The organism is Devosia sp. LjRoot3, assembly GCF_964252865.1.
Taxonomy (GTDB): Bacteria; Pseudomonadota; Alphaproteobacteria; order Rhizobiales; family Devosiaceae; genus Devosia.
On the sequence record NZ_CAXUPK020000003.1, the window covers coordinates 57,672 to 113,857 of the forward strand.

General features: G+C 62.5%; 54 protein-coding genes and 1 other RNA gene (2 of these 55 cut by a window edge). 10 read left to right on the plus strand and 45 right to left on the minus strand.

Annotated elements, in window-relative coordinates:
- The 3 genes from ACSQ2A_RS11270 to ACSQ2A_RS11280 all read left to right on the plus strand — a co-directional run.
- A protein-coding gene (locus tag ACSQ2A_RS11270; protein WP_436072322.1) for an ATP-dependent helicase crosses the window boundary here: on the plus strand, nt 1–105 show its end. The gene continues 2,235 nt to the left of window position 1, outside the view; the window shows 105 of its 2,340 coding nt (coding positions 2,236–2,340); its start codon lies beyond the left edge, outside the window; its stop codon occupies nt 103–105.
- A gap of 102 nt (nt 106–207) precedes the next feature.
- Nucleotides 208–1,953, plus strand: a complete 1,746-nt coding sequence (locus tag ACSQ2A_RS11275; RefSeq protein WP_436072323.1) for a diguanylate cyclase — start codon at nt 208–210, stop codon at nt 1,951–1,953.
- A 97-nt stretch (nt 1,954–2,050) separates the two neighbouring features.
- Nucleotides 2,051–2,920 carry a 50S ribosomal protein L11 methyltransferase gene (locus tag ACSQ2A_RS11280; RefSeq protein WP_436072324.1) on the plus strand — a complete coding sequence of 290 codons (870 nt, stop codon included), beginning with the start codon at nt 2,051–2,053 and terminating at the stop codon, nt 2,918–2,920.
- Between the two features lie 134 nt (nt 2,921–3,054).
- Here ACSQ2A_RS11280 and ACSQ2A_RS11285 read toward each other — a convergent pair whose 3' ends face one another.
- Together ACSQ2A_RS11285 and ACSQ2A_RS11290 are read right to left on the minus strand one after the other, a co-directional pair.
- A complete protein-coding gene (locus ACSQ2A_RS11285; protein WP_280114011.1) occupies nt 3,055–3,186 on the minus strand; it encodes a hypothetical protein in 132 nt (43 codons plus the stop codon).
- A 119-nt stretch (nt 3,187–3,305) separates the two neighbouring features.
- Nucleotides 3,306–3,440: a hypothetical protein gene (locus ACSQ2A_RS11290; RefSeq protein WP_295411508.1), complete on the minus strand. Its 135-nt coding sequence runs from the start codon at nt 3,438–3,440 to the stop codon at nt 3,306–3,308.
- Between the two features lie 111 nt (nt 3,441–3,551).
- On the opposite strand from ACSQ2A_RS11290, the gene ACSQ2A_RS11295 reads away from it, so the two are divergent.
- Nucleotides 3,552–5,369 (plus strand): aminopeptidase P family protein, encoded by a 1,818-nt coding sequence (locus ACSQ2A_RS11295; RefSeq protein WP_436072325.1) that lies wholly within the window; start codon nt 3,552–3,554, stop codon nt 5,367–5,369.
- A 143-nt stretch (nt 5,370–5,512) separates the two neighbouring features.
- Here ACSQ2A_RS11295 and ACSQ2A_RS11300 read toward each other — a convergent pair whose 3' ends face one another.
- The 12 genes from ACSQ2A_RS11300 to ftsZ all read right to left on the minus strand — a co-directional run bounded on the left by ACSQ2A_RS11300 (nt 5,513) and on the right by ftsZ (nt 18,880).
- Nucleotides 5,513–6,004 (minus strand): hypothetical protein, encoded by a 492-nt coding sequence (locus tag ACSQ2A_RS11300; RefSeq protein WP_436072326.1) that lies wholly within the window; start codon nt 6,002–6,004, stop codon nt 5,513–5,515.
- Nucleotides 6,005–6,225: 221 nt separating this feature from the next.
- On the minus strand, nt 6,226–6,696 hold the full coding sequence (locus tag ACSQ2A_RS11305) for a DUF3828 domain-containing protein (protein ID WP_295411505.1): 471 nt from the start codon (nt 6,694–6,696) through the stop codon (nt 6,226–6,228).
- A 64-nt stretch (nt 6,697–6,760) separates the two neighbouring features.
- Nucleotides 6,761–7,627 carry a hypothetical protein gene (locus ACSQ2A_RS11310; RefSeq protein ID WP_436072327.1) on the minus strand — a complete coding sequence of 289 codons (867 nt, stop codon included), beginning with the start codon at nt 7,625–7,627 and terminating at the stop codon, nt 6,761–6,763.
- 102 nt (nt 7,628–7,729) lie between these two features.
- Nucleotides 7,730–8,251, minus strand: a complete 522-nt coding sequence (locus tag ACSQ2A_RS11315; RefSeq protein ID WP_436072328.1) for a hypothetical protein — start codon at nt 8,249–8,251, stop codon at nt 7,730–7,732.
- Entirely contained in the window at nt 8,251–9,537 is a 1,287-nt protein-coding gene (locus tag ACSQ2A_RS11320; RefSeq protein ID WP_436072329.1) for a hypothetical protein, read from the minus strand. Before ACSQ2A_RS11320 ends, ACSQ2A_RS11315 begins: the two co-directional genes overlap by 1 nt.
- Nucleotides 9,538–9,557: 20 nt before the next feature.
- Nucleotides 9,558–11,768 (minus strand): NAD-dependent DNA ligase LigA, encoded by a 2,211-nt coding sequence (gene ligA / locus ACSQ2A_RS11325; RefSeq protein ID WP_436072330.1) that lies wholly within the window; start codon nt 11,766–11,768, stop codon nt 9,558–9,560.
- A 141-nt stretch (nt 11,769–11,909) separates the two neighbouring features.
- Nucleotides 11,910–13,580: a DNA repair protein RecN gene (gene recN, locus ACSQ2A_RS11330; RefSeq protein ID WP_436072331.1), complete on the minus strand. Its 1,671-nt coding sequence runs from the start codon at nt 13,578–13,580 to the stop codon at nt 11,910–11,912.
- 263 nt (nt 13,581–13,843) lie between these two features.
- Nucleotides 13,844–14,521 (minus strand): class I SAM-dependent methyltransferase, encoded by a 678-nt coding sequence (locus tag ACSQ2A_RS11335; RefSeq protein WP_436072332.1) that lies wholly within the window; start codon nt 14,519–14,521, stop codon nt 13,844–13,846.
- A 48-nt stretch (nt 14,522–14,569) separates the two neighbouring features.
- Entirely contained in the window at nt 14,570–14,983 is a 414-nt protein-coding gene (locus ACSQ2A_RS11340; RefSeq protein WP_436072333.1) for a hypothetical protein, read from the minus strand.
- Nucleotides 14,984–15,207: 224 nt separating this feature from the next.
- On the minus strand, nt 15,208–16,053 hold the full coding sequence (locus ACSQ2A_RS11345) for an outer membrane protein assembly factor BamD (protein ID WP_295411497.1): 846 nt from the start codon (nt 16,051–16,053) through the stop codon (nt 15,208–15,210).
- Nucleotides 16,054–16,141: 88 nt separating this feature from the next.
- The gene (lpxC, locus tag ACSQ2A_RS11350; protein WP_295411496.1) at nt 16,142–17,098 is read right to left on the minus strand and encodes a UDP-3-O-acyl-N-acetylglucosamine deacetylase; all 957 of its coding nucleotides are present in this window, start codon (nt 17,096–17,098) and stop codon (nt 16,142–16,144) included.
- A 111-nt stretch (nt 17,099–17,209) separates the two neighbouring features.
- Nucleotides 17,210–18,880, minus strand: coding sequence for a cell division protein FtsZ (ftsZ, locus tag ACSQ2A_RS11355; RefSeq protein WP_295411495.1), 1,671 nt, complete (start codon nt 18,878–18,880; stop codon nt 17,210–17,212).
- Nucleotides 18,881–19,120: 240 nt separating this feature from the next.
- Between ftsZ and ACSQ2A_RS11360 the strand changes: the two genes are divergently transcribed.
- Nucleotides 19,121–19,582: a VOC family protein gene (locus tag ACSQ2A_RS11360; protein ID WP_436072334.1), complete on the plus strand. Its 462-nt coding sequence runs from the start codon at nt 19,121–19,123 to the stop codon at nt 19,580–19,582.
- Nucleotides 19,583–19,636: 54 nt separating this feature from the next.
- Nucleotides 19,637–20,434: an aminoglycoside 6-adenylyltransferase gene (locus ACSQ2A_RS11365; RefSeq protein ID WP_436072335.1), complete on the plus strand. Its 798-nt coding sequence runs from the start codon at nt 19,637–19,639 to the stop codon at nt 20,432–20,434.
- A 131-nt stretch (nt 20,435–20,565) separates the two neighbouring features.
- On the opposite strand, the gene ACSQ2A_RS11370 is transcribed toward ACSQ2A_RS11365, so the two are convergent.
- The 24 genes from ACSQ2A_RS11370 to katG all read right to left on the minus strand — a co-directional run bounded on the left by ACSQ2A_RS11370 (nt 20,566) and on the right by katG (nt 47,299).
- Nucleotides 20,566–21,144: an NADPH-dependent FMN reductase gene (locus ACSQ2A_RS11370; protein ID WP_436072336.1), complete on the minus strand. Its 579-nt coding sequence runs from the start codon at nt 21,142–21,144 to the stop codon at nt 20,566–20,568.
- 106 nt (nt 21,145–21,250) lie between these two features.
- Complete coding sequence (locus tag ACSQ2A_RS11375) at nt 21,251–21,634, minus strand: winged helix-turn-helix transcriptional regulator (protein WP_295411490.1); 384 nt, start codon at nt 21,632–21,634, stop codon at nt 21,251–21,253.
- Nucleotides 21,635–21,663: 29 nt separating this feature from the next.
- Nucleotides 21,664–22,977: a cell division protein FtsA gene (ftsA, locus tag ACSQ2A_RS11380; protein ID WP_436072337.1), complete on the minus strand. Its 1,314-nt coding sequence runs from the start codon at nt 22,975–22,977 to the stop codon at nt 21,664–21,666.
- Complete coding sequence (locus tag ACSQ2A_RS11385) at nt 22,974–23,855, minus strand: cell division protein FtsQ/DivIB (protein WP_436072338.1); 882 nt, start codon at nt 23,853–23,855, stop codon at nt 22,974–22,976. The genes ftsA and ACSQ2A_RS11385 overlap by 4 nt, the downstream gene beginning before the upstream one ends.
- Complete coding sequence (locus ACSQ2A_RS11390) at nt 23,843–24,763, minus strand: D-alanine--D-alanine ligase (protein ID WP_436072339.1); 921 nt, start codon at nt 24,761–24,763, stop codon at nt 23,843–23,845. Before ACSQ2A_RS11390 ends, ACSQ2A_RS11385 begins: the two co-directional genes overlap by 13 nt.
- Complete coding sequence (murC, locus tag ACSQ2A_RS11395; protein WP_436072340.1) at nt 24,760–26,178, minus strand: UDP-N-acetylmuramate--L-alanine ligase; 1,419 nt, start codon at nt 26,176–26,178, stop codon at nt 24,760–24,762. The genes ACSQ2A_RS11390 and murC overlap by 4 nt, the downstream gene beginning before the upstream one ends.
- Nucleotides 26,175–27,290 carry an undecaprenyldiphospho-muramoylpentapeptide beta-N-acetylglucosaminyltransferase gene (gene murG / locus ACSQ2A_RS11400; protein ID WP_436072341.1) on the minus strand — a complete coding sequence of 372 codons (1,116 nt, stop codon included), beginning with the start codon at nt 27,288–27,290 and terminating at the stop codon, nt 26,175–26,177. The genes murC and murG overlap by 4 nt, the downstream gene beginning before the upstream one ends.
- Nucleotides 27,287–28,453, minus strand: a complete 1,167-nt coding sequence (locus ACSQ2A_RS11405; protein ID WP_436072342.1) for an FtsW/RodA/SpoVE family cell cycle protein — start codon at nt 28,451–28,453, stop codon at nt 27,287–27,289. Before ACSQ2A_RS11405 ends, murG begins: the two co-directional genes overlap by 4 nt.
- A gap of 243 nt (nt 28,454–28,696) precedes the next feature.
- A complete protein-coding gene (gene mraY / locus ACSQ2A_RS11410) occupies nt 28,697–29,782 on the minus strand; it encodes a phospho-N-acetylmuramoyl-pentapeptide-transferase (protein ID WP_436072343.1) in 1,086 nt (361 codons plus the stop codon).
- 171 nt (nt 29,783–29,953) lie between these two features.
- A complete protein-coding gene (locus tag ACSQ2A_RS11415) occupies nt 29,954–31,345 on the minus strand; it encodes a UDP-N-acetylmuramoyl-tripeptide--D-alanyl-D-alanine ligase (RefSeq protein ID WP_436072344.1) in 1,392 nt (463 codons plus the stop codon).
- 172 nt (nt 31,346–31,517) lie between these two features.
- A complete protein-coding gene (locus ACSQ2A_RS11420) occupies nt 31,518–32,960 on the minus strand; it encodes a UDP-N-acetylmuramoyl-L-alanyl-D-glutamate--2,6-diaminopimelate ligase (RefSeq protein WP_436072345.1) in 1,443 nt (480 codons plus the stop codon).
- 3 nt (nt 32,961–32,963) lie between these two features.
- Complete coding sequence (locus tag ACSQ2A_RS11425; protein ID WP_295411481.1) at nt 32,964–34,700, minus strand: peptidoglycan D,D-transpeptidase FtsI family protein; 1,737 nt, start codon at nt 34,698–34,700, stop codon at nt 32,964–32,966.
- Nucleotides 34,697–35,080 carry a cell division protein FtsL gene (gene ftsL, locus ACSQ2A_RS11430; protein ID WP_295411480.1) on the minus strand — a complete coding sequence of 128 codons (384 nt, stop codon included), beginning with the start codon at nt 35,078–35,080 and terminating at the stop codon, nt 34,697–34,699. The genes ACSQ2A_RS11425 and ftsL overlap by 4 nt, the downstream gene beginning before the upstream one ends.
- Nucleotides 35,077–36,078 carry a 16S rRNA (cytosine(1402)-N(4))-methyltransferase RsmH gene (rsmH, locus tag ACSQ2A_RS11435; protein WP_436072346.1) on the minus strand — a complete coding sequence of 334 codons (1,002 nt, stop codon included), beginning with the start codon at nt 36,076–36,078 and terminating at the stop codon, nt 35,077–35,079. The genes ftsL and rsmH overlap by 4 nt, the downstream gene beginning before the upstream one ends.
- Nucleotides 36,079–36,235: 157 nt before the next feature.
- A complete protein-coding gene (locus tag ACSQ2A_RS11440) occupies nt 36,236–37,516 on the minus strand; it encodes a saccharopine dehydrogenase family protein (RefSeq protein WP_436072347.1) in 1,281 nt (426 codons plus the stop codon).
- Between the two features lie 45 nt (nt 37,517–37,561).
- A complete protein-coding gene (locus ACSQ2A_RS11445) occupies nt 37,562–38,662 on the minus strand; it encodes a carboxynorspermidine decarboxylase (RefSeq protein ID WP_436072348.1) in 1,101 nt (366 codons plus the stop codon).
- A gap of 569 nt (nt 38,663–39,231) precedes the next feature.
- On the minus strand, nt 39,232–39,375 hold the full coding sequence (locus ACSQ2A_RS11450) for a hypothetical protein (RefSeq protein ID WP_295411476.1): 144 nt from the start codon (nt 39,373–39,375) through the stop codon (nt 39,232–39,234).
- A 190-nt stretch (nt 39,376–39,565) separates the two neighbouring features.
- Nucleotides 39,566–39,953: RNase P RNA component class A (rnpB, locus tag ACSQ2A_RS11455), an RNA gene on the minus strand.
- A 45-nt stretch (nt 39,954–39,998) separates the two neighbouring features.
- On the minus strand, nt 39,999–40,745 hold the full coding sequence (locus ACSQ2A_RS11460) for a J domain-containing protein (protein ID WP_056309759.1): 747 nt from the start codon (nt 40,743–40,745) through the stop codon (nt 39,999–40,001).
- 116 nt (nt 40,746–40,861) lie between these two features.
- Nucleotides 40,862–41,656, minus strand: coding sequence for a hypothetical protein (locus tag ACSQ2A_RS11465; RefSeq protein WP_436072349.1), 795 nt, complete (start codon nt 41,654–41,656; stop codon nt 40,862–40,864).
- Between the two features lie 127 nt (nt 41,657–41,783).
- Nucleotides 41,784–42,680 carry a methylenetetrahydrofolate reductase [NAD(P)H] gene (metF, locus tag ACSQ2A_RS11470; protein WP_436072350.1) on the minus strand — a complete coding sequence of 299 codons (897 nt, stop codon included), beginning with the start codon at nt 42,678–42,680 and terminating at the stop codon, nt 41,784–41,786.
- 4 nt (nt 42,681–42,684) lie between these two features.
- A complete protein-coding gene (locus ACSQ2A_RS11475) occupies nt 42,685–43,635 on the minus strand; it encodes an ArsR/SmtB family transcription factor (protein ID WP_436072351.1) in 951 nt (316 codons plus the stop codon).
- Nucleotides 43,636–43,783: 148 nt separating this feature from the next.
- Nucleotides 43,784–44,932, minus strand: coding sequence for a DUF2336 domain-containing protein (locus ACSQ2A_RS11480; RefSeq protein WP_295411472.1), 1,149 nt, complete (start codon nt 44,930–44,932; stop codon nt 43,784–43,786).
- Between the two features lie 171 nt (nt 44,933–45,103).
- Nucleotides 45,104–47,299: a catalase/peroxidase HPI gene (gene katG, locus ACSQ2A_RS11485; protein WP_436072352.1), complete on the minus strand. Its 2,196-nt coding sequence runs from the start codon at nt 47,297–47,299 to the stop codon at nt 45,104–45,106.
- A gap of 94 nt (nt 47,300–47,393) precedes the next feature.
- Between katG and ACSQ2A_RS11490 the strand changes: the two genes are divergently transcribed.
- The 3 genes from ACSQ2A_RS11490 to ACSQ2A_RS11500 are packed head-to-tail and all read left to right on the plus strand — an operon-like array spanning nt 47,394 to nt 51,538.
- On the plus strand, nt 47,394–48,308 hold the full coding sequence (locus ACSQ2A_RS11490; RefSeq protein WP_436072353.1) for a hydrogen peroxide-inducible genes activator: 915 nt from the start codon (nt 47,394–47,396) through the stop codon (nt 48,306–48,308).
- A gap of 48 nt (nt 48,309–48,356) precedes the next feature.
- On the plus strand, nt 48,357–50,027 hold the full coding sequence (locus ACSQ2A_RS11495) for a tetratricopeptide repeat protein (protein ID WP_436072354.1): 1,671 nt from the start codon (nt 48,357–48,359) through the stop codon (nt 50,025–50,027).
- A complete protein-coding gene (locus tag ACSQ2A_RS11500; protein WP_436072355.1) occupies nt 50,024–51,538 on the plus strand; it encodes a tetratricopeptide repeat protein in 1,515 nt (504 codons plus the stop codon). Before ACSQ2A_RS11495 ends, ACSQ2A_RS11500 begins: the two co-directional genes overlap by 4 nt.
- Here the strand turns inward: ACSQ2A_RS11500 and rarD are convergent.
- Entirely contained in the window at nt 51,535–52,479 is a 945-nt protein-coding gene (gene rarD / locus ACSQ2A_RS11505) for an EamA family transporter RarD (protein ID WP_436072356.1), read from the minus strand. The genes ACSQ2A_RS11500 and rarD overlap by 4 nt on opposite strands.
- Before the next feature lie 191 nt (nt 52,480–52,670).
- On the opposite strand from rarD, the gene ACSQ2A_RS11510 reads away from it, so the two are divergent.
- Nucleotides 52,671–53,120: a host attachment protein gene (locus ACSQ2A_RS11510; RefSeq protein ID WP_295411467.1), complete on the plus strand. Its 450-nt coding sequence runs from the start codon at nt 52,671–52,673 to the stop codon at nt 53,118–53,120.
- Between the two features lie 90 nt (nt 53,121–53,210).
- Here ACSQ2A_RS11510 and ACSQ2A_RS11515 read toward each other — a convergent pair whose 3' ends face one another.
- From ACSQ2A_RS11515 to ACSQ2A_RS11540, 6 genes are all read right to left on the minus strand, one after another.
- On the minus strand, nt 53,211–54,047 hold the full coding sequence (locus tag ACSQ2A_RS11515; protein ID WP_436072823.1) for an alpha/beta fold hydrolase: 837 nt from the start codon (nt 54,045–54,047) through the stop codon (nt 53,211–53,213).
- Complete coding sequence (locus ACSQ2A_RS11520; RefSeq protein ID WP_436072357.1) at nt 54,047–54,379, minus strand: hypothetical protein; 333 nt, start codon at nt 54,377–54,379, stop codon at nt 54,047–54,049. The genes ACSQ2A_RS11515 and ACSQ2A_RS11520 overlap by 1 nt, the downstream gene beginning before the upstream one ends.
- Nucleotides 54,376–54,714 carry a hypothetical protein gene (locus ACSQ2A_RS11525; protein ID WP_436072358.1) on the minus strand — a complete coding sequence of 113 codons (339 nt, stop codon included), beginning with the start codon at nt 54,712–54,714 and terminating at the stop codon, nt 54,376–54,378. The genes ACSQ2A_RS11520 and ACSQ2A_RS11525 overlap by 4 nt, the downstream gene beginning before the upstream one ends.
- 137 nt (nt 54,715–54,851) lie before the next feature.
- Nucleotides 54,852–55,229 carry a response regulator gene (locus ACSQ2A_RS11530; protein ID WP_295411464.1) on the minus strand — a complete coding sequence of 126 codons (378 nt, stop codon included), beginning with the start codon at nt 55,227–55,229 and terminating at the stop codon, nt 54,852–54,854.
- 73 nt (nt 55,230–55,302) lie between these two features.
- Entirely contained in the window at nt 55,303–55,896 is a 594-nt protein-coding gene (locus ACSQ2A_RS11535) for a DUF6969 family protein (protein ID WP_436072359.1), read from the minus strand.
- Nucleotides 55,896–56,186, minus strand: the 3' portion of a protein-coding gene (locus tag ACSQ2A_RS11540) for a hypothetical protein (RefSeq protein ID WP_436072360.1). 111 nt of this gene lie beyond the right edge of the window; 291 of the gene's 402 nt are visible here — the last part of the coding sequence; its start codon lies off the right edge, out of view; its stop codon occupies nt 55,896–55,898. The genes ACSQ2A_RS11535 and ACSQ2A_RS11540 overlap by 1 nt, the downstream gene beginning before the upstream one ends.

Here is a 56,186-nt window from a genome sequence, read left to right on the forward strand (position 1 = left end):
TTCGGCTATGGCGATGTCATCAGCGTCGAGGGAAACAAGTTGACCATCGACTTTGAAAAGGCCGGCACAAAGAAGGTTTTGGAAAGCTTCGTGCAGAAAGGCTAGCGGCGACGGATTTGGGCCAAGTGTCGGATTGAATTAACCAATCGCGTTCACGCCTTATCAGAAGCACTCGTGCATTCATGGTCGGAATGCGTGGGGTTCGTCGTGTTCAAAATTCAGCACCTGCAATGGATGGGTATCGCAGCGGCCGCAATTGGCTGCCTGCTGCTCGGCGGCACTGCGGTCCTCAACAATCTGAATGATTATCGGCGCCACAGCCATGGCGCCCTTGAACTCGAGCGCTTCAGCGTCCTGCTCGAAGCGGTGAACGCCATTTCCGCCGAACGCGGGCCGGCCAACTCGGCTATGGGCGCAACCGACGAAGAGGCCGCGGCCCGCCGTGCCGAATTGGCCGCCAAGCGCGCTGAAACCGATGCCGCCGTGAGCCGCATGGAGGCTGTATTCAAGGGCACTCTCGGCGACGAAGAGTGCGGCGCCGCGCATGCGCGACTGCATTCCGACCTCGCCAATGGTCGCCAGAAGGTAGACTTCGCCGCGAACACGACCTTTGCCGAGCGTAACCCGCGCGAGATTGCGCGGGGCATTCTGGCCATGTTTACCGCGGCCGACGCTGCTACCACGCTGCGCGATCTGGTGAGCGGCCACATCATGGTCGAAACCCCGAGCCTTGCCGGCGAACTGATGCTGGCCAATAGCGCCAGCACGCTGCGCGATCAGGAAGGGCGGCTGGGTTCCTTCGTCGTCATGGCGCTGGTCGCTCCGCCGGAACGGGACCCGGTCTATCTGCAGCGCATGCAGGCGACCGATGGCATTATCCGCAGTCTCTGGTCCACCAGCGTCAGCCTGGCCGACAAACTCCTGCCCGATCCCGAAATCGCCGGTCTGGTTGAGGCGGTACAGCGCGACTTCTTTGATGGCGCGCTGATTCTGGCGCTCGATGCGGCCGAAAACCATACGGCCCACAATTCGCTCTCCCCTGCGGTGCTGACGGCTGACTACGTTCCCGGCATGCGCAGTTCGGAACTGCTGCGGACGGCCGTGGTTACGCATTCCGTTGCGGCCATGAACCGCAATGCCGAGATTTCGCTGAAGGCATTGATCAGTGCGGCGCTGTTGACTGCCGCCACCCTGGCGGTGCTGGTGATTGTCGCAGTCGTGTTCCGGCGCACGCTGTTTTCGCCGCTGATGCGTTTGCACGATGATGTGCTGGCCCTCGCCAGCGGAGACCATAGCGAGCCGGAACCGCTCAAGGGCATGGCCCGCGAAGTCGGTAACATCTTTACCGGCCTCGATGTTTTGCGCCAGAACCTGACGGAGAAGCGCGTTCTCGAAGAAGAGCAGCGCCGCCTCAATCGTCGTCTGCGCAGGCTCGCCGAGACCGATACGCTAACCGGCCTGCTCAACCGCCGCGCGCTACTGAGCCGCGTCGGCGCCATGTTCCGCCGGGCAGATCGCATTGGGGAATCCCTGGCTGTCGTGCTGTTCGACATCGACCATTTCAAGGTGGTCAACGATACCCATGGCCACGCGGTCGGCGACGAGGTGCTGTCGGGCGTGGCGCGGCTGATCGAAGGCACGCTGCGGACTGGCGATACATTGGCGCGCATTGGGGGCGAAGAGTTCGTGCTGATCCTCCGCCGCGCCGATCACATCACGGCCTATAACCTCCTGGAACGCATGCGGATTTTGCTGGGCGAGACGGCGGTGCAGGGCAAGCTCGGCCTGAAGGTCACAGCCAGCTTTGGTGTGGCCATGCGGTCGGCGGGTTCGGCACAGGACTGGGACGATATTTTCTCGCTGGCCGATCAGCGGCTCTATATGGCCAAGGGCGCGGGCCGCAACTGCATCGTCACCGAAGGCTTTTCGCCCCAGACGCGTCAGCGTGCCTGAAGCCATTTCCCTGATAAATCAATGTGATATGGCGTGGCATTGACTCATCGCGCCACCTGCCGCAACTAGGGCGGGAAATAACCTGGGATTACCTGCCATGTCCGTCGACCAGCTTTCCGCGACCCTCACCAAGGAACAGGCCTATGCCCTGGTCGATGCCGTCATGGAGCGCGACGACCTGGCCCTGACTGCCTCGGCGCATGAGATCGAGGAAACAGGCGAATGGGTGTTTGAAGCGACCTGCGACAGCCCTCCCAATATCGACGCCTTCAATGAACTGGCGAGCCAAGTGCTTGGCGGCGCTGTGGATTTCTCGGTCGAAGAGATCGACATGGAGATCAACTGGGTCGCCAAATCGCTCGAGGGTCTCGCGCCGGTGATCGCGGGCGGCTTTTATGTCTATGGCAGCCACGAGACCGGGCCGATCCCCGGCGGTCTGACGCCGATGAAAATCGATGCGGCTCAGGCATTTGGTACCGGGCACCATGAGACGACCACGGGCTGTCTCGAAGCCATCGAAATGCTGCTGGCCAAGAGGACGCCCAAGGCGGTTGTTGATATCGGGACTGGTACGGGTGTGCTGGCCATTGCTGTCGCCAAGCGGTTGGGTGGGAAGATCCTTGCGACCGATATCGACCCGATCGCGGTGACGACGACCATTGAAAACGCTGAGGAAAATGGCGTTGGTGAGAATATCGACTCCATCGAGGCGACGGGGTTGGATCATCCGGAGATCGCAGCGCGCGCGCCTTATGACCTGATCGTCGCCAATATTCTGGCCGGGCCGCTGACCGAGCTGGCGCCGGGTATGGGCGGGATTGCGCAATCGGGCGGAACGGCGATTCTGTCGGGGATTCTCAATACGCAGGCCGATGGCGTCATCGCCGCCTATGAGCTTGCCGGGTTCCGTCTGGTAGATCACCTCAAGCGCAAGGACTGGACAACACTGGTGCTGGAAAAGCGCTGAGTTCGTTAGCAGACTGGTAGCATCGAGGGGCGCGCAAGCGCCCCTTTCGTTATGGGTTTGCGGTCCCCAAAAAGCAAAATCCCCGAAGCAGGCTTCGGGGATCGAAAGATCGTCATCAGGTAACTAGCTGCCGTTTACGGGCGCTTGGTTACGGCGCCGATCAGCTGGTGCTGCATGCGGTAGCTGACCTGGCGAGACGCTTCGCGACCACGAGCGTCAATCAGACCACCCAGTGCGTTGCGGAAACCGTTCTTGCTCTCAGTCATCTCTTACTCCATGCGACGCTGGGTCTGTTGCCTAGCGTCTGGTTGTCTTTTAGCTAATTCATAAGGCTTGCGTTAGAGGCCTAGCGACAGACCTGCCATGCCAATTGCGCAGGGCGCGGTTAACGCTTGTTCACTTTCGATTCAGACGGCATGTGATCGCGCTCATATTGAGCGACATAACGTTCCGCCTGACGGGCACGGCCCTCGACCAGAGCGTTGAGGGCGCGCTGGAAGAAATTACTCTCTTTGCTCATTTTTCGTCTCCTGGTTCCGAACAATAAGATAGGTTCTCCCAGCGCTTTCACCAGCGCAGGAACCACAAGCCAGCCATGACGGCCACGCAGTCCGGCACCGGGATGATACTGATGACCAACGCCCCCTTCCCTCCCGCAAAATTCCAGAGCTTTGAGGAAAAGTCCGACCCCGCCCAGGTGGCCCCGCGCCTCGCTGCGCTGCGCAAGGCGATGAAGGCGACCGGCATCGACTATTTCCTCGTGCCGCGCGCCGACGCGCATCGCGGCGAATCCGTGCCGGCGAGTGAAGCGCGCTTGGCTTATGTGACCGGTTTCACCGGATCGGCCGGGCTGGCGCTGGTGGGCCTGAAGGAAGCGCACCTCTTCATCGACAGCCGCTATACGCTGCAGGCGCCCGCGCAGACGGACACCAAACTGGTGGACGTGCATGAAGTGGCAAGCCTTGCCATCGACCCAAAGCCCTATGTGAAGAAGGACACGGTCGTTGCTTATGATCCTTGGCTTCATACGCCGGGCGAAGTGCGCGACCTGACGGAGAAGCTCAAGGGCCATGCCAAGGTTGTGGCCCATGACAATCTCATCGACAGCGTCTGGAACGATCGCCCGGCGCCGCCGGCTGGCGCCATCGAGATCCTCGGCCACAACCGCGCCGGGCAGACCGCCGAGGACAAGATCGCGCAGTTGCAGCAGACGCTGGGCGATGACGGCGCCGATGCCGTTGTCTTCACCCTGCCCGAATCCATTTGCTGGCTATTCAACATTCGCGGCCGCGACGTGCCGAATACACCCTTCGTGCTCGGCTTTGCCGTGGTGCCGCAAAAGGGCAAGCCGACGCTGTTCCTTGATCCGGCCAAGGTGACGCCGGAACTGGAAACCGCGCTCGAGGGCATCGCCAAGATCGAAGCGGCGAAGAAGCTGACCAAGGCGCTCGAAAAACTGGGCAAGAACGGCAAGGCTGTGCTGGTCGATCCGGCCAGCGCGCCGATTGCCATTGCCGAGACGCTGACCGGCGCGGGCGCAAAGCTGATCGAAAAGCGCGATCCGGTGCTACTGCCCAAATCGCGCAAGAACGAGGCGGAACTGGCCGGCATGCGCGAGGCGCATCGGCTCGATGGCGTGGCGCTGGCAAAATTCCTGAGCTGGTTCGATAGTGAAGCGCCCAAGGGTGAGCTGACCGAGATCGGCATTGTCACGGCGCTGGAAGCCTTCCGCCGCGAGGAAGAAAGCTGCGTTGACGCCAGCTTCGATACGATTTCGGGCGCCGGGCCGAACGGGGCCATCGTCCACTATCGCGTTTCGACCAAGACGGACCGGAAGCTCAACGCCGGCGAGATCATGCTGGTCGACAGTGGCGCGCAGTATCTGTCAGGGACGACCGATATTACCCGGACGCTGGCGACGGGCGAGGCGACGGCCGAGCAGAAGGATCGCTATACGCGTGTGCTCAAAGGCATGATCGCCATTTCCATGGCGCGCTTCCCCAAGGGCACCAGCGGCGCGCAGATCGACGTGCTGGCACGGCAATTCCTTTGGGCCGATGGCATCACGTACAACCATGGTACGGGTCATGGCGTTGGCGCCTATCTCGGGGTTCATGAGGGCCCGATCGGCATTGCGCCGCGCTATCCGCTGCCGCTCGAACTGGGCAATGTGATTTCCAACGAGCCGGGTTTTTACAAGGCCGGCGAATATGGCATCCGCATCGAGAACCTGGTGGTGGTCAGGGAGGCCGAGGGCTTTCCGGGCTATTTCGAGTTTGAAACGCTGACGCTGGCGCCGATTGATGTCAGGTTGATCGACGGGGGGCTTCTTACGGAGGCCGAGCGCGGTTGGCTGAATGGCTTCCACGCCAAGGTGCGTTCGGAGATTGGGCCGAAGGTTAGTGGTGATGTGAAGGCCTGGCTGGAAGCTGCGACGGCGGCGATTTAGTCCCGTCCTCCCCATTCCACAAATCGTCACCCTCGGGCTTGACCCGAGGGCGTTACACTTACCTCAGCATCGCAAAGTGAAGTGTCCTCGGGTCAAGCCCGAGGATGACGTTCGGTGGTTGGGGCAATGGCGGAGACTGGCCCCTACATCGCGTAGGGATCGGCCGCCAGCGCCCAACTGAGTAGCCACGGCACATCACTGCCCATCGAGGCAACGTCGTCGACTTTCCAGCTGCCGTCTTCTTCCACCAGCGAAATAGCCAGCAATCGGGGCTGATCGAAATTGTGGTAGGTGACCGTCACCACGGCGCGGCCATCGAGCCGTGCCGGCTCGCCCACGCTGAGATCGAACAGCAGTGCACTGGCATCGGGCAGGAAGGGATTGAAGGTCGGGTCGGCGACCGGGTCGAGTTCGGAGCCCGCGGTCTTGGTGAAGTGGGCGTTTTCCTCGGCCAGCTGGGCAATGCCCTTGAGCCGGGCGGAATAGTGCACCGTGGGATCGCCATGTGGCGCGCCGGGCCGGTAGCCGTCGTAGATGGCCTGCACCAACGCCTTGGGATCGGAATAGGTCTCTGCGGCCAGAGCCGGGGCCAGCGGCATGGCCAGCAGGACCAGAGCGAGAATCGCTGATTTCATCGTGCCCTCATTGCAAGATTGCAGGCACGATTGCCGCACGGCAGGGCCGAATTGCGGCTGGTGGATTAATTCTTGGATAGGAAGACAGCGATAGTGGACGAAGCGAGTTACTCGCCGTCTCAGGTCGTCATCCTCGGGCTTGACCCGAGGACACTTCACTTACGATGGGCCAACAAGTGCAGAGCCCTCGGGTCAAGCCCGAGGGTGACGTTCAGAGAACTTCACTGCCAGCGCGTCGCGGCCTCGGCAAAAATCTCGCTGAGGCGATAGGTGAAATCGGGGTTTTCGCCCACGAGGTCATCGATGAGCCAGCCGCCGTTTTCGTAGACCAGCTCATAGGTGATGTGGCGCGGCTCGCCAAAGTTGGTGAACGTCACTTCCACCGTGGCGGCGCCGTCGCTCTCCACCGGCTCGCCGATGACGAATTCGGCAAGATCATAATCCTGGCCGTCGACATAGGGATCGAAATCGAGCGCGCCGATTTCGCCTTCGGGCGTGTTTTCGGCATCGGCCTCGTAAAGCGCATTGAGCGCCTCGGAGCGGTAGTCGGCTTCGAACTCGGGGAAATCGCCGGAGAAGTAGGGCTCGTAGAAAGCCTCAAGCAGCTCCTGCGGGGTCTCGAAAGGCTGGGCGAAGGAGGCTGGTGCACCAAGGACCGCCATGGCGGCAAGAACGAAGGCAAAACGGCGCATCGGAAAACTCCCTATCCGGCAAAGCGGCCGGATACTGCTTCATGTCCCCCTTCCTGTCCACGGCCTATTCGTAGTCCAGACTCCACGAAATCTTGCCAGAAAGATCAGCGGAAACCTGGCCGGAATTGTGCGAGGCGGAGCCGTATTCGATGCCGGTGGAGCCGGTCAGCACCTTGCCACCGGTCGTTGCCTGATTGAGCAATTCGAGCGGCCCCTCGCCCTCGGCAAAAGCGGTGCTGCTCTCATCGGTGAAGGCGCCGGGTCCGAGGGTGACCGGGACGGGCAGGCCCTGTAGCGAAAGGCGCAGGCTGACTTCATTGGTTGCGGTATCGACCGACACTTCCACGGCGCAGAGCGTGTCAGTGACCGCAGAATCGGTCTGCGGCAGGTCGAGCGCGCCATCGCGGGAGAAGCGATAGGCCACGGCTGGATTGGGCGGCGGTATGGTCACGCCCTGAAGCACATCCTGCACCGTGACCGCACCCTCGGCGCAGGTTCCGGTGCGATCGCCGGCGAAATTGCGATAGCGACCCGGCTGCATGCCGGTCATGGCGGCAAAGGGGTTGTCCCCGCCCTGCCCGCTCTGGGCGAAGGCCATCATCACCCCGGCAAGGCAGACCTGGCTTTCCCCGCAATCGGCAAGTTTCTTTTCAAGATCCTGCATGGCTGGCGGCACTGCCCCTGCCGGCACGCCGCCAACGATGGGGAGGCCATCGTTGGCGACATCGACCAGCTCATAGGAGAGATCGAGCCGGCGCACGGCAGCAATGGCGGCCCATTCGACACCATTGGGGAAATTTTCGCGGGCGCTGCCGGACAGCTCGATGCTGACGCGAAGCGTGGCCCGCGGATTGCCGGCGAACGGATCGGTCTGGGCGCTCGCCGGAGCGGCCAGGGCGAGAAGCAGACACAAAGCAAAACCAGGACGCACCGGACCCTCCCGCACTGAACGGAAGCGATCACTAAAGGCCGGGCATCCCTCGCGGAAGCCGCGTTGATTTATGACGGGCAGCCGGACGCTTTGCGCGCCGGTTTAGGGGAGAAGCGGATCGGCCAGATACTCGGACAGGGGCCAGGTGCCTTCGGAATCGCCATTGGGCAGCAGGATTTCGTCGATCTTCCAGCCGCGATCGGCGCCTTCGTTGACCATATGGAAAGTGATCGTATAGAGCGGATCGCCGGACTGCAGGATCTCCACATCGGTAACCGCGCGATCACCCTTCACCTTTGGATCGTGGATTACATAGGTCTGGCCGCCCGAATCCTGCCCATTGATGAAGGGCGAGAAATCGAGGGCGCCCATTTCGCTGCCGGTCGCGTGAACCTTTTCGTCGGCCTCCTGCAGCAGCGTGCCGAGATGGGTCGAGAAAGATTCTACGTCGTCGAAACTGGCGTCCGGGTCGAAGGTGCCGTTGGTGTAGGCCGCTTCGTAGCTTTCGATCTGGCCATAGATGGCCTCGAGCAGCGCCTTTGGCTCATCGAAGACGGGAATGGGGGCGGCCAGAGCCGGCAGGGCGGCGAGGGAAAGGCCGAGGATGGTGATGGTGCGCAGCATCAATTGAACCACAGGGCAAACATGGGCCACTCTTCGCCCATGACACGGTTGAGCTCGGCAAAAGCCTCGGCATCGGCGACCGGGCCATCGCTGAGATAGGGCAAGGCGTCGTGGCCGGTAAAGAGCATGACGAGGTCGGTTTCGGTAGCCGTCTCGAAGTATGTCTTGAGGTTAAAACCTTTGCTGAAGCGCCAATGCGGGATCAGCAGCTTGCCATCGATGATGAGATCGAGCTGGTCGAGCGTGGCCGACCAGGCTTTTACGACATCCTCGGTGATGGCCTGATCGGGCACCAGGGAGGTCTGGGTCGGAGACGGCAGCAGTTCTCTGTCATCGTCGGTTTCGGCCAGGATCATTTCCCAGTTCTGGCGGCTGAGTGCGGTGATGGCGTGGAGGCGCGCGGGCACCGCGGCGAGGCGGGCGCGGTCGACAACCGGGAAATCGGCCGTGTGGATGGCCGCGATGATATCGGCGATGAAGGCGTCGCTATCAGCATCCATCATCAAGGTGCCTTCGCCGCGCGAAAATTCCTGCATGAGCAGGCCGGCCTTGGGGAAGATGCGATGGAAATAGGCGTTGAAGAAGTCGGAAAAGTCATGCGCCAGCGTCATTTCGACCGGCGTGGCGCTGATATTGGCGTAGCCAGCAAACCAGATCGCGTCGGCATTGTCGAAGCCGATGATCGTGCTTGGAGGCTCGGGCTCCTTGGACTTGCTCTTGCCCGAGGGCGGCGCATCGGGCGCCGGGATGTCGATGAGGTCGCCGGCATCCCCGAGCAGCGCCCCGAGGGTTTCGGCGGCGCTTGCCTCGCCATTGCCATCGAGGTCGATGCGGACTTTTAGCGGGTCGATATGGATGACGAAGGGCGTGCCGACGCCGGCCTGTTTCATGTGGGCGGCGGCGGTGTCGAGGCTCTTGGAGAAAGTATCGAGGAGGTCGCGGAACTGCTCATAGGTGAGCGGTTCAGGGCTGGGATTGGTCGGCCCCGAGGGCGTATCGAGGCCCATGCCGAGGAGCATGCCCAAGGCGGGGGAATTTGGGGTGACCGCGCCGTGGCGATAAAGGCCTTGGGCGAAGGTTTCGTAGGCGGTGATGAAGCCATGAAGGCCCAGCGCGAAGCAGGCATCGCCCTCGCCCGCTTCACATGCGGCGGTTGAGCGAGCGGCGAGATCGGCGAGCGTGCCGTCGTAGAGACTTTGGGCGAGCTGGTCGCTCGCCTCGCCGGCTTGCGCCGCACCAGCACTCAAGGCGAGTGCGAAACACGCAGCGACCCCAAAAATCCTCATGCGACCCTCTCCCTCGAAAACTATCTGCCGACGCGTGCGAACCACTCGTCTTCGGTGATGACTTCGACGCCATGTTCCTGCGCCGTCTTCAGTTTCGAGCCGGCGCCGGGGCCGGCGACCAGAATGTCGGTTTTGGCCGAAACCGAGCCGGCGACCTTGGCGCCGAGCCGTTCGGCCATAGCCTTGGCTTCGGATCGTGACATTTTTTCGAGCGTACCGGTGAAAACCACCGTCTTGCCAGCAATTTGGCTATCGGCGGAAATGGTGACGACATAGTCCTTCGGCGTCACTTGTTTCAGCAGCGCGTCGAGCGCATCGACATTGCGCTGATTGCCGAAGAAGCTGACGAGCGCCTCCACCACCGTGCCGCCGATGCCGTCGGTAGAGGGGAAGACGGCCATGGGGTCTTCGGCGGCGACCATTTCCTTGCCGGCCTCTTCGAGCTTTTGGATCGAGCCAAAAGTGCGGGCGAGAACGGAGGCTGTGGTTTCCCCGATATGGCGGATGCCGAGGGCGAAGATGAAGCGGTCCAGCTCGGGATTGCGGCGCGCGTCTATCGCGGCGAAGAGCTTGTCGAGGCCTTCATAGTTGCGGTCTTCGACGCCGCGGACGTTTTTACGTGTCTTGCCGGAGGCGGCTTCGCGGGCCTTTGCCTGTTCCTCACGGCGTTCGGCCAGGGCTTTTTGCACCTCGGGGCGACGGTCCCTGAGGGTAAAAATGTCGGCGGCGGTGCGGATGAGGCCCGCATTGAAGAAAGTGTCGATGTTTTCCGCGCCAAGGCCTTCGATATCAAGGGCGCCGCGGGAAACGAAGTGGCGCAGGCCTTCGACGGCCTGAGCGGGGCAGATCATTTCGCCGGTGCAGCGGCGGCGGGAATCTTCCTTGCCGGTCTTTTCGTTGATTTCGCGCACGGCGGGCGAACCGCAGACCGGGCAGGTATCGCGCATCACATAGGGCTGCGCATCGGCCGGGCGCTTGTCGAGGATAACGTCGACGATCTGGGGGATGACGTCCCCTGCCCGCTGGATGATCACCGTATCCCCGATGCGGATATCCTTGCCCTCGCGGATCGGCAGGCCATTGCTGTCCCGCCCGGCGATATAGTCCTCGTTGTGGAGAGTAACGTTGACGACGGTGACGCCTCCAACGCCAACCGGATCAAGGCGGGCGACCGGCGCCAGCGTGCCGGTGCGGCCAACCTGGATTTCGATGTCGCGGACGACGGTCATGGCCTGTTCGGCGGGGAATTTGTGGGCGACGGCCCAACGGGGTTCGCCAGTGACAAAACCCCAGCGGCGCTGGAGTTCGAGCTGGTCGACCTTGTAGACGACGCCGTCGATATCGTAGCCAAGCGAGGAGCGCAGTTCCTCGATGTGGTGATATTGAGCGATCAGCTCTTCGACCGATTTGGCGCGCTGCATGAGCGGGCTGATGGCAAAGCCCCAGTCAGCGAATTTTTGTACGGCTTCGAACTGGGTCGGCGCCGGGTCTTCGGACGTGGCGCCCCAGGCATAGGCGAAGAACTTAAGGTTTCGGCTGGCGGTGACGCTGGGATCCTTTTGACGGAGGGAGCCGGCGGCGGTGTTGCGCGGATTGACGTAATCCTGCCCCCCGGCGGCGGCGGAGCGCTCCTTGAGGGCCTGGAACTCGGCATAGGTCATGTAGACTTCGCCGCGGATCTCGATGCTTTTGGGCCAGCCGGAGCCTTTGAGCTTGTGCGGGATATCGGCGATGGTGCGAAGATTGGCGGTGATGTCTTCGCCTACCGAGCCATCGCCGCGGGTGGCGCCGCGGACGAAGACGCCATCTTCGTAAAGCAGCGAGGCCGAGAGGCCGTCGATCTTGGGCTCAGCGGTGAAAGCGATTTCGAGGCCTTCATCCTGCTTGAAGAAGCGCCGGCCGCGCTCGATGAAATCGACGACGTCTTCGTCGGTATAGGCCTTGGCGAGGCTGAGCATGGGCACGGCGTGGCGCACCTTCGCAAAGCCTTCGGCAGGTGCGGCGCCGACGCGGCCGGTGGGACTGTCGGGGCGCACCAGCTCGGGAAAGACTTCTTCGAGCTCGGCATTGCGGATGACCAATGCGTCATAGGCTGCGTCGGTGATCTCGGGCGCGTCGTTCTGGTGATAGGCGATGTCGGCCGCGGCAATGGCGGCGGCAAGCCGTTCGAGCTCAAGCCGGGCTTCGTCTTCGGTGAGATCGGCGGCGGGCTTTTGGGACAGGTCGGACATAGCTCACTCGGCACAGGCGGGACAAAGATATTTAGCCACGGTGTCATTCCCGCGAAAGCGGGAATTCCGTGGCGCAAAACATAGATTCCCGCTTTCGCGGGAATGACATGGTGGCGGTGGACGCCTCGGCGACGAGGTGGGTTATTTCACCGCGGCGAGCAATTTCTTGGCAGCAGCGCGGGCTTCGCTGGTGATTTCAGCGCCCGCCAGCATGCGCGCGACTTCTTCCTGCCGGGAATCGGGTTCCAATGGGCGTACATGCGTGCGCATGAAGGCTCCCTCCTCCACCATCTGCTTTTCGATGAGCAGATGCCGGTTGGCGCGGGCGGCCACCTGCGGCGCATGGGTGACGGTGAGCACCTGCACGGTCTTGGCGAGGCGCGCAAGGCGGCGACCGATGGCGTCGGCCACGGCTCCACCGACACCGGTGTCGATCTCGTCAAAAATCAGGACCGGCGCAGAGCCGCGATCGGCAAGGACAACCTTCAGGGCCAGGAGGAAACGGCTCAACTCGCCGCCCGACGCGACCTTGAGCAAGGGACCGGCGGCCGTGCCCGGATTGGTCTGAACGTGGAAGGCGATCTGGTCAAGACCGGCGGCGGCGACGCGGTCAGTCTCGATCTGGTGATCGACGATGAATTTGGCGGCGCCGAGTTTCAGATCCGGCAGTTCCTCTTCGACGGCTTTGCTCAGTGCCTTGGCGGCTTTGGCGCGGCCCGAGGAGAGGGTTTCGGCGACTTCGCGATAGCGAGAGCGGGCGCGGGCTTCATCGGCCTCCAGCGCCTTGAGGCGGCTTTCCCCGCTCTGCAGGGTATCGAGGTCGCCCTGATATTTTTCCAGAATCGCGGGCAGTTCATCACAAGTAGCCTGATGCTTGCGGGCGGCCGCGCGCAGGGAGAAGAGGCGTTCCTCGACACCTTCGAGTTCGGCCGGGTCATAGGCCATCTGGCGCTGCAGGTCCTCGAGCGCTTCGCCGGCGCGGTCCAGCGTCACCAAAGACGCGTCAAGCGCGTCGACGATGGGTTGGAAGAGCTCGGCGCCGCCATCGATCTTGCGCAGGAGACGGCGCATCAGGCCGGACAGCGCCGGAGATGGCGCGCTGGGACCGTTGAGGATTTCGTCGATCTCGATGAGGTCGGAAGCCGACTTTTCGGCCTGCTGCAATTGCTGGCGGCGCTCGGCGAGTTCGGCCTCTTCGCCTACAACAGGCTTCAGCTTTTCCAGCTCTTCGACCGTGTGGCGGGCATAGTCCTCAGCCGCGAGGGCTTCGGCGACGCGGGCCTGCTGTTCCCTAACGGACTGCTGGATTTCGACGAGGTCGGCCCAGGCTTCGCGTACGGCGACGGCAGGCACAGCGAGTTCGCCAAAGGCATCGAGGGCCGCGCGATGGGTGGCGACATCGACGAGAGCCCGGTCATCGTGCTGGCCGTGGATTTCGATGATCTGGCTGCCGATCTTTTGCAGAAGGGCGGCGGAAACCGGCTGATCGTTGATGAAGGCGCGGGTGCGGCCATCGGCGAATTGCACGCGGCGGAGAATGACTTCTTCGTCGTCGGCAATGGCATTGTCGCGCAGATGGGCGCGGGCTGGGTGGGCGGACGGAAGCTGCACCATGGCAACCACCTGCCCGCTCTCCTGGCCCTGCCGGACGAGCGAAGCGTCGCCGCGGCCGCCAAGGGCCAGGGTAAGCGCATCGAGCAGAATGGATTTGCCGGCACCGGTCTCGCCGGTGAGGACGGTCATGCCCGTATCGAGAGCCAGATCGAGCTGGTCGATAAGGACAATGTTGCGAACCGAAAGCGCGTTCAGCATGCGGATCTATCCAAGGCCTGTCGGGCCTTCCTCATAGCATTTGAGGGCCGGCCCGGCGTCAGCGGCGAGTCACTTTCGCACAGCAATGCGAATGGGACGGCATGATAGAGAAAAAGAACAAAATGGCAACTAGGGTTGTTGCGAGTGAAGAGATGGATTGCCGGGACAAGCCCGGCAATGACGATGAAGGGGGTATTGCGGTTGAGCGGAGATTCCCGCTTTCGCGGGAATGACACCGCGGGTTGGGTAGCGGTCGGGCACGCCTACTCCGCGTAGGCCACCCAGCCGCGAAAACTGAAGGCGGCGTAGAAGAGGCTGATGTTGGAAAAACCGGCTTCGCTGAGCATGGCTTCTTCCTCTTCGGGCGCCAGAATCGTCAGGCGGGTGCCGATGGCCTCGCGGGCCTTGGCGGCGACTGCGGGATCGACATCGTCGGCCTGGCCATAGGCGACGTGGCGGGCGATCCAGGCCGAGCGCTCGGGTTCGGTCTGTGGGAAGCTGATATGGCCGAGGATGAAGGGTGCGCCGGGTTTCAGGCGGCGGCGGATTTGGCGAAGCGTTTCAAGGCGTTGGTCGCGCGGGATGAAATGGAAGGTGAGAAGGCTAGTGGCGGCGGCGAAGGGGCCTGCGGGAGCGGCGTCAATATAGCCTTCGGTGAGGTCGATGCGCGTGGCGTGCTCGGCGGTGATCTGGCGGGCGAGTTGCAGCATGTCGCCGGAGGGGTCGACGCCGGAGAAACGCCAGCCGGGGCGAAAATCGGCCATGGCCTTCAGTTCGAGCCCGCCCCCGGCGCCGAGGACGAGAACGTGCGCATCATCGGGCACCGTTTCGGCGAGGAGCAGGTTCATCATGCGATGGAGGCCGGTGAAGCCGGGCACCTGGCGCGGCGGGCCTTCGGCATAGTGGCGAGCGGCTTGGGCGTCGAAGGGGGATGAGGGCATTGGTCTGGCGCTCCGTTTCCCGGGAAATGGGGCTTGGGGTCGCGGATGTCAAACCCGGACGTACGGACGCTTGGCGCCGATCAGCACGCGGTAATTCTCGTAGGTTGCGAAGTCTTCGATAGCCCACTCGACGGGCAAGCCGACGGCGCGGGACAGGTGTATCGCCCTACCCTCGCCGACATGAACAGCCACATGGGCGCCGAAGGCATCGGAGGTTTTGCCGAAGAGGAGAAGATCCAGAGGTTGGAACTCGGTGACCACCCGCGAATGCTCTGTGTCGGCCCAGAGTTCGCTTGAGCGAAGAGGCGGAAAGGCAATGCCGAAATGGGCCAAGAGCTCGTAGGCGAAAACCTGGCAATTGGCGCCAGTCGACAGATCAGCAGGATGCGCCACTCCGGGATGGATGGCGGCGTTGTACGGGATGCCAACGAATTGCGCGGGGATGGTGAGCTTTGGAGCCATAAACGAAGCTTAGCGCCCCGCGTCGCTGGCAGATACCCTCCCTTCGTCATTGCCCGGCTCGTCCCGGCAATCCACCTCGCCTCAGCATGGACCACCGGGACAAGCCCGGTGGTGACGATCAAGGTAGACTTTTGCTGACCAGAAACTCAGGGGCCCTCACCGCGGGCGGGCGACCCCAAAAAAAGGGCCCCGAGGGGCCCTTTCAAAATTCCAGTGCTGAAAACTCAGCTCTTGTGGGCGGCTAGCCAGCTGCCGGAGTTGAGCTGGGGGGCAAGGCCCTGCTTGCCGAGAAGTTCGAAGGCGCGCTTGTACCAGTCGCTGGACGGGTAGTTGTGGCCGAGGACGGCGGCGGCGGACATGGCTTCGTTGGTGAGGCCAAGCAGCAGGTAACCTTCGGTCAGGCGATAGAGGGCTTCTTCGATATGCGTCGAGGTCTGCCACTTCTCCACGACTTCGCGGAAGCGGTTGATGGCGGCGGTATATTCGCCATTGCCGAGGTAGTAGCGGCCGACGGACATTTCCTTGCCCGCGAGCTGGTCATAGGCGACGAGGAGCTTTTCCTTGGCGTCCTTGGCGTACTCGGAGTTCGGATAGTTCGAAATCAGCAGGTTGTAGGTGTCGATGGCATCGCGCGACAGCTGCTGATCCCTGGTGATGTCCTTGATCTGACCGTAATAGGACGTGCCCTTGAGCCAGAGGACGTAAGGAACGTCCTTGCCGTTGGGATAGAGCGCCATGAAGCGGTCGGCGGCCAGGATCGCTTCGTTGAACTTGCCGATGCGATAGTGGGCATAGACCTGCATCAGCTTGCTCTTCTCGGTCAGCGCATCACGCGGATGCTGGCGATCGAGCTGCTCGAGCTTCTTGATGGCGGTCTGGTAATACTGGCGATCCATATCGTCCAGCGCACCCTGGTAAAGGGCGGCAGCCGGAACGATCGGCTCTTCCTTGAGCTTGGGGGGCCCGAACAGATTCATGCCGGCGCAAGCGGTGAGAAGGGTAGCGAACAAACCCATGGCGGCAAAACGGGCTACCCGGTTCGCCATCTGGCTTACAACTTTAACAGTCACGAAGTGCCCCGTTCTCAAACTTCCACAAGCGATTGCGGCGTAATTAGCAATTGGATCAAAACTGTGGCGTGGCCGCCGGCAAGGCCGGTCAGCGCACAGACCGAAGATAGTGGCGAACGCCCAAACCTTCCGGGTGGTCGTCGAAAGCCTCGACTTCCAGCGGCAGATCCTCGGCGTTGACTATCTCATAATTGGCTTCGCTGGCAAAGAGACCGGCCAGGACATGGGCATTGAGCGCATGTCCGCCCTTGTAGGACCGGAAGCGGCCCCAGATGGGCAGGCCACCAAGCGACAGATCGCCAATGGCGTCGAGCAGCTTGTGGCGCACGAATTCATCTTCGTAGCGCAGGCCGTTCGGATTGAGCACGCGGTCTTCATCGACCGTGATCGAATTATCGAGGCTGGAGCCGAGCGCGTAGCCGGCCTGGCGCAGTGCCTTGGCATCGCGGGCAAAGCCAAAGGTGCGGGCGCGGGAAACGTCGTCGAGATAACGGCGCGGCGTCCAGTCGAAAATCATGCGCTGGCGGCCGATGACCTTGGAGTCGAAGTCGATCTCGAGGTCGAGCGCGCGGCCGTTATAGGGCTCAAGCGCGGCGAAAGCGTCATTGTTGCGCACGGTGACGGCGCGAATGATCTTCAGGAATTTGCGCGGAGCCGGCTGGGATTCGAGGCCGATCTCCATGATGGCGGCAGCAAAAGGATGCGCGCTGCCATCGAGAATGGGGCATTCCGGGCCGTCGACGGTGATGAGCGCGTTATCGACGCCCATGCCGGACAGCGCGGAGGTGACGTGCTCGACAGTCGCGACGCTGACGCTGTCGCCGAGGTCGAGCGTGGTGCACAGGGTCGTGCGGCTGACGCGCGAGAAATGCACGGAAACGGGCTGGGTAATACGGCCCTCGCCCAGATCCCGGCGAATGAGGAAGCCACTATCGGCCGGAGCCGGGCTGATCGTGAGATTAACAGGCGCAGCAGAGTGCACGCCGTATCCAGAGAAAGTGACTTCGCCGGAAAGCGTGCGCTGGCGTGTGGACATTTTTTTCATACTTTACTTACTCCACCCCCAAGGGTCTCACGCTCGCGCAACTGTTAGCCAAAAAAAACTCGGCGCGGAAGCCGCGCCGAGTAACGTTTACAGAGTTCTCTTTAAGAGACTTTAACCGTGCTTGCGGAGGAAAGCCGGAATTTCGAGGCTGTCCTTCTGGGGAGCGGCCGGCTGGCTGCGACCCTGATTGTCGAGGTTGCCACGAGCGCCTTCGGCGGCCGGCGGAACGCGGGAAGTCCTTGCGCCGCCTGCTTCAATTGCACTGCGGGCAGCGGCGTCATCAGCCATGCTGGAGGCCGGTTCGCGACGCGGTTCGGACTGCGGCTGACCCAGGTTCAGACCCACATTGGAGGCAAGGCGCTTGAAGAGAGCGCGGGCATTGCGCGGCTCTTCGGCATGACGATCCTGCGCCTGCTGTGACTGCCGTGCAACAACCGGAAGCTCCTCGGTGCGCGGCATGCGGCGATAGCCATCGGGACGGGCTGCGTGCGAGGGCACGTAGACGCTCGGAACCGGCTTTTCTTCAACCATGGGAGCCTCTTCCGGCTCCGCATGCATTTCAGCAGCGGGGACGTAGGGCTCAACGACGATGCCGTCGTCTTCCATGTACTGCTGCTGGGGAGCGGCAGCGGGTCGTTCGGCAGCGAAAGCCTGGGCAACGGCTGATTCGACTTCGAAACCGATGTCTTCGATCAGTTCGGCAGTCGGCTCGGGTGCCGGAGCAGCAGCGCGGGTCGTTTCGACCGGCACGTGGCGGCGAACTGCCAGCGGCGTGCGCGAAGCATGCGGCTTTGCCGGCTCGAGAGCCTGGACCATGGTGGCATCGGTGCCGGTGGCAACGACGGACACGCGGATGGTGCCGGTGAGGTCCGGATCGTACGTAGCGCCGAGGATGATGTTGGCGTCGGAGTCGACTTCCTCACGGATGCGGCTCGCAGCTTCATCGACTTCGTAGAGGGTGAGGTCGGGACCGCCGGTGATGGAGATGAGGAGGCCACGGGCACCCTGCATCGAGACATCGTCGAGGAGCGGATTGGCAATGGCAGCTTCGGCGGCGTGGCGGGCACGATCTTCGCCGGAGGCTTCACCGGTACCCATCATCGCCTTGCCCATGCCACGCATGACGGCGCGGACGTCGGCGAAGTCGAGGTTGATCAGGCCCTCTTTGACCATCAGGTCAGTGATACAGGCAACGCCGGAGAACAGCACCTGGTCAGCCATCGCGAAAGCGTCGGCGAAGGTGGTCTTCTCGTTGGCAACGCGGAAGAGGTTCTGGTTCGGGATGACGATGAGCGTATCGACATGGCGGTGCAGCTCGTCGATGCCATCTTCGGCCAGACGCATGCGGCGGTTGCCTTCGAAATTGAACGGCTTGGTGACCACGCCAACCGTCAGAATGCCCTGCTCGCGAGCGGCGCGGGCAATAACCGGAGCAGAACCGGTACCGGTGCCACCACCCATGCCGGCGGTGATGAAGACCATGTGCGAGCCGGAGAGATGGTCGTTGATCTCATCCCAGCTTTCTTCGGCTGCTGCGCGACCCACTTCCGGGTGCGAACCTGCGCCGAGGCCTTCGGTGACGCCGACACCGAGCTGAATGATGCGCTGGGCCTTCGAGAGGGCCAGGGCCTGGGCGTCCGTATTCGCCACCACGAAATCGACGCCGCTAAGACCGGACTCGATCATGTTGTTGACGGCGTTACCCCCGGCGCCACCGGCACCAAAGACGGTAATGCGGGGCTTGAGTTCCTGGATATCGGGGATCGTGAGATTGATGGTCATTTATGGCTTGGCCCCATAGGTGGCGTGGTTAGGTAAAGATTTACCCGCCAATTCGTTAACCAGAGCCTAACAATTGTCCCAACCGCGTTAACTTCTACGCAAATTGCGAGACAACATGGTTACCCGTTCATGCCCTATTAACCGCAAGAGCACCCGCAAACCCGCTTGACAGCCGGGGTTTTATTTCATAACCAAATATGCATATAGCCTTTTGGTTATTTATTAAGAGAGGAGAATGTGATGACCAAGCTGACGCCCTGCCTGTGGTTCGATGACCGTATCGACGAGGCAATCAAGTTCTACACGACCACTTTCAAGGATTCGAAGGTGATCGAGCTCGTACGCAATTCCCCTGATTCTGCGGCCTTCACCGCCGTAATCGAGCTGGCGGGCCAGCAGATCTTCCTGCTTAACGGTGGCCCGCGATTCCCCTTCACCGAGGCCGTCAGCATAATGATCGAGTGTGACGGTCAGGAGGAGGTGGACCATTACTGGAACACCTTCGTCGACAATGGCGGCGAAGAGAGCATGTGCGGCTGGTGCAAGGACAAGTTCGGCTTCTCCTGGCAGGTGGTGCCAAAGCAGTTCCGCGACACCGTATTCGGCCCCGACAAGGCCGGCGCGGCACGCGCCATGCAGGCGATGATGGGCATGAAGAAGCTGATCCTGGCGGACCTCCAGAAGGCCTATGCCGGCGGCTGAGGCGGAACTGGCCAATGGGCAGGGGTGTGGCTAGGCTCCTCTGCGGAGGACAACATGAACCAGCAAGACATTATCGCCGCGGCAAAAACCGCGCTTGCAGATGACGAGGCCGTACGCGGCCTCTTTCTTTCCGGCAGTTTTGGGCGTGGGTCGGACGACGAATGGAGCGATGTCGACCTGTTGGCTGTTGTCGGCAAGGACGACCAGCGCGGTGTTGCGGATCGCTGGCACAAGGCACTGAACGCGCTGGCGCCTGTGGTCTACTGGAACGAGCTGGAGCGCGGCGGATTTCTGATCAATGCGGTGACCGAGGACTGGCTGCGCTGCGATCTCTATATGGTCGAGCCGGGCCATGTCGGACAGCGCGCCAAGAACACGGTCAGGCCGTTGATCGACCGAGACGGCATTTATGATGGCCTACCGGCCACCCTGCCCCTCAAAACGCCCAATCCGCACGCGCTGCGTTATCAGATCAACGAATTCATCCGTATCCTTGGGTTGACGCCGGTAGCGATGGGGCGTGGGGAATATCTGACGGCCGTGATGGGCAACGGGCTGCTTCGGGGGCTGTTGGCCGACCTTTTCATGCAGGATGTCAGCGACCCCGATACCGGCGGCATCCTGCACATGTCCAAGCTCTTGCCGGCCGAGCAGATCAAAATCATGAGCGACCTGCCCTTTCCGAACGCCACGGCAAATGCGGTGATCGAAGCCCATCTGGCGGTGGCGCGGGTATTCATGCCGCGGGCAAAGGCGATGGCTGAAAGGCTGGGCGTCGAATGGCCGGAGGCGTTCGAGGCGGCGACACGCAGGGTGTTGGAGGAGAAGCTTGGAGTAGAGGCGGACTGGTGAGGCCACGACAGGCCCCTCCTCTTGCTGCCCGTTCTATTTCCACCGTGTCATCCCCGTGAAAGCGAGATCTCTGTTTCGAAACAGGGATTCCCGCTTTCGCGGGAATGACACCGTGGGAGGTGTACAGAAGATCAGGCCGCCCGAGCGGTCTTCAATGCGCCAGCCCACCAGGCGAGGTCATCGAGCATGAGCTTGGCGGCATCGGCGAGATAGGGGAAATCGCCAAAATCCTTTTCGTCCTTCATCAGCGGCAGCATTTCGTTGGCGTTGATATGGACGGCGAACTTGAGGGTGGCGACCTGTAGCTCGGCGAGGATCAGGCGGAGCTGCTGAACGGCGCGGGCGCCGCCGACGCCGCCATAGCCGAGGAAGGCCGCGGGCTTCTTGGAATATTCAGGATAGGCGTGGTCGAGGGCATTCTTGAGCACGCCGGAGATCGAGTGATTGTATTCGGCCGTGATGAAGATGTAGCCATCAAGCGCGGCCATGGTCTTGGCCCAGGCCTGCGCCACGGGGTGATTGACCGGAGCATAGCCCGGAGACGACGCTTCTTCGAAAAACGGCATGGGATAATCGCGCAGGTCGACAATTTCGACCTCGATGTCATCGCGCGCCTCGGCAATGGCTTTGAGCCAATGGGTCGGCTTGTCGGCAAAGCGGGCAGCACGCGTCGTGCTGATGACAATGCCGATGCGGGGCTTGGTGGTCATAGTGAATTCCTGACTGGTGAAATAACCAGACCGGAAATGGTCCCTGCCCCATGGACCTCTCAAGATCGGGAGATTTTTGTTCGGAACGAACAAAAATGTACGCCGGTTACACGTTCCGATCATCGAAGGCGCGACGTGACGCCTCGATCCCGTCGCTGTGTTCCTCGGCCCAGAGATGGAGCGCAGTAAGCGGCGCCAGTGCACTGCGGCCGCGCGCGGTGAGTTCGTAATCCACCCGCGGCGGAATCGACGGCGTGACCTCCCGGGAAACGAGGCCATCGCGCTCAAGTGTACGCAAGGTCAGGGTAAGCATGCGCTGGGATATGCCGGGGATCGACTCTTCCAGCTCGGAAAACCGGCGGGGACCGCCATTCAGGTTTCCCATGACAAATATGGACCACTTGCCGCTGAACTGGGCGATGACGTCCACGGTCGGGCGGCAGAAATCGGGCACGTGGGCGGCCCGATCCTTGAAGATGTGTTTGCTCATGGCAGCAATCTAGGTGCCGCCGAGGACGATTAAAAGCTGTGACGCAGCCAGTTGCCGACGCGGGCGAGGTAGCCGTCGGTGCCGATGAGGCGACGGGAGTTGCGCGGCTCCACATATTCCTGGGCGCAGACCTGCGGATAGACCAGCATGCCGGCGACGGTCGAGAAGGCAGCGCTCTTGGCGATCTCAGGCAGGCCGGCAATGCCCATGGGGCGGCCGTTGCGGACGTTTCGCGCCAGAGTGCGGCGGGCAACTTCCGGCAGGCCGGTGAGCTCGCTGCCCCCGCCAGTGAGGACGAAGCGGCGGCCGCAGATATCCATCATGCCGGTGGCCTGCATGCGATCGCGAATGGCGGTGAGAATTTCTTCGATGCGAGGGCGCATGATGCGGGTGAGGACCGAACGAGCCACCTGCCCCGGCGCTTCGTCGAGCGCGGCGCCGACCGGCTGAATGGCGATCATGTCGCGCTCGTCGGCCTGACCGGGCAGCACGGAACCATAAAGGGTTTTCAGGCGCTCGGCATCGGACACGCTCACCGAAAGCTGGCGGGCGATGTCGAGGGTCAGGTGATGACCGCCAATGGCGATGGCATCGGCATAGACGAGGTGGCCGTCGTTGAAGACGGAAACGGTGGTGGTGGCACCGCCGAAATCGAGACAGGCGACGCCGAGCTGGGCTTCGTCGTCAACGAGGCTGGCGAGGCCCGAGGCATAGGGCGTGGCAACAAGCGCTTCGATCTGCAGGTGGCAGCGGTGCAGCACCAGTTCGAGATTGCGCATGGCGAGGGTCTCGGCGGAGATCACGGCGACATCGACGCCGAGCTTTTCGCCGACCATGCCCTTGGGATCGCGAATGCCCTTCTGGCCGTCCAAGGCGTAACCGATCGGTAGCGCGTGGATGATGGAGCGTTCGGGGCGCACGGAACGCGAATTGACGGCCTTCAGCACACGGACGATGTCGGTCTTCTCGACTTCCTGGCCATCGAGCGAGACGGCGGCGGAAAAGGTCTCCGAGCCGAGGCGGCCGGCGGTGACGTTGACCAGGACCGATTCAAGCGTCAGGCCAGCGGCGCGCTCGGCCATGCCGACGACATTGCGGATGGCCTGTTCGGCCTTTTCGATGTCGGTGACAACACCGCTTTTGACGCCCGAGGACGGCCCGTAACCAAAACCGATCACTTCAGCCTGGTGCGAGCGGCCGCGCAGGGATTTGCCTTCGGCGCGGGGCACGAGGCGGGCGATGACGCAGCAGATCTTGGTCGAGCCAATATCGAGCACCGCGACAAGGGTAGCCTTGCCGAGCTGAACGGGCCGCAACCGAGATGTCATCGCATCGGTCATCATGATTTTTTGGGGTCTTCGCGTTTGGTCGGCCGAACGGCAACGACGCTATCGACCCGCAGGTCGATGACGTCGAGGTCGCGCTGGAGCAGTTGATATTCGGATTGGTAAGCGGCGAGTTTTACGAGCGCCTGGGCGACGCCCTGCTCGGGAAGCTGGATGCGGAGGCCGGTCTCATAGATCATGTCCCAGCGCCGGTCGGCGATGCGGGACAGGGCGACGAGACCGTCCTGCAATTGCGGGACGTGGCCGAGGGCACGGATCATGACGAGGGCATCGTCGGCAGCGCCATCGCCGATGACGAGCGGCAGATCGCCATAGGCGCCGCTATCTTCGCCGATCTGTGCGCCGGTAGAATCGATCACGAAGGTGATGCCGTCGACGCGCCAGCGCGCGACGGGCACGTGTTCGGTTACGGCAACCGAGACATCAGCCGGATAGGTCTTGCGGACGGTGACGGTGTCGATGGCCGGAAGCTCGGAGATGCGCTCGCGCGCCGCCTCGACGTCGAAGGCCAGCGTTGACGTATCGGGCTGAATGCCGAGGGCGTCGAAGATCGCCTGTTCGGAGGTCAGGGTCTGGCCGGAAATGGAAATCTCGCCAACCGAGAGGCCAGCTTCGGCAAAACCGCCCTGGGCCAGGGTCGAGAGCGCGCCGATGCCGGTGCCGATGGGCTCATGGGCAGCATAGACCGCCGTGGCGCCAGCCAGCAGGCCGGCAACCAGGAAGGAGCGACGAATGGCAGCGCCATGAAGGACGAAGGCGCGATTGAAACGGTTATTGACGCGCTGCAGGGGGGAGCGGCGTGCGGGAACAGGTAGTGTGCGGGGATCGACGGGACGGGCCCCGGCGAAAAATGCCTCGCTCTTTACCTGTTGCAACTCGCATCCTCCACCAGCCAGGCACATAGCTCCGAATAGGAGTGGCCCGCATGAGCAGCCTGTTCGGGCGCCAGAGACACCTCGGTCATACCCGGCTGGGTGTTGATTTCGAGGAGTACCAGTTCACCATCCTCGCCTGCCGCATCATTGTAGCGGAAATCGCACCGCGTCAGTCCGCGACAGCCGAGTGCCGCATGGGCGGCTAGACTGAATTGTTGCACTTTGTCGTAAATTTTCGGTTTCAACTGAGCGGGCAGAACGTGGACGGCGCCACCTTCGCTGTACTTGGCCTCGTAGTTGAAGAAGGTTCGGTCGGTGACGATTTCGGTGACGCCAAGGGCCACGTCACCCATGACGGCGCAGGTGAGTTCGCGGCCGGGAATGAAACGTTCCACCATCATTTCTTCGCCCGAAGTCCAATCCTCGCGCAGCAGTTCCTGCGGCGGGTGGCTGGTTTCGGCCTTGACGATGAAGACGCCGAAGCTGGAGCCGTCGGCGATCGGCTTGATCACGTAGGGCGGCGCCATGACGTGCGCGCGGGCGGCTTCGGCGCGAGAGACGATGACGTGATCGGTGACCGGGATGCCAGCCGCCTTGAAGAGGATTTTGGCCTGGTGCTTGTTCATGGCGAGGGCAGAGGCCAGCACGCCCGAATGGGTATAGGGGATTTCGAGGAGTTCGAGCACGCCCTGGATATAGCCGCCCTCGCCGAAGGGGCCATGGAGAGCGTTGAAGGCTACGTCGGGTTTCAGGGCGGCAAGAACCTGGACGACGTCGCGGCCGACATCGACTTCGGTTACCTGATAGCCGGCCTGACGCAGTGCGGCGGCGCAGCCGGCGCCGGTGCGGAGGGAAACGGGACGCTCATTGTTCCATCCACCCATGAGGACGGCGACGTGCTTGGTCATTTCGTTTCCTCGCCGATGAGTGCGCCAAGTTCACCTGGCAAGGCGGCGGCCCATTGGGTGATGTTGCCGGCGCCGAGGCAGACGACGTAGTCGCCATCTTCGACACGCGAGGCGATCAGTGCGGCGAGATCTTCGGGCTTGTTCAGCACGCGGGCGTCGCGATGGCCGCGGGCGCGGATGCGGTTGACCAGTTCTTCGTGGGTCACGCCCGGCAGCGGCTGTTCGCCAGCGGCGTAGATCGGGGCGACGACTACGGTGTCGGCATCGTTGAAGCAGGCGGCGAAGTCGTCGAAGAGGTCGTGCACGCGGGAGAAGCGGTGCGGCTGGACCACGGCGACGACATCGCGGCGGGCGGATTGGCGCGCGGCCTTGAGCACGGCGGCGATTTCGACCGGGTGGTGACCATAGTCGTCGATGACGGTGACCCCACCGACTTCGCCGGTCTTGGTGAAGCGGCGCTTGACGCCGGTGAAGCCTTTCAGGCCCTTGCGGATGGCTTCGGCGGGAACGTGGAGCTGATCGGCCACGGCGATGGCGGCAGTGGCGTTGAGAGCGTTGTGGATGCCGGGCATGGGCAGTTCGAGGCCGTCGATGCGGAGCTGCGTCTGGCGGATGCGGTCGCGGATTTCGACGGAGAAATGCTGCACGCCGTCGCGGTTCTCGATATCGAGGAGGCGCACGTCGGCCTGCGGGTTGCGGCCATAGGTGATGACGCGGCGGTCGCGGATTTCACCGACCAGCGATTGCACCTCGGGGTGATCGAGGCACATGACGGCAAAGCCGTAGAAGGGAACGTTTTCGACGAATTGGTGGAAGGCCTTTTTCACGCCTTCGAAGTCGCCGTAATGGTCGAGGTGTTCGGGGTCGATATTGGTAACGACAGCAACGTCGGCCGGCAGCTTGATGAACGTGCCGTCGGACTCGTCCGCTTCCACGACCATCCATTCCCCTGCCCCGAGGCGCGCATTGGTGCCGTAGGCATTGATGATGCCGCCATTGATGACGGTGGGGTCGAGATTGCCGGCGTCGAGGAGCGTCGCGACCAACGTGGTCGTCGTGGTCTTGCCGTGGGTGCCGCCGATGGCGATGGCGGTCTTGAAGCGCATGATCTCGGCCAGCATTTCGGCGCGACGCACGATGGGCAGCGCGCGGGCGCGGGCCGCGACCAGTTCGGGATTGTCTTTCTTAATCGCCGAGGAGACGACGACGACTTCGGCCTTGCCGAGGTTGTCACCGCTCTGGCCGATCTCGACCTTGATGCCCATGTCGCGCAGGCGCTGGACATTGGGATTGAGCGAGGCGTCGGAGCCCTGGACCGTATAACCCTGGTTGTGCAGGATTTCGGCGATGCCGCTCATGCCGATGCCGCCGATGCCGATGAAGTGGACCGGGCCGATATTGCGGGGCATTTTCATGAGGCGGATTCCAGTGTGTTTGTGCCCTGGCCGGCCAGGCTTTCAGCGAGGTCGGCGAGCTTTTCAACGGCGCGGGGCTGACCAAGGGCTTGCGCGGCCTTGGCTGCCTTGGCGAGGCTAGTGGGGTCGGTAAACAGTGCTTCGAGGCGAGTGGCAAGCGATTGCGGCGAAAGCGCGGCCTGTTCCATCACCCAGCCGCCGCCGCCCGCTTCAACCACAAGAGCATTGTTCTTCTGGTCGGCATCGAGCGCGCCAGGCAGCGGGATGAGGATAGAGGGGCGGCCGATGACGGTCAGTTCGGCAATGGTCGAGGCGCCGGAGCGGCCGATGACCAGATGGCCTTGCGCGATGCGCTCGGGCAGATCGGTGAAGAAGGGCGCGAGTTCGACGCTGGTGCGCGACTGGCGATAGGTTTTCGTCACGCGATCGAGGTCTTCCTGGCGGACCTGCTGCACGATGCGGAGGCGCGAGCGCAGGGTATCGGGCAGAAGCGAGATGGCTTCGGGCACGATATCCGAAATGGCCCGGGCGCCCTGGCTGCCGCCGAAGACGACGAGATTGATCGGGCTGGTTGCGGAAAGCTCGGGAAAGGGACTGGCGGCGATGGCGCGAACGCGGTCGCGGACGGGATTGCCGGTGAGGACTTTTTCGAGGCCCTGATCATCGGCGAAGCGGGTCTTGGCAAAGCTCAGGGCGAGTACGTCGGCAAAGCGGCTGAGGGCGCGGTTGGCGCGGCCCATGACGGCGTTTTGTTCGTGGAGAATGCCGGGCACGCTGAGGAGGCTGGCCGCAATGAAGGGCGGGAAGGTCGGATAGCCACCGAAGCCGATGACTGCGTCCGGCCGCAGCGCGCGCAGGATGCCGAAGGATTTGGCGACGCCCTTGGCAATCGTAAAACTGGCACCGGCGAACTTGAAGGGATTGGTGAGGCTCGGCGTGGCCGAGGGGACCATGTGGATGCGACGGGCCGGGAAATCCTGGCCGTAGCCTTCAACGCGATGGTCGGTCATCAGCTCGACGGCATGGCCGCGGCGGATCAGCTCCTGCGCGAGAGCCATGGCAGGGAAGAGATGGCCGCCGGTACCGCCGGCCATGAGTACAAAAGTCTTCATTCGGCGGGAGCGACCACGGCGCTGCGATAGGATGGGATGCCGGTGGTCATGCGTTCCTCTGGCTTTGTTCTTGTCATGGCCAGCATCAACCCCATGCCGAAGGCAACGGCAAGCATGGACGTGCCACCATAGGACACGAATGGCAGCGTCATGCCCTTGGGGGGAATCAGGTTGAGATTCACCGCGAGGTTGATGCCCGACTGCATGGCAAACTGGATGGCGATTGTGGAAGCGGCAAGGCGGGCAAAAAGGCTTTGCTGGCGCTGCGCACCCATCATGGCGCGGAGTACGATGAAGGCGATGAGGCCGACCAAGGCCATGCAGAACAGGATGCCGTATTCGCCGGCAGCGGCGGAGAAAACATAGTCGGCATGGGCGTCGGGGATGAGCTTCTTGGCCATCGACTCGCCCGGCCCCCGGCCGAACCAGCCGCCCTCGGCGAGCGACTGCAGGGCGCGGTCGATCTGGTAGGTATTGCCGCCGCCTTCGGGGTTGAGGAAGGTATCGATGCGGCGCGCGAAGTGCGGGAAGAAGGCATAAGCGCCGACGAGCAGGCCACCGGCAGCGCCGGCGAGGCCAATGATGATCCACCAGGAAATGCCGGAGAGGAACAGCAGCACGGCCCAGGTGGCGAGGATCAGTGCTGTCTGGCCGATGTCGGGCTGGAGCAAGAGGCCCGCGACGATGACCAGCATGAGCGCCGTGGCGATCAGACGGCCGGGCACGTTGCGGTGGATCATGTATTCGGAAAAGAGCCACGCGCCGATGACGGCGAAGGCGGGCTTTACGAATTCCGATGGCTGCACGGATTGGCCGGCAAAGGACATCCAGCGGCGGGCGCCCTTCACTTCGGTGCCGAAGCGGAGCGTGGCCCAAAGGAGGATCGTCATGACGATGAGCGTGCCGAGGGCAGCGAAACGGGCTTGCCGATGGCTGAGAAGCGAAGTGGCCAGCATGACCGGAACAGCAAGCGCGCAAAACATGGCGTGGCGAATGACGAAATGCCACTCGTTGAGCCCGATGCGCTCGGCGACCGGCGGGCTGGCGGCGAGGCTGAGGACCATGCCGCAAATGAGGAGCAAGATCAGGCCTGAAAGCAATTCGCGGTCAATCGACCACCACCATTCGGCGAGGGGCGTTTTTTCGGCGCGGGAGAACATCATGTGGCTGGGCCGGCTACTCGATACAAACTGTATTGGATTGTACCGAGTGGTGGTTACCGATTTGGTAAGGGATTTCGCGTTTTGCGAGTCAGGCGCCGGAAAGCCTGTGTGAGTTTTGTGGCTGGAAAATTGCCCCAGTTATCGTCACCACCGGGCTTGTCCCGGTGGTCCATGCGGAGGCGAGATGGATTGCCGGGACAAGCCTGGCAATGACGATGGGATGGGGAGAACGTGCGTCGTGTCTTAGCGCAGCTTCAGGCTCGAAAGGCCGATCAGCGCGAGGACGAAGGAGATAATCCAGAACCGTATGACCACCTGGCTTTCGGTCCAGCCGAGGTGCTCGAAATGGTGGTGGATGGGCGCCATTCGGAAGACGCGTTTGCCGGTCAGGCGGAACGACGCCACCTGGACGATCACCGAGACGGTTTCGAGCACGAACAGGCCGCCGATGATGGCGAGGACGATTTCGTGCTTGGTGGCAACGGCGATGGTGCCGAGGGCGCCGCCAAGGGCCAGGGAGCCGGTGTCGCCCATGAAAATCTGGGCCGGAGGGGCGTTGAACCAGAGGAAACCGAGGCCGGCACCAATCAGCGCGCCGCAGACGACGGCGAGTTCGGCGGTACCGGGCACGTTGTTGAGGAGCAGGTAGTCAGCATAGTTCACGCTGCCGACGAGATAGGCGATGAAGCCGAAGCAGGCGGCGGCGACCATGACCGGGACGATGGCTAGGCCATCGAGACCGTCGGTGAGATTGACCGAGTTACCGGCCGCAACGACGACGAAGCCGCCGAAAAGGATGTAGAAATAGCCGAGGTTTACGGCCAGATCTTTCACGAAGGGGAAGAGCAGAGAGGTGCCGTAGGAGCCGGCAGCGAGCTGGGAAATGGCGAAGGCGGCGATGCAGCCGATGGCGGCTTCGAGGAGCAGGCGCTGTTTCGAGCCAAACCCCTTGTGGCTCATACGCTTGACCTTGAGGTAGTCGTCGTAAAAGCCGATGGCGCCAAAACCGATGGTGACGAAAAGCACCACCCAGACATAGCCATTGCTCAGGTTTGACCAGAGCAGGATCGAAAAGACCGCGCCTGATAGGATCATCAGACCGCCCATGGTGGGCGTGCCCTTCTTGGTGAGAAGGTGGGTCTGCGGACCGTCTTCGCGGATCGGCTGGCCCCTGCCCTGCTTGAGGCGCAGAAGCGCGATCATGCCGGGGCCGAACATGAAGACGAAGAACAGCGCCGTAATCACGGCTCCCGCGGTACGGAAGGTGATGTAGCGGAAGACGTTGAACGCGGCGAGGGAGTCACCCAACTGGCCGAGAAAATAGAGCATGCTCTCTTAAAGTCCTGCTTGGGCGGCAAGACCAATCGACCTTCAGCTGATGCTGGCCTGCAAATGGAAGTCTTCTGCGCTTCCGATGCTCACGTACTCAAACGTACGCTCCGCTCCGGTTCTCGAAAACCGCCATTTTCGTCTCAGCCTGAGCTGAAGGTCGATTGGTCCTTAACGCTGTTCAAACTTGTCTTTGATGGCGGCAACAAGGCGGGAGAGCCCAATGCCGTTCGATCCTTTGACCATAACTGCATCACCATAGGCAAGCGCCGCAAGTAGTTCCGGCAGGCCTTGTTCTATGCCTGTGAAATGCCGGGAAAAGAGGGCTGCAGGCAGTGCTTCTGCGAGGCGCGCCATATTGGGGCCAACGAGATAAACCTTGTCCGCACCGCTCGCCCGCACGGTGTCGGCCAGCCCCGCATGGAGGGCAGGACCGGCTTCGCCCAATTCGAGCATGTCGCCGAGTACGACGACCTTCTTGCCATTGGGCGCGAAGACCGAACCGAAGACGTCGAGGGCAGCCGTCATCGAGGCGGTATTGGCGTTGTAGCTTTCGTCGATGAGGAGAAGCGGTTTTTCTTTTGGCCCCAGGTGGATGCGCTGGCCGCGCCCTGGCTGCGGACCGAAGCCAGCGAGCGCGCGGAGGGCCGTTTCTGGAGCGATACCGGCAAGGCTCGCGACAGCAAGCGCGGCGGTGGCATTGCTCAGCATATGCCGGCCGGCAACGCCAATGGTGAGGGCGTAGCGATCGCCGCCGTTGAGAACGGTCGCAAAGCTATGCTCGCCTGCCGTCTCGGCGTCGACAATCTGCCAATCGGTGCCGCGGGCAAAACCAAAGGTGACGACGCGCCCGACGCCTGCCGCCTGGGCGGCTTCGAGGAGGATGCCGATCTGGGGATGGTCGGCATTGATGACCGCAGTGCCGCCCGGTTCGAGCCCATCGAAGATTTCGGCCTTGGCGCCGGCGATGGCTTCGAGGCTCCCGAGCTTTTCGAGATGTGCGGCTGCAACGGTGGTGATGACCGCGATATGGGGGCGCACCAGCTGGCTGAGCGGGCGGATTTCGTCAGGGGCGTTCATGCCCATTTCGAAGACGCCGAACTGGGCTGTCTCGGGCATACGGGCGAGCATCAGCGGCACGCCCCAGTGGTTGTTGAAACTCTTGATGGAGGCGTGGGTCTCGCCCGCTGCCTCGAAGACAATGCGGAGGGCTTCCTTGGTGGTGGTCTTGCCGACGCTTCCGGTGACGCCGACGATGAGGGCGCGGCTGCGGGCGCGGGCGGCGCGGGCGAGGTCGACGAGACCGGCCAGCGCGTCCGGGACAGTAATGCGCCCTGCCCCGTTGCCGCGGCTGACGAGGGCGGCTGCGGCGCCATTGGCGAGAGCGGTGTCGACGAAATCGTGGCCATCGAAGCGATCGCCCTTGATGGCGACGAAGAGTGCATCGGGGCCGATTTCGCGGGAATCGATGGAGATGGAGCGGATAGCGTCGGCCCTGACGCCCTCGGCGCGGCCGCCGGTGGCTTCGAGGACGGCGTCGATTGTGTAGAGAGGTTGGGTCATGGCGTCTTCCGCGTTGGCACCGCGTCGAACTCGATGTGACACCTCCCCCTTGACGGGGGGAGGATGGGAGGGGGTGCCCACCACCCTATCGTTCAGGGCGCGCCATACCCCCTCCCCGACCCTCCCCGCAAGGGGGAGGTGGAAGAAGGGTCGAGCGCGCCGGGACGTCTCGTTAGCCCTTGATCGCTTCAGCGACGACTTCGTGGTCGGAGAAGTGGTGCTTGGTGGTGCCGATGATCTGGTAGGTTTCGTGGCCCTTGCCGGCGACGAGCAGGACGTCGCCCTTCTGCAGGGACTTGATGGCCGACTCGATAGCCTTCTTGCGATCGGCAATTTCCTTGGCCCCTTTTGCCTCGGCCAGGATCTGGGCGCGGATGGCAGCGGCGTCTTCGGTGCGCGGATTGTCGTCCGTCACGATGACGTCATCGGCAAGTTCGCTGGCAATTGCGCCCATTTGCGGGCGCTTGCCCTTGTCGCGGTCGCCGCCGCAGCCGAAGACGACGCGGAGCTTGCCCTTGACGTAGGGACGCAGGGTGCTGAGCGCGGTGCGCAGGGCTTCGGGCTTGTGCGAATAGTCGATGAAGATTGCAGCGCCCTTGTACTCGCCGACGAGTTCGAGGCGGCCGACGGCGCCCACGAGCTTGGGGAGCGCAGCAAAGGCGTCGTTCTTGTCGACGCCGGAAGACATGGCGAGAGCCGCAGCGATCAGGGCGTTCGAAACCTGGAATTCGCCGGGAATGTGCAGGTGGAAGTCCACCAGCTCGCCGATATGGCGGATCTGCACGCGCTGGCCGTAAGCCTCGGGCTTGATCGATATGATCTCGATATAGGCCCCTTCCCGGCCGACGGTGAGCAGGGTCGCGTTGGCCGAGAGCGCGGCAAACATGAAGGGCTCGTATTCGGGATCGTCGACATTGACGATGGCGGCGCCGCCATCGACCAGGAGATCGGAGAAGAGGCGCAACTTGGCGTTGCGGTACTCGTCCATGTCCTTGTGGTAGTCGAGATGGTCGCGGCTGAGATTGGTGAAGGCAACGGCTTCGAAATGGATGCCATCGAGCCGGCGCTGGTCGAGGCCATGGCTGGAAGCCTCGACGGCAACGTGGTCGACACCCTGGGCGCGGAGGGCGCGAAGCGCCTGGTGCAGCGTACGCGAATCCGGGGTCGTCAGCGCGCCTTCGATGGTGCGGGTGGCGGTCTGCACGCCAAGGGTGCCGACGCTGGCGCCGGGCACGCCGGCATGATCCCAGATCTGGCGCACGAAGGAGGCGACGGAGGTTTTGCCATTGGTGCCGGTGACGGCAACGGAGATTTCCGGCTGCGGTTCGAACACGCGCGAGGCAGCGCGGGCATAGGAGGCGCGCACGTCCTTGACCACGATCACCGGCACGCCGGGATCGCCCACGGGGGCCGTATCGGTCACGATAGCGAGGGCGCCGCGATGCACGGCGTCTTCGATGAACTCATTGCCGTGGACCTTCTGGCCCGGCAGAGCGAAGAAGATATCTCCCGGCTCGATGCGACGGCTGTCCGAGTTGAGGCCAAAGACCGTGCCCAACCCCTTCTTGGGGCGGGCGCCAGAACCTTCGAGCAGTTGCGAAACGCTAAGAGACACGAATCAATATCCTTCTGGAAAGATCCGCCTGACTTCTGGCGGAACGATCTGCTGATCAAGCAATCCCTGGAAATCCGGGGCAATACCAAGCATGGGTGCCACACGCTGCACAACCCGGCCGGTCAGCGTCCCGGCGTTCCAGCCGGCGGTGGTGCCGGACTGTGGGTTCTCCGCCTTTGGCTCGTCCACCATGATAACAAGCGCATAGCGCGGGTTATCGAGCGGGAAAGCCGAGGCAAAAAAGTTGGTGACCTTGTTGGACGAATAGCGGCCATCGACGACCTTTTCGGCCGTACCGGTCTTGCCGCCAACGCGATAGCCCTGTGCGGCCTTGTTCATCTGCGAACCGGAGCCGCCGGTCGAGATGGCGTTGAGGCGCATGAGGTAGCGCATATAGGCGCTGGTCTGGGGCTGGATGACCCGCTCATAGAGGGGTTCGGCGTCAGCCACGCTGCGCTTGTAGAGGGTCGGCGCGATGTAATTGCCGCCATTGACGAAGGCGGCATAGGCCGTGAGCATATGGAGCGGTGAAACCGAAAGGCCGTGCCCGAACGATGCCGTAGCGGCGCCGACTTCGGACAGTTCCTTGGGAACGCTAGGGACACGCATTTCCGGTAGTTCGAACTGCACGCGCTCATCGAACTTCATGCGGCTCAGGAAGGCACGATAATTGTCCTTACCCATCGCCTGCATGATGCGGATCGTGCCGATATTGGACGAGTACTTGTAGACCTCGGGCAGGCTCAGGATGCGGTGCTTGCCGTGGAAATCGTCAATGGTGTAGCGGCCGAAACGAACGCCATAGCGGGCGTCGAACTCGTCGGTGATCCCGACCATGCCGCTATCGAGCGCACCGGCCAGCGTCACCGTCTTGAAGATCGAGCCGGGCTCGAAAATGCCCGAGGTGACGCGATTGAAGGTGTCCTTGACCAGCGCGGAGGCCGGGTCGTTCGGATTGAAATCCGGCAATGATGCCAGGGCGACGATTTCGCCGGTATAGATGTCCATCATCGCGCCGGCGGCAGCGATCGCCTGATAACGGGTCATGGCGTCGGTAAGCTGGTCGTGCAGCACGTGCTGCACACGCATGTCGATGCTGAGTTCGACCGGAGTCAGCGCATTGCCGCGGGCCAGCCCCAGTTCCTGCAGCAGCGCGATGGATTCGGTGTCCATGTGGCGCTCGATGCCGGCAATGCCCTGGTTGTCGACATTGGTCGAGCCAAGGACGTGCGAGGCCTCGTTCATGGCCGGATAGAAGCGCTTGGATTCGGTGATGAAGTCGATGCCCGGAATGCCGAGGCGCATGACCTGCTCTTCGATGGCCGGGGTCAGCTCGCGCCTGAGCCAGACAAAGCCCTTATCGCCGGTCAGGCGGTTGCGCAGCCAGGCCTCGTCAAGATCGGGCAGAACGGTGCGGAGTTTTGTCACCGCCTCTTCGATATCGATGATGCGGCGCGGCTCGGCATAGAGCGAGGGCACGCGAATATCGACGGCCATTTCGAGACCGTTGCGATCAAGGATCGGCGGACGAGTGGCGGTGATGGCGTCGCGCGTCTGGCCTTCGATGGTGGTGTCGGTTTCGGCCATGCCGAGCTGGACAAGGCGCCCGCCAACAGCGGCAAAGCCAAGGACCAGCGCCAGGATCATCCAGCGGATGCGGGCCTGGGTAAGGTTGCCGCGCGCCTTGCGCACGCCGTCGAGCGAAATGGTGGGGGCAAGACCGTCTGCGGTGATGGTCATTCGATCCCCTCCAATTCGAGAATTGCGTCAATCGGATCGACACCTGCGTCGATGGCGAGGAACAGCGCATCCATGGCGGCCGTGTCGGGCTTGGCGGGGCGCATGGGCAGATCGGCAAACGAACCGAACTGTTTCTGCTGCACCTGGCTGACACCGAGTTCGGCCTCGTGGCGGCGCACGATGGGCTCGACATAGCCGGGCTGGTTGAGCACCGCCCAATCGGCCTTGAGCGTGGTCAGATCGTCTTCCTGCTCGGAAATATGGATCTGCAGTGCAGTGCGCTCGGCGGCGGTGCCTTCGATGGAGAATTTCAGCATATAGACGCCGACCAGCATGACGATGCTGGTGCAGATCAGGAAAATATTGAGGCGCCGGATCATGCAGCCCCCCTGATAACGGGCACACCGAGCTGGTCATGCGAGACTGCGCGCGCATCGATGCCGGTACGGACGGCGCTGCGCAGGACCGACGAGCGAGAGCGCGGGTTGCGATCGAGTTCGGCAGCACCGGGCTTGGTCGCCTTGGCGACGGGGTCCCAGCGACGCGGATCGAGCTTGACCTGCGGCAGGTGGCGCGACTGGGCGGGGCCACCCTTGTCGGGGTCGAAGAAGCGTTTGACGATGCGATCTTCGAGCGAATGGAAACTGACGACAGCGAGAATACCGCCCTCGCCCAGCAAGCGCTCGGCGGCAAAGAGGCCTTCGACGAGCTGATCGAACTCGCCATTGACCGCGATGCGCAGGGCCTGGAACGAGCGCGTGGCGGGATGCGCGTCACCCGGCTTGCGGCCGATGGCTTTTTCGATGATGCGGGCGAGTTCGAGCGTTGTCGCTATCGGGGCAGCTTCGCGGGCAGCAACAATGAACTGAGCGATGCGGCGCGACTTGCGCTCTTCGCCGAAGGCAAAGAGCAGGTTTGCCAGCTCTTCCTGTTCGAGATTGTTGACGAGATCGGCGGCGCTTTCGCCGGACTGGCTCATGCGCATGTCGAGCGGCCCTTCGCGCATGAAGGAGAAACCGCGCTCGCTTTCATCGAGCTGCATGGAGCTGACGCCGATATCGAGCACGACGCCGTGAATGGGCGCGTGGGGCGCGGCAAGCGTGTCGAGTTCAGAAAACGTGCCGGGAACGAACTGGAATCGACCGGGAAAATCGGCCGCCAGTTTGTCGGCATGCGACTTCACATTGGGATCGCGGTCGATGGCGACGACTTCAGCACCAGCTTCGAGCAAGGCGCGCGAATAGCCGCCTGCGCCAAAAGTGCCATCAACGACGCGCCGGCCAGCAAGCGGCGCAAATGCAGCCACAACCTCGTCCAGGAGGACGGGGATGTGAGGCGCATTCATCACCGGGGATTCGGGCAGGTGCCGCTTGCCCATACTGACCAAAACTCCACTTCAGGCCGCAGTAAAACGACCATGCAGACCATTCCCGACAATTGCATGGGGACGCTTAAGATTCTGTTTCCCATTGGCCGCCAGCGCCCGCGGCAAAGGAAAAATGGCCCGGCAAAACCGGGCCATTTCAGAGAGTTACTCAGGAAGCGCCCAACCGGGCTTTCTTCTGCTGGGGCAGTTTTTCGCCGGTAAAGCTGCGATCGCCCTTGGCGTCGCGCAGGCGAGTCGGCAGCCCCATGGTTTCGAGCAGGCCCAGGAACGGCACCGGCGGCAGCTCCTCGATATTGGCCATGTGGTGACAATCCCATTCGCCTTTGGCGATCAGCATGGCCGCCGCAACAGCAGGAACGCCGGCCGTATAGGAAATGGCCTGACTACCGGTCTCGGCAAAGGTCTCTTCGTGATCGCAGATGTTGTAGATCAACATCTCGGCGTCGGCGCCGTTGCGCTTGCCCTTGATCAGATTGCCGATGAAGGTTTTTCCCACATAGTTGGGGGCGAGCGAAGCGGGATCCGGGAGCACGGCTTTCACGACCTTGAGCGGCACGATCTCCTGGCCTTCGGCGGTGAGAACCGGCTTTTCGGAGAGCAGGCCTAGGTTTTTCAGGACCGTGAAGACGTTGATGTAGTGCTCGCCAAAACCCATCCAGAAGCGGATGTCGGGCACACCGAGATTGGCCGAAAGCGAATGCACCTCATCGTGGCCGGTGAGATAGGTCTTGTGCGAACCGACAACTGGAAGATCGTCCGTACGGCTGACTTCGAACATCTCGTTTGATGTCCACTGGCTGTTCTGCCAGCTCCAGACCGTGCCGGTAAACTCACGAAAATTGATCTCGGGATCGAAATTGGTCGCGAAATAGCGGCCGTGGCTGCCCGCGTTCACATCGATGATGTCGATGGAATCGATCCGGTCGAAATAGTGCTGCGATGCCAAGGCCGCATAGGCATTGACGACGCCGGGGTCGAAACCTGCACCCAAAACGGCGGTGATCCCTTTACGCTCGCACTCCTCGCGGTGCTTCCACTCGTAGTTGCCGTACCAGGGCGGCGTTTCGCAGATTTTTGACGGGTCTTCGTGGATGGCCGTGTCGATATAGGCAGCGCCCGTCTCGATGCAGGCGCGCAGCACCGACATGTTGAGGAAAGCCGAACCGGCATTGAGCACGATCTGGCTTTTGGTGCGCCGGATCAGAGCCTTGGTGGCTTCGATATCCATGGCATCGAGCCGATGGGCGGCGATGAGCCCCGGGCGCTTCAGCACCTTGCGCTCAAGGATGCCGGCAATGATGGATTCGCATTTTTCGACGGTGCGGGAGGCGATGTTGATGTCACCCAGGACATCATTGTGCATGGCAGCCTTAGCAGCTGCGACCTGCGCGACACCTCCGGCACCGATGATCAGAATGTTCTTTTTCAATTGGCACGAAACACCTTCTTGGTGGTGGACATTGCCCAGCCGGGATCAGGAGAGGCTGGAGACGTAATCGGCATAGTCGAACTCGCGCACGAGCTCGATTTCACCGTTTTTCCGACGGATGGCGATACCAGGCATGTTGACGCCGTTGAACCAGTTCTTCTTCACCATCGTGTAGCCGCCCGCATTGAGCAGCGATATGCGACTTCCAACGCTCAAAGGCTCCGGAAAGTCGAATTCCCCGAACACATCGCCCGCGAGACAAGACTTGCCGGCGATGAAGTAACGGTGTGGGCCAGCGTCGGGCGCAACAGCGGCGCTCTGCCGGTAGATCAGCAGATCGAGCATATGCGCTTCGACGGCGCTGTCGACGATCGCGACAGGTTTGCCGTTTTCGACGATGTCGAGAACGCTGACTTCCAGCGTGGTCGTGTCGGTAACGGCCGTGTCGCCGGGTTCGAGATAGACCTGCACGCCGAAGCGCTGGGCGAAGGTCTTCAGCCGCGCGGCAAGGCCTTCAATGGGATAGCCGGGCTTGGTGAAATGAATGCCGCCGCCAAGGCTGACCCAATCGAGACGCTCAAGCAGACGGCCGAGCTTGGTTTCGAACTGGTCGAGCAGAGCCGAAAAGGCTTCGAGCGAGTCGTTCTCGCAATTGCAGTGCAGCATGAAGCCCGAGACGCGATCCATCACGGATTCAACCCGATCAAGATTCCATTCGCCGAGGCGGCTGAAGGGACGTGCGGGATCAGCAAGATCGAAATGGGAGTGGCTGACGCCTGGATTGACACGGAGGCCTATGGGCAGATGCCCTGCCCTGTCGGCAAAGCGCTCGAGCTGACCAACCGAATTGAAAATGATCTTGTCGGCATTGGCGATGGTTTCGTCGATCTCGCCATCGGACCAGGCGACGGAATAGGCATGGGTCTCGCCGCCGAACTTTTCGCGGCCGAGTTTTACCTCGTTGAGCGACGAGGAGGTCGTGCCATCCATGCGGGGGGCCATCTGGGCGAAAGCGGACCAGGTGGCAAAGCATTTCAGGGCAAGCAGGCACTTGGCGCCCGACTGTTCCCGGAGCTGGTCGATAAGCGCTAGGTTCCGATCGAGGGCAGTTTCGTCGATCAGATAGTATGGTGTGGCCAGAGGCATCGCGCTCAAACTCCTACAGCGTGTGCCGCCGGTCTACGGCGGAAAAAAGCGAAGGGTTCGCCTTAAAGCCATGAGAGGGAGCGCGCAAGTGCGGGGCGCCGCGCATCACCTATGCCAGAAAAGGAAAAGCCCCGGGCCGGGAGGTCCAGGGGCTCAAACATTGGCGCTGACGCGCACTACGATCGATCAGACGACAGCCGGGGGAGTAGGCGTGTCTTGGTTCGTTGTCGGCGACAGCGATTCCGTCGCGCAGAGCGAGCTGTCCTTGAATACGCAGTCGTTCACGTCGGTCGTGGATGCTGCAAAGGTCGGGGCCGCAGTGGCCGAAATGAGGAATGCAGCGACAACGCCTGCAAGAAGGGCTTTCATAGGGGATGGCCTTTTTTTGGAAACGACGAGGCTTCTAGAGCCCTCGTCTTGCTCAAGCGTTACCGCAAAGAGCAAAATTGACCCGCGGCGGCTCTGATCGCGTAGCTCTGGATGGCTACTCTCAGGGCCGTCGCCGGATGTGCCAGACACTCAAGCGAAGGCTCGAGGGTCTCAGTGTTCAGGCCCTGGGGCCGAAGCGTTTAGACGGTCGGGACCAGCGACTCGGTCTTGCAGAGGGTCTTGTCCTTGAAAACGCAATTGTCGCCCGAGGTCTGGGCGAAGGACGGGGTAGCAACGCCGGCAACCATAACCGAGGCGACGACGAGAGCGATGATCTTCTTCACTTGATGTCTCCGTGTGTGTTGACGAACGGAGATTAGCTATCCCAGCATTGCAGCAACATTGCGTGTGGCTAAAATCAGACAATAAAATCATGAACTTACCGCAATGTACCGGCAATGTAGATTAACCCAAAGTCACGACTGTGGCGTGTCGCGGGCTTTTTTGTGGCGATATGATGACAGGAAGGAGGTCAGCGCCAGTTGACCTATAAGCCGGGTTCTGTAGGGCCGCGCCGAGGCGCGACGTGGTGACCATTCATCTGAGGCGCCTGTTGCCAGGACGCTCGTGCAACCAACCCGGATGATCTGGCCTCAAAACAGGCTGGGGCCGAAACCCCGCGTCATCCCTATTTGGTCTTGCTCCCGGTGGGGTTTACCGTGCGGTCCCTGTTGCCAGGCACCCGGTGCGCTCTTACCGCACCCTTTCACCCTTACCCCGGCAGGCCGAGGCGGTTTGCTTTCTGTGGCACTTTCCCTGGGGTCGCCCCCGGCGGCCGTTAGCCGTCACCGTGTTTCGAAGGAGCCCGGACTTTCCTCCGGCAGCAGGTTACCCCACTGCCAGCGGTCACCCGGTCAACTGGCGCGCCGATGTAGGGGCGCACCCCGCCCCGCGTCAAGCGCGAAGATCAGGTGAGGAGCGGCTGCGGGCGCGGCTTGGTAATGGCCTGATAGGCAAGGTTGATCGCTGCCATACGGGCGGTGGCGACGTCGATCAGCTCTTCGGGCACACCCTTGGCGATCAGGCGATCGGGGTGGTGTTCGGCAACGAGCAGGCGATAGACGCGGCGGACTTCCTCGGGCGGCGCTTCATGCGACAGGCCGAGAACCACGTATGGGTCGACGCCCTCTTCGAGCATGACATGCTGCGAGGCGATCTGCTCGAAGCGCACTTCGTCGAAGCCGAAAATCGTGCTCACGGAGCGCAGGTAGTCGAGCTCGGCTTCGTGCACCAGCCCATCGGCCGTGGCGATGAAGAACAGGCCATCGAGCACATGTTCCAGCGTTTCGGGCGTATCGGCAAAGAAACGCGCGACCTTGCGCGCATAGGCTTCGTAGCCGGCCACGTCCTGCTTGGCGAGATTGAACAGGCGCTCGACCTGGGGCTCCTGGCCCTTGGTGATTTCAACGGTCGCGTTGAAGGCGCGCACTTCGGAGGCGGTCACGGCGCCATCAGCCATGGCCATCTTGGCCGAAAGGGCGATCAGGGCGAGCGTGAACGCAGCCTCGCGCCCACCGGGCAGCCAGGTGTCGGGATCAAGGATATTGGCAATGTGGCCCGCGACGCCGGTGCGGCGCGAAAACGAGCCGAGGAAGCTCGAAAGCTTCTGCCAGACATCGCGATTTTCTTCCGCCTTGCGTACGCAGCACAACATCTGCTTGGCCCTCACGCCGGTCGAGTCAGCCCAAATGATAGGACGCGCAAGATTATCTGTGCATTGCGCCGCGGTCCATGCCCTCTCGTGCATGGGAGCCGCTCGCTCTTTGCCGATCAGAATGGCGTGTAATAGACGTCGTCCTCGCTATAGCGCCGGATGGGACGATCGTTTTGCGGGCCCTCGTCGAGCCAGAAGCCGTTGCTGTCATAGGCCGGCACATTCTGCTGCACCCGGTAGGTGGCACTGCTCTGCTGGCCGCGACGGGCGAGGAATTCGTTGAGAGGGCCTGATTCCCAATCTTCGAGATCTTCGGCGCTGACGAAATCGGCCGGCTGCTGTTGCGTCGGCATGATCGGTGCAGCTGTCGGCTGATCGATGATCAGCGGCTGGTTCGAGGCCAGCGGAACCGAAACGGGCTGCGGACGCATGGAAAGCGGCATCGGCATCGGTGCGGTCTTGGCCGGCAGGGCGGCAACCTGCTCGGTGGGGGCCGGAATTGTGGTGGCGGGCGTCGTCGTTACGACCTGCGCGGGCTGCTGGGCGGCTGGCGTGGTGACGGGCTTGGCGGGGGCCGCGGTCGCAGGAGCATCCGCGCCTGTAATGTAGCTCGGCAGCGGCTTACCCGATTGCAGGAAACCAGAAACTGGGTCTGAAGCGCTGGTAACTGCCTGCGGTTTGGCAGCAGGCGTCGGGGCGGCCTTTGGCGCGTCGGCAACCGCGGGCTTGGTCACGGCCGGCGGCACGACGGCAGCGACCTCCGCAGCAACGGGCGCCGCATCGACAACCGCAACGCTGGGCGTATCGGAACCAGCAAAGGTCCCGGTGAGATAATCGGCAACAGGAATGCCAATGACGAGCAGCGCCCCGGCCCAGGCGAGGCCATTGGTCAGGCGGCGATCCATCTTCATAGCTCTAGTCGGCTCCGCTTTGCGTCGCGAGTGATCCGCCCTTCAAGGCGAACTTGGTGGCCATTTTATGAACCACCAATTCACATTCTTTTGCCGCCAACAAGCTGAATGAAAGCTGAACGCCGGTTCAGTCAGGCCGGCGGCCCAGCAAACGCGCCAGTGCCAGAACCAGATTGGAGCGGTTGAGCGTGTAGAAGTGGAACTCGGTGACGCCTTCGTCGAGGAGTTCCGTTACCTGCTCGGCAGCGACGGCCGCGGCGACCAGCGCATGCGTGTCCGGGTCATTCTCGAGGCCCTCGAAACGCTCGGCCAGCCAATCGGGAATCGATGCGCCACAACGGGCCGCGAAACCGGAAATCTGCTTGAACGAGTGGATCGGCTGGATGCCGGGCACGATGGGCGCCTTGACGCCGGCCTTGCGGGCACGATCGACGAAACGCAGATAGTCCGAATTGCGGAAGAACATCTGTGTGATGGCGCGGTTGGCGCCGGCGTCGATCTTACGCTTGAGGTTGTCGATATCCTCGTCCCAGCTCCCGCTCTGGGGGTGCTTTTCGGGATAGGCGGCAACGGAAATATCGAAATCGCCGAGCTTGCGAATGCCGGCCACGAGGTCGGCGGCGTTCTGGTAGCCTTGGGGATGCGGCGAGAAGGGCTTGCCGATGCCTTCCGGCGGATCGCCACGCAAGGCGACGATGCTTTTCACGCCAACTTCGGCAAAGCCGCGGACGACCTCGTCGATTTCATCGCGAGTGGCGCCGACGCAAGTGAGGTGCGCAGCCGCCGGCACGCCTGTATCGGACGTGATGTGGCGCACCATGCGCAGGGTACGTTCGCGCGTGGAGCCCCCTGCCCCATAGGTTACGGAGACAAAGCGTGGCTTCAGCGGGGCGAGCTTGCCGATCGATTCCCAGAATTTTTCTTCCATCGCATCGGTCTTGGGCGGGAAGAATTCGAAGGAAATCTGCAATTCGGGGCGCTTGTCGGCGGTCAGGCGACTGGCGCGGAGGTCGTCGTCGATCATTGGTCTATTCCGTCTTTGCGCGGTCGCTGAGGCGCCAGAGGCATACCGTCAGCCCGCCATCCATGTTCTTGCTGGGGAATTCGCGCATGGACTGCACATGCAATCCCGCCGCTTCCGCCCAGCCGGTCATTTGCTCCTGCGAGAGACCAAGCCGGCGATGGGCATGTTCGGTGCGCAGGAATTCGAGGGCGTGCGGGGCAAAATCCACGATCAAGATTTCGCCGCCGCTTTTGAGCAGGCGTCGCGCCTGCCCCAGCATTCGGCCGGGATCGTCGAAATAGTGCAGCACCTGATGGATCACCACCACATCGGCAAGGCCGATGGCAGAATCGAGGGCAGCAATGTCGCCGAGACGCACTTGGGCCTGGTTGAGCCCGGCGGCAGCAAGGCGCGAGCGCGCGACTGCAAGCATTTCGCGGCTCGAATCGACGCCGATGGCGCGCTTGTAGACGGGCGCCAGAAGTTCGAGCATGCGGCCGGTGCCGGTGCCGAGATCGACGAGGAGGTCAACGACACGATCCCTGAGAGCTTCGAGAAGTGCCGCTTCGACGGCCTCCTCGGGCACATGCAGGGTTTTGAGCAGATCCCAGCTTTCTGCAACCTTGGCGAAATAGGCTGTGGCCAAAGCCTGCTGCGCGGCGAGCGCGGCGGCTTGCCGGTCGCGGTCGCGCTGGCGCTCGGGATTGTTGTGATCGATGCGGGCAACGAGCCAGCGGGCCAGTTCCGCGCCATGGCCGTGCGGGGCGAGACCATAATAGGCCCAGGCGCCTTCAGCGTGGCGCTGGATGAGGCCGGCATCGGCAAGAAGCTTGAGGTGGCGGGAGACGCGGGGTTGGCTCTGGTCGAGGATCTCGGTAAGATCCTTGACGGAATGATCGCCATCGGCGAGCAGCGCCAGAAGCCGCAAGCGCGTGCTCTCCCCCGCTGCCTTCAATACACCGACCAGTTCAGACACACTCTGCCTCGCGCACAAGATATAAAGATATCTTTATATCTAGCAGCAAAGCGAGGTCTAGTGTTTTTTCATCTCCGGCGCGCCGTGGAGGTTGATAGCAGCGTGAAGGCAGACAAAAACGCCGCGGCAAGAGCCGCGGCGATTGAAGCTAGGCCGTCATTGCCTGTGGCTCTTGGATATGAGCCGTCGCCGCTGCCGGGTTTTTGCGCCGGAAGGAATGGGCGCGCCACAGCTCGAAGATGTTCCGGGCCTCTTCCTCATCCAGCGCCTCGAAGCGGCTGACCATCATGGTTTGATGATCATCGGTGGGCAGATCGCGCCAGGGCAAGGTGGGGGCAATGGCCCCGAAAAGGTCGGACTGGAGACCCGCGGCGCGCAGGGCAACGGTAACTGCAGCGTAGTCCTGGCTGGCGAGCCACTTCACGACGATTTCCGGAGCGACGCGTAGCATGACTGCGATCGCGGCGGCGGCGTGGTGGCCATAGCCGAAGCGGGCAAAACGGGCCAGAGCGCGGTCGTCGAGCTGCTTGCGATCGGTCAGGGCGCGCACTTGGTTATAGGCGACCTTCCACTCCTGCGCATTGAAGCCAGCACGGTTGCGGATGCGCTTGTAAACGACGGCATTGACCTTGCCGGCCGTGATCGGATCGAAGCGGCCATCGACCTCGCCGAGGGTTTCGAGAACCTTGTCGGCCACCGAGTCGATTTCACCACGAAGCGATTTCCAGTCGATCTCGGCGCGATTGCGAAGATCTTCGGCAATGGCGGCATCGTGGCTTGCCCGTTCGACGAGCTTTTCAAGCGCGGTGCGGCCGATCTCGGCATTGGCATTGCGAACCAGCTTGATGACCGAGGTGGCGTCGCCGTGTTCGACAACAGCCTCGCTGACGCGTTCGGTAACCGCAGCGCGACCGGCAATGGCGGCGCGATGCGCTTCGGACTGTTTTTCGATGATGTCGATCAGATCGTCATCGCTGAGCACGTTGGAAAATTCCAACAACGGCCGAGCCACTTCGATGTCATCATTAGCGAGCTTCACCACCACCGTGCCGGGCGCTCGCTGCAGCGGCGCCAGGATTTTGGCGACATGGGCACGGGCCTCGACTTCGACCAGTTCGGCGAGGAGACAGAGCGCCTCGTCGTACTGCACAACTTGCTCATCGTCGCACCGGTCGGAGACAAAGCTGAAGAGCTTGGCCATGTTGCGGAACAGTTGATCCCGCTCCGAATGGCTATCTTCGCCATTCAGCACACGAAAGCTCGCAAATGCTCGGCGGCCTTCTTCAAATTCACTCATAACCTTCTCCGGGCGGGATGCCGCATAGATGGAGTCAAGGTGCTCGCAGAGTCGCTTGGGAGTGCTGAAGGCAGCGAAAGGCAATTGATTCAAATTGCTGGATTCACAGGGGCCAAGAAAAAGGGCCCCGGAGTTTACCCCCGAGGCCCAAACTGTTTTCGCCACTCGGAATTAGAGCAGGTCGAAGCGGTCCGCATTCATGACCTTGGTCCAGGCGGCCACAAAGTCAGTGACGAACTTGGTCTGGGCATCGCCGCTGGCATAGACTTCGGCCAGGGCGCGGAGCACCGAGTTGGAACCGAAGGCGAGGTCGACGCGCGTTGCGGTCCACTTGACTTCGCCGCTCTTGCGATCAGTGCCTTCGTAGAGCGTCTTGGCATCGGAAGTCGCCTTCCACTGCGTGCTCATGTCGAGGAGGTTGACGAAGAAGTCGTTGGTAAGAACGCCCGGACGCTTGGTGAAGACACCATGCTCGGTGCCGCCGACATTGATGTTGATGGCACGGAGGCCACCCACAAGCACGGTCAGTTCGGGCGCCGTGAGCGTCAGGAGCTGCGCGCGGTCGAGCAGCACGACTTCGGCAGGAGCCGCCAGAGCCGGGTTCTCGTAGTTGCGGAAGCCATCGGCGGGCGGCTCGAGGTAGTCGAAGCTCGCCGCATCGGTCTGCTCGGCAGACGCGTCGGTACGTCCGGGCGTGAAGGGCACGGTCACATCGTGTCCTGCAACGCGGGCGGCCTGTTCGATACCGGCGCTACCGGCCAAGACGATCAGGTCGGCGAGCGAGATCTGCTTACCGCCGCGAGCGTTCTGGTTGAACTCGGTGCGGATGGTTTCGAGGGCTTCGAGAATGCGGGCCAGTTCGAGCGGCTGGTTGACCGCCCAATCCTTCTGCGGGGCAAGGCGAATGCGGGCACCATTGGCGCCGCCACGCTTGTCGCCACCGCGGAAAGTCGAGGCGGAGGCCCAGGCGGTGCCGACGAGATCGGACACTGACAGGCCCGAGGCCAAAACCTTCTGCTTGAGGTCGGCGATGTCAGCGGCGTCGACGAGGACGCCAGTGGCGGCCGGGATCGGGTCCTGCCAGATCAGCTCTTCCTTCGGCACTTCCGGGCCGATGTAGCGTGTACGCGGGCCGAGATCGCGGTGGGTCAGCTTGAACCAGGCGCGAGCGAAGGCTTCGGCAAAGGCCTGCGGGTCTTCGAGGAAGCGACGCGAGATCTTTTCGTAGATCGGATCGAAGCGCAGCGACAAGTCCGTGGTCAGCATGGTCGGACGGTGCTTCTTGGCCGGATCGTGAGCATCCGGAATGACAGCATCAGCGTCCTTGGCTTCCCACTGGATGGCGCCAGCCGGGCTGCGCGTCTGCACCCATTCGAACTTGAAGAGGTTCTCGAAGAAGAAGTTGCTCCACTGGGCCGGGGTCTGGGTCCAGGTAACTTCGAGGCCGCTGCCGATGGTATCTGCGCCGTGGCCGGTGCCATAGGAGCTGGTCCAGCCAAAGCCCTGCTCTGCAAGGTCTGCGGCTTCCGGATTGACGCCCTTGTGCGATTCAGCCGAAGCGCCGTGGGTCTTGCCGAAGGTGTGGCCGCCGCCGATCAGGGCAACGGTCTCTTCGTCATTCATCGCCATGCGCTTAAAAGTTTCGCGGATGAATTTTGCGGCCGAAAGCGGATCGCCATTGGCGCCCGGACCTTCGGGATTGACGTAGATCAGGCCCATTTCGGTGGCGCCGAGACCGCGGTCGAACTTGTCGAGTGGGCGGTGCTGCAGCCACTCGGTTTCGGTGCCCCAGTTGACGTCTTCATCCGGTTCCCAAGTGTCTTCGCGACCACCGGCAAAGCCGAAGGTGCGGAAGCCCATGGTTTCGAGCGCGACATTGCCGGCGAGGATCATCAGGTCGGCCCAGGAAATGCTCTGGCCGTACTTCTGCTTGATCGGCCACAGGAGGCGACGCGACTTGTCGATATTGACGTTATCAGGCCAGCTATTGAGCGGGGCAAAACGCTGCTGACCACGACCACCGCCGCCGCGGCCATCGCCGAGGCGATAGGTGCCGGCGCTGTGCCAGGCCATGCGGACGAACTGCGGACCATAGTGGCCAAAATCTGCCGGCCACCAATCCTGCGAGTCGGTCATAAGCTTGCGCAGGTCATTCTTGAGCGCCGCATAGTCGAGCTTCTTGAACGCTTCGCGATAGCTGAAGCCGGAATCGAGCGGATTCGACTTGGACGAGTGCTGGTTCAGCAGGTCCGTACGCAGCTGATTGGGCCACCAGTCGCGGTTGGCGCGCACCTTGGCGGCGCCGTGATCCACCGGGCACTTGCCGGCGGGGGCCTCGCCGTGGGGAGAATTCGTCGTATCGGTCATATAGGGGCTCCTTTGCTGCTGAGGCGCGTTATATTCAGGTGACAACCATTAGGCCAATCGATAATTCTTTCTCCATCGATAGGAAGAAATTATCGTGACAATCACCCTCAGACAGATGCGCTATGCGCTGGCCGTCGCCCGGACGGGCCATTTTGGACAGGCGGCGGATGAATGCGCCGTTTCGCAACCGGCTTTGTCGCAGCAAATCCTGGCGCTGGAGACGCTTTGCGGTTCGACGATTTTCGACCGGCTGAAGACGGGCGTGCGGCTGACCCCGTTCGGGCGGGACTTTGTCGAACTGGCACGGCCCGTGGTGGCAGCATCCGAGGCGCTGGACAATTTCGCCATGCGCAGCGTCGGGAAGCCCAATCGCCCCATCCGCTTCGGCCTGATCCCAACCGTTGCGCCCTATCTGCTGCCCGAGATTTTTCCGGCGTTGACGCAGCACTTGCCGGCGCTGAAGTTCACCATCAGCGAAAGCCGGACCGAGGCCATGCTAGAAAGCCTTGCCGACGGGAGCCTCGATATTGCGCTCATCGCATCCGAGCCGCCGGCAGGTGGTCCCAAGCTGGTGGTGTCGCCGCTCTTCGAGGACCCATTCGTGCTGGCAACGCCGAGCAGCGAATTGACCGCCGAGCCGGTGTCGCTGGCAGCGCTCGAACCGGAACGCATCCTGCTGCTCGACGAGGGGCACTGCTTTCGGGATCAGACCATTTCCGCCTGCCGGCTGGAGGGGGAACGTTCGACGCGCACTTTTGCGGCGACGTCACTCTCCACCATCGTGGAGTTCGTCGCGAATGGGCAGGGCGTGACGCTGCTACCGCAGATTGCGCTCCGCAAGGAAGCGAGCGATCCGCGCATTGCGGTGCATCAGTTGGATGACCCCCGCGCAGGCCGTCACCTTGCCTTGGTTTGGCGCGAGGCCACCCCGCTCGGCCAGACCTTTGAAGAAATCGCTAGCGTGATCCGCAAGACCCGCGCGCAAGCCCCTGTTCACCCTGCAATTTAGGCAATATGAATTTGACGGATTGTAGCGTTCCGCCGGAGTTCGTTGCACATGGCGCGTGCCCCCGCCAAGCCTGCCGCGCGGCCGGCTCGCCGAAAGACCGCTACGAGCGGCACGCGAAAAACCGCCGCCCCGGCAACGCCGGCGGCCGAACCGGCACCACCGCCAAAACGCCGGCTCGCCCTGCCCTCGCTCGATACCGGCGCAACGCTGCTCCGAAACATCATCCTCAACGTGGTTTTTGTACTGGCGGCAGCGCTCTTCATCGCGGTGATGATCGGACAGTTTCTTTATGATCAGGTGGTGATCGAGCCCATCGCGGTGCCCAAGGCGCTGATCGAACAGGGCATCACGTCGGAAGTGGCCGCGAGCCGGTTGTGGGACGGGTTGCGCGATGCGCAAACGCAGGCGCGGACCTCCAAGGCCAGCGTCAGCGCCATCCCCGATAGCCAGCGCATCCAGTTCGCCCTGCCCGATGTCGGACTGTCGCTCGATTCCATCGTCCGGCAGACAAGGCAATTCTTCAACCTGCACCAGACCCGTATCAGCGGCGAGATCGTCTGCAAGACCGAGGCCTGCACGCCCGGCGAGATGCAATTGCGCCTGCGCGTGCTCAAGGGCACCAATGAGGTGATCGACCTGCCGCCCATGGAAGGGGTAGACCAGCGCGGCTATTTCACCAATGCCGCGGTGCAGGTGCTTTCGGTGCTCGACCCCTTCGTGGCCGTCGCCGCCATCGCCGATGCGCAGCCGGTGCGTGCCACGGCACTGGCGCGGCGGCTGGTGCGCCAGCGGCACAGCGATGCCAAATGGGCGCACAATCTCATAGGCAATGTCCACACCAATGCCGCGGACTACAACCGCGCCATCAGTGAATATCGCGCGGCGCTCGCGCTCGATCCGGAATTTCTGATCGCCCGGATCAACCTGGCGCGGGCGCTGTGGCAGGCCGGTGAGCTGGATGCCTCGCAAAGTGCGTATGACGCGCTATCGGCGGCCTATCCGGACAATCCTTCGGTGGTCGAAGGCCAGGCCGAACTTCGTAATGTGCGTGGCGATGTGGATGGTGCAATCGCCCTTTTGCAGCAGGCAGCCGTACTCGATCCGGCCAGCCCGCACTATTTTGCCCGGATGGGCCAGATCGAAGAGGCTCGGGGCAAGGGCGACGAAGCATTGGAGTGGTTCAAGCGGTCGCTGGAAATCGACCCGGCCTATGCTCTTGCCGTCGAACCGCTCTTCATCGCCCATGCCGGTCGCGGCGACCTGGCCGGTGCCGAGGCGCTGATGGGGGCCGCGGCGCGCTATCAACCGATGGATGCCAATTCTCAGGCCCTGCATGGCGCGGCGCTGGGCTTTCTTGGGCTGCAGGCTGAAGCGCTTGAGGCCTATGACCGGGCGCTGGCGATTACGCCCGATGACTTCGACCTCCTCTATCAGTCGGCAAGCATATTGCAGGAACTCGACCGGGTACCCGAGGCCATCGAGCGGTTTGGCCGGGCGATAGCGCTAAGACCCTATGACCCATCAGCACGCTTTGGGCGCGGCGCGGCCTATGCGATTTCCAGCCAGAATGACCTTGCGCGGGCCGACCTTGAACGCGTCCTGGAACTTGACACATCGGGCACGCAATACGGCAATCTCGCCACCGGTTTCCTCGACATTCTCGATGGGCTGGATGCCACGGCTGCCGAGGCCGGCAAGGCGGAGGAAACCAAGCCATGAGCGAGGATTCCGGAGGCCTTGGCCTGACGAAACTCGATGCCAGCCTTTCGACGCTGCGCACCATGATCGTCAATATCGGCTTCTTCATCGCCATGATCCTGCTCATTCCCACGATGGGCGCGCAGATCGTGCGCAATCCGATCGTCATCGAACCAATCGGCGTGCCGGAGGCATTGGCTGATCGCGGGCTCACTTCGGCCGTTGCTGCCAATCGCGTCTGGGACGGGCTGCAGGATTTTTCGCAGACGGCCGCCATCGCAAGGCAGAGTTTTGTCGCCGTGCCCGATAGCCAGCTCGTCGAATTCGCCCTGCCCGGCAGCGGCCTTTCGGTCGACGCCATCGTCAAGCAATTGCGCCAGTTCTTCGGCAGCCAGGAGACGCGCATCGCCGGGGAGATCATTTGCCAGACCAGCGACTGCGCCCCGGAGGGGCAGCGGCTGCGGCTGCGAGTGGTCGGGCGCAGTATCGAGATCATCGACCTGCCGCCTTTGGGTACGACGCCGGTTCCGGCCTATTTCCGCGAGGCAGCCGCGGGAATTTACGACGTGTTGGACCCACTGATCGGCGCGGCCGCGCGCGCCGTCACCGATCCAGAGGGCGCCATCGCCCGAGCCAGACGCATTGCCACAGCCGGCGGGCCCGATGCGCGATGGGCCCATGTTCTGCTCGGCGACATCGCCCTGTCGCAGGGCAATGGCGAGGATGCCAAGACCCATTATCTCGCGGCACTCGTGGACGACTCAGCCTTCCTTGAGGCGCGTATCGGCCTCGTCCGGGCCGCCCTTGCGCTTGGGCAGAACGAGGATGCGAGGACAACACTCAGCCAATTGCCCAGCGACGGCGACAAGGCGGCAGTGATCATCCGTCTTCAGGCCGACCTTGCAGCCGCCGAAGGTGATCTCGACGGCGCGAGGCAGTTGGCCCGCGCGGCGGCGGAAGCCGATCCGCTCTCGCCTGCGCCGCTTGTGCATCTTGGCACGCTGGCGCTTGAAGCAGGAGAGGTAGAGGACGCACGCGCGGCGCTTCGCGAGGCTTTGGCAATTGATCCTGGCTATGGCGCCGCCTTGCAGGCTCTGGGCGAAATGCACCGCGCTGAAGGTGATCTCGAAGCCGCCGAAGCGCTGGTGCGCGATTGGGCCGATTATGCCCCGGATGATAGCGAGGCCCTGCGCGCCCTGATCGCCGTGCGGCTCGAACGCGAGGATTTCGAAGGCGCGGCCGAGACCTATGGCAAGCTGACGGACCTGACCGTCCTGACCCCGAATGAAGCCATGGGGCGAGCGCAGGTGCTGCAAGAACTCAAGCGCTATGCCGAGGCCGGAGACGCCATCCTTGCCCTGACCGAAGCAACGCCGCCCCTACCCGAGGCCGTGCTGCTTTTGGCTCAGCTTCACGACGAGGCCGGCCGGGCCGCCAAGGCGCGACCGCTCTATGAACACTATCTCACGCTTGGCACAGAACTGCCGGGCATCGAGATGGCAAAGGCGGCGCTGGACCGCCTGGGCGACTAGGCCCGCGCCAGGCTGCGTTGCCTGAAACTGTCGTAGGAAAAAACCATCAGCGACAGCCAGATCAGCACGAAGCTGAAAAGGCGCATGCCATTGAGCTCTTCGCCAAAGAGGAAGACGGCGACGAGAAACTGAATGGACGGGGCCAGATACTGGAACATGCCTATCGTGGTAAGCCGCAGGCGGCGGACGGCATAGGCAAAGAGCAGTAGCGGCACGGCCGTGGCCGGTCCGGTCAGGACGAGCAGGAGCATGGTCTGCGGATCGGCATGCGGGCCAAGGCCGCGCGTGGCGAGGTCGAAAGCCACATAGGCCAGCGCGAAGGGTGCGGCGATGACTGTTTCGGCAAAGAGGCCGGTGGCCGGGCCCGATGGCGCCGTCTTGCGGAAGAAGCCGTAGAAGCCGAAGGAGAAGGCAAGGCTCAGCGCCACATAGGGAATGCTGCCGAGGCCGACCGCCTGAATGGCAATGGCAACAACGGCAATGGCGATGGCAATCGTCTGCAGCCGGTTTTGGCGCTCGCCGAGCAGGATCATGCCTATGGCGACATTGACCAGCGGATTGATGAAATAGCCGAAGCTCGCCTCAAGCACCTGCCCCGATTCCACAGCCCAGACATAGATCAGCCAGTTGACGACCAGCAGCGCCGTCGAGAGTGCCACAACGCGGAACGTCTTCCAGTTGCTCAGCAGCGCCTTGGCTTCCCGGAACCCGGCTCCGAACGCCAGGATGCCGATGAGCAGGACCAACGAGAACAGCGTCCGTTCCGCCACGATCAACACTGACCCGGCGGATTCGAGCAGGTGGAACAGGATCGGCAAAAAGCCCCAGAGCAGATAGGCACCGAGCGCAGCAACAACGCCGTTACGGGTTTGGCTGGGATCGGCTGGCAGCGAGGACGGTGCAGGCGCGACTGCGTCGGGCGCCTGTTCGGGCAAGGTCATGGACGGACTCCGCGCCACCGGGGCGCTAGGCCAGCACTAACAGCCCCGGCGTTTGCGGGCCAATCAGAGTTTGTGATCGCTTTGTCTTGCATTGCTGATCGAAAAGGCCAACCTTTCAGAGTGTTGGACGTTTGGCCTCAGGGAGCCGCACAACACTCGGTTCCAGCCAGACCAACTTGCAGGAGCAGCGAATGAAAAAGACCGTCACCTGGATCTTGATCGCCGATGGCACGCAGGCCCGAGTGCTGGAAAATACTGGCCCCGGAAAAGGGCTGGCCAGCGTCAAGGGGCTGGATTGGGCCATCGAGCCGCTCCAGAGCAAGGACATCAACTCTGATCGCCCCGGCCGCGGCTTTTCTTCTGCCGGTTCCGCACGCTCCGCGATGGAGCCCAAAACCGATCCCGCGCAGCACCGGGAAGCCGAATTCGTCCGCACGGTGGCCGCGGCCCTCGACCGCAAGGCCCAGGACGGCGCCTTCGACCGGCTCGTCATCGCCGCTGCGCCACTCGCCCTGGGCAATCTGCGCAAGGTGCTCTCCGACCATGTGAAGAAAACCATTGTCGCAGAGCTCGACAAGGACCTGACCAACCTGCCGACCCTCAGCATCGACAAGCACCTCGACGGCATCATCGCGGTGTAAAAGAAATCGGCCGGAGCGACACCCGCTCCGGCCGATCTTTGTTTTCAATAGCTTGGGACGAAAACCGGAATCAGTTTCGCACCTGACCTTCTATTCGTCGTCGTCCGGTTCCAGATCGTCACCCGCCAGCGCATCGAGGAATTCCTCGAGCATCCGATTGATGAGATCGGGCCGTTCGATGCTGGGGATATGAGCCACGCCTTCGAGTACGGCAGCGAAGGAATTGGGCATGGTCTCGGACAGATGCTCGTGCCGGTCGATGAGCGCAGAAAAGTCCTCGTCGCCCACGATCAGCATGGTCGGCGACGTCACTGCGTCTACACGGCTCCAGGCATCGGGCCGCGGCTCTTCCTGCGTGAGTTCGGGCTTCGCGAGAGCCTTGGCGTTCATATCGAGAAACAACTCGCGTACCGAACCGCCGACGCGGCCGCTCTGAGCGCGCGGACCATCGAGCCACTCGTGGGCCTGCACCTTGTTGAGCAGGTCGAGGTCGCCGCGCTCCCAGGCATCTTCCTCTGCCATTTCGATGGCGCTTTCCTCGGCCGTAGCGCTCCAGGGCGCTCCGGTGACCGAGGTGCCAATCAGCACGAGACCGATGACACGGCCAGGATGGCTCAAGGCAAAATCGATCGCCAACCCACCACCCATCGAGCAGCCGACAAAGATCGCCGCGTGAATGTCGAAGGCGTCAAGAATCGCTTCGAGATCTTCGAGATGGCTAAAGGGCTCGTCGGGGCTTTCGGCATCGCCATAACCGCGTCGGTCGTAGGCAATGGCGTGCCAGCCATTGTCGGCAGCAAGCCGCATCTGGTCGTGCCACATGCGATTATCGCAAACACCGGCATGGAGGAAAACGACCGGCAGGCCGTCGCCCATTTCGACACCCGTCAGCGTGGCGCCGTCGATATCAATCGTGAATTCGTCCATTACCACGCGCAGATTTCCGTTTCAGTCGCGTCGCTCTTCCAGCAGGCCTGGTCTTTCTTGGCCCTGAAATAGGTTCCCGGCAGGGGCACCGAGCGGCCGCCTTTTTCATAGGTGGCGCTAACCAAGCCCTGCCCGTCTGCCTCGATCCAAAGTTCGAAGGTCGGTTTGCCCGCCGCCGAAATGCGGAAGCTGCCAGCCTCGTCAAGCCGCTGGAAATCGCACGAATATTCGCCGTCGTCAGTGGTGAAACAACGCGCTTCCTTTGCCATCGTTGCCGACGACATCACCAGCATGGCCAGCAATGCGGCGAAAGTGGCACGAGCCGGTTTCATTCGAACACCAGGGCGCAGAACTTGGTGTCGTCCCGCTCCGCCTGCCAGCAGCCGGGCTCTTCCGGAAGTGGGGCGAATGCGCCCAGTTCCTCAGGGAGCTGACCGGGCTTGGCGTCGGCAGCAATGAGGTAGCCGAGCCCTTCATTTTCTTCGACAAGGGCGAAGGCGAAGGTCTGGCCGTCGGGCAAGGCAAAGGTCAGTCCGCCGCCATCGGTCTCCACATCGCATTCAAACTCATCGTAACCCGTCAACGAGCACTGGCCCGATACGGCCAATGCCGGAGCCGCGAGGGCAAGGCTGGCTGCCAGCATCGCCCCCGTGATCATAATCTTCATGCATTCCCCCAGAACGCCAGATAACCAAAGACCCTTGGGCCCTGGAAACCAAGCTTATGGCAGAAATCGCAGCAAACCCAATGTGTATTATTGCGCTTTGACGACGATGGTAAAGGCCGACTTCTTGGGAAAGCGGCCTATTCGTCGGGGCGGCCGGCAAGCAGCGGGGTCAGCGCACGCTCGATATCCTGCAGCGAATAGGGTTTGACGATAACGGCATGGCTCTGCCACTCGGGCGGCAGCCCCGCGCGGCCATAGCCAGTCGCAAAAATCAGCGGCACGCCGCGCTCTTTCAATATCTGCGCCACCGGAAATACCGTTGTGCCACCGATATTGACGTCGAGAATGGCGACATCGACCGGCCCCAGCGTCTCGGCCATGGCGACTGCCTGATCGAGGCGCATTGCCTGTGCCACCACTTCGCAGCCGAGATCGGTAAGGACATCTTCGAGACCGAAGAGAACCAGCGTTTCGTCCTCGACGACAAAGGCCCGGCTACCGGTAAACTTGGCCAAGAACGGCTCCTGTGCGCAATCGAAGGCCGACTCATCTGGCCGTCGCGAAACTAACTGGCAGGCACTTTAGGGCTCAAGACCCCGGGCGCAACGCGACAACGAATTCCGACGTGACTTCGAGCGCCCTATCCTCCCGCACCGCTATTCCGTCAGGCGGAACATGAGCGGCAAGCAGCGCATCACGAGCCCGGATCAAGTCGGCGATCTCGTTTTCGTAAGCCACAAAGATAGCGGTAAGCCAGCGATTGACCAGATAGGACGGCGACGGCATCTGCATATCGAAGCGAGTGATGAGGTCTATCGTCCTGTCCGCATCGGCCCAGTCATCGCCCACTACCCACTGATTGACCGTGAAAAGCCGCAGCAAGCGGCCGTTCGCGTCGACGCCAATGGCAACGAGATGGTGGATGGTGCCTTCAGGGCCATCGGGGCGCAGGAAGCAATGAAAATGGCCATGTTCGGCTGAGCCTTCGCTGGCCGGATGGCAGTGGTAGAACCACTGCGCATTGCTGGCCGGGTCGAAGACATCGCCGGCCGGGTAGTGCTCCCAGGCCTCGATATCGGAAACACCGCGAAACGTGTCGCTGAGGACGTTGAGACCACCCTTGGCGAGCACGGTCTCGCAAAAGGCGATTTCGTTGAGAGCGTGCTCGCGGGCTGTGGTCATCAGACGCCGTCCACCACCAGATCAGGCGCTTCTTGCCCGGCAGGTTTGGAAAGCGGTGGCGCCGGCGGCGCAGCCTTTGCGGGAGCAGCTTCCGCCGGACGCTGTGCCGGCGGTGGTGGTGGCGGTGCCTTTTGTGCCGGCGGCTTGGCAGGCGGCGGTGGCGGAGCCGCCTTGGCCGGCGCACCGGCGGCGCAGGGCGCAACAGGCGCTCCGGCGGCACAGGGAGCAACGACACCGGCAGCGCAAGGTGCAGCGCCGGCGGCGCAGGGTGCCGAGCCAGACGCAGCAGC

What these genes read in the sequence shown, in the direction of transcription:
- ACSQ2A_RS11390 (WP_436072339.1), bottom strand. Translation starts at nt 24,763, where the DNA reads ATGACCAAGCACGTCGCCGTCCTCATGGGTGGATGGAACAATGAGCGT.
- mraY (WP_436072343.1), bottom strand. Translation starts at nt 29,782, where the DNA reads ATGCTCTATTTTCTCGGCCAGTTGGGTGACTCCCTCGCCGCGTTCAAC.
- ACSQ2A_RS11460 (WP_056309759.1), bottom strand. Translation starts at nt 40,745, where the DNA reads ATGTTGTGCTGCGTACGCAAGGCGGAAGAAAATCGCGATGTCTGGCAG.
- ACSQ2A_RS11315 (WP_436072328.1), bottom strand. Translation starts at nt 8,251, where the DNA reads ATGCTGCGCACCATCACCATCCTCGGCCTTTCCCTCGCCGCCCTGCCG.
- ACSQ2A_RS11500 (WP_436072355.1), top strand. Translation starts at nt 50,024, where the DNA reads ATGAGCGAGGATTCCGGAGGCCTTGGCCTGACGAAACTCGATGCCAGC.
- ACSQ2A_RS11405 (WP_436072342.1), bottom strand. Translation starts at nt 28,453, where the DNA reads ATGATGTTCTCCCGCGCCGAAAAAACGCCCCTCGCCGAATGGTGGTGG.
- ACSQ2A_RS11525 (WP_436072358.1), bottom strand. Translation starts at nt 54,714, where the DNA reads ATGAAGATTATGATCACGGGGGCGATGCTGGCAGCCAGCCTTGCCCTC.
- ACSQ2A_RS11535 (WP_436072359.1), bottom strand. Translation starts at nt 55,896, where the DNA reads ATGACCACAGCCCGCGAGCACGCTCTCAACGAAATCGCCTTTTGCGAG.
- ftsZ (WP_295411495.1), bottom strand. Translation starts at nt 18,880, where the DNA reads ATGACCATCAATCTCACGATCCCCGATATCCAGGAACTCAAGCCCCGC.
- ACSQ2A_RS11320 (WP_436072329.1), bottom strand. Translation starts at nt 9,537, where the DNA reads ATGAGGATTTTTGGGGTCGCTGCGTGTTTCGCACTCGCCTTGAGTGCT.
- ACSQ2A_RS11465 (WP_436072349.1), bottom strand. Translation starts at nt 41,656, where the DNA reads ATGAAGATGGATCGCCGCCTGACCAATGGCCTCGCCTGGGCCGGGGCG.
- ACSQ2A_RS11415 (WP_436072344.1), bottom strand. Translation starts at nt 31,345, where the DNA reads ATGACCCAACCTCTCTACACAATCGACGCCGTCCTCGAAGCCACCGGC.
- ACSQ2A_RS11495 (WP_436072354.1), top strand. Translation starts at nt 48,357, where the DNA reads ATGGCGCGTGCCCCCGCCAAGCCTGCCGCGCGGCCGGCTCGCCGAAAG.
- ACSQ2A_RS11305 (WP_295411505.1), bottom strand. Translation starts at nt 6,696, where the DNA reads ATGCGCCGTTTTGCCTTCGTTCTTGCCGCCATGGCGGTCCTTGGTGCA.
- ACSQ2A_RS11520 (WP_436072357.1), bottom strand. Translation starts at nt 54,379, where the DNA reads ATGAAACCGGCTCGTGCCACTTTCGCCGCATTGCTGGCCATGCTGGTG.
- ACSQ2A_RS11285 (WP_280114011.1), bottom strand. Translation starts at nt 3,186, where the DNA reads ATGACTGAGAGCAAGAACGGTTTCCGCAACGCACTGGGTGGTCTGATT.
- ACSQ2A_RS11280 (WP_436072324.1), top strand. Translation starts at nt 2,051, where the DNA reads ATGTCCGTCGACCAGCTTTCCGCGACCCTCACCAAGGAACAGGCCTAT.
- ACSQ2A_RS11290 (WP_295411508.1), bottom strand. Translation starts at nt 3,440, where the DNA reads ATGAGCAAAGAGAGTAATTTCTTCCAGCGCGCCCTCAACGCTCTGGTC.
- ACSQ2A_RS11480 (WP_295411472.1), bottom strand. Translation starts at nt 44,932, where the DNA reads ATGAGTGAATTTGAAGAAGGCCGCCGAGCATTTGCGAGCTTTCGTGTG.
- ACSQ2A_RS11445 (WP_436072348.1), bottom strand. Translation starts at nt 38,662, where the DNA reads ATGCCTCTGGCCACACCATACTATCTGATCGACGAAACTGCCCTCGAT.
- metF (WP_436072350.1), bottom strand. Translation starts at nt 42,680, where the DNA reads ATGATCGACGACGACCTCCGCGCCAGTCGCCTGACCGCCGACAAGCGC.
- katG (WP_436072352.1), bottom strand. Translation starts at nt 47,299, where the DNA reads ATGACCGATACGACGAATTCTCCCCACGGCGAGGCCCCCGCCGGCAAG.
- rsmH (WP_436072346.1), bottom strand. Translation starts at nt 36,078, where the DNA reads ATGGGCAAGCGGCACCTGCCCGAATCCCCGGTGATGAATGCGCCTCAC.
- ACSQ2A_RS11360 (WP_436072334.1), top strand. Translation starts at nt 19,121, where the DNA reads ATGACCAAGCTGACGCCCTGCCTGTGGTTCGATGACCGTATCGACGAG.
- ACSQ2A_RS11375 (WP_295411490.1), bottom strand. Translation starts at nt 21,634, where the DNA reads ATGAGCAAACACATCTTCAAGGATCGGGCCGCCCACGTGCCCGATTTC.
- ACSQ2A_RS11515 (WP_436072823.1), bottom strand. Translation starts at nt 54,047, where the DNA reads ATGGACGAATTCACGATTGATATCGACGGCGCCACGCTGACGGGTGTC.
- ACSQ2A_RS11300 (WP_436072326.1), bottom strand. Translation starts at nt 6,004, where the DNA reads ATGAAATCAGCGATTCTCGCTCTGGTCCTGCTGGCCATGCCGCTGGCC.
- ACSQ2A_RS11425 (WP_295411481.1), bottom strand. Translation starts at nt 34,700, where the DNA reads ATGACCATCACCGCAGACGGTCTTGCCCCCACCATTTCGCTCGACGGC.
- ACSQ2A_RS11370 (WP_436072336.1), bottom strand. Translation starts at nt 21,144, where the DNA reads ATGACCACCAAGCCCCGCATCGGCATTGTCATCAGCACGACGCGTGCT.
- murG (WP_436072341.1), bottom strand. Translation starts at nt 27,290, where the DNA reads ATGAAGACTTTTGTACTCATGGCCGGCGGTACCGGCGGCCATCTCTTC.
- ftsL (WP_295411480.1), bottom strand. Translation starts at nt 35,080, where the DNA reads ATGATCCGGCGCCTCAATATTTTCCTGATCTGCACCAGCATCGTCATG.
- ACSQ2A_RS11510 (WP_295411467.1), top strand. Translation starts at nt 52,671, where the DNA reads ATGAAAAAGACCGTCACCTGGATCTTGATCGCCGATGGCACGCAGGCC.
- ACSQ2A_RS11340 (WP_436072333.1), bottom strand. Translation starts at nt 14,983, where the DNA reads ATGGCTCCAAAGCTCACCATCCCCGCGCAATTCGTTGGCATCCCGTAC.
- ACSQ2A_RS11365 (WP_436072335.1), top strand. Translation starts at nt 19,637, where the DNA reads ATGAACCAGCAAGACATTATCGCCGCGGCAAAAACCGCGCTTGCAGAT.
- ACSQ2A_RS11295 (WP_436072325.1), top strand. Translation starts at nt 3,552, where the DNA reads ATGACCAACGCCCCCTTCCCTCCCGCAAAATTCCAGAGCTTTGAGGAA.
- ligA (WP_436072330.1), bottom strand. Translation starts at nt 11,768, where the DNA reads ATGTCCGACCTGTCCCAAAAGCCCGCCGCCGATCTCACCGAAGACGAA.
- rarD (WP_436072356.1), bottom strand. Translation starts at nt 52,479, where the DNA reads ATGACCTTGCCCGAACAGGCGCCCGACGCAGTCGCGCCTGCACCGTCC.
- murC (WP_436072340.1), bottom strand. Translation starts at nt 26,178, where the DNA reads ATGAAAATGCCCCGCAATATCGGCCCGGTCCACTTCATCGGCATCGGC.
- lpxC (WP_295411496.1), bottom strand. Translation starts at nt 17,098, where the DNA reads ATGAAAAAAATGTCCACACGCCAGCGCACGCTTTCCGGCGAAGTCACT.
- ftsA (WP_436072337.1), bottom strand. Translation starts at nt 22,977, where the DNA reads ATGATGACCGATGCGATGACATCTCGGTTGCGGCCCGTTCAGCTCGGC.
- recN (WP_436072331.1), bottom strand. Translation starts at nt 13,580, where the DNA reads ATGCTGAACGCGCTTTCGGTTCGCAACATTGTCCTTATCGACCAGCTC.
- ACSQ2A_RS11335 (WP_436072332.1), bottom strand. Translation starts at nt 14,521, where the DNA reads ATGCCCTCATCCCCCTTCGACGCCCAAGCCGCTCGCCACTATGCCGAA.